Origin of the sequence: Paracoccus sp. J39 (genome assembly GCF_000518925.1) — a bacterium.
Taxonomy (GTDB): domain Bacteria; phylum Pseudomonadota; class Alphaproteobacteria; order Rhodobacterales; family Rhodobacteraceae; genus Paracoccus.
The window spans coordinates 56,245-112,329 of the sequence record NZ_JAEN01000003.1 but is presented as its reverse complement, the minus strand read 5'-3'; the positions used below and the strand labels follow the sequence as shown (position 1 = coordinate 112,329).

Sequence of the window (56,085 nt, the reverse complement as noted above, 5' to 3'; positions counted from 1 at the left end):
TGCGCGACCTGTTCTTCGCCACCCCGGCGCGGCTGAAATTCCTGCGCAGCGACCGGGCCGAGACCCAGGCCGTGACCGAGGTGATCCGCCGCCTGGCCATGGCCGAGCCCTATGTCGGCTTCACCCTGACCGACGAGGACGAGGGCCGGGTGCTGTTCCGCGCCGATGCCGAGCAGGGCGAGCTGTTCGGCGCCCTGCAGACCCGGCTCGCGCGCGTCATGGGCCGCGATTTCACCGATAACGCCCTGCCGATCGACGCGACGCGCGACGGCATCACCCTGACCGGTTTTGCCGCCCTGCCGACCTATTCGCGCGGCGCGGCGGTGGCGCAGCATCTTTACGTCAACGGCCGGCCGGTGCGCGACAAGCTGCTGACCGGGGCGCTGCGGGCGGGCTATATGGACGTGCTGGCCTCGGGCCGGCATCCGGCGGCGGTGCTGTTCCTGACCTGCGACCCGCATCAGGTCGACGTGAACGTGCATCCCGCCAAGGCCGAGGTCCGGTTCCGCGAACCCGACATCGTCCGCGGGCTGGTGGTCAGCGCCTTGCGCCATGCGCTGGCGGGGGCGGGGCATCGCGCCTCCTCGACCGTGGCGACGGCGGCGCTGGGGGTGGCGCGGGCGGAGCCCGTTTCCGAGCCGCCGCGCCGCTATCAGGCGCATTACGGCCCCGCCCGCCCCTCGGCCCCGGCCATCGCCGCCAGCCTGGCCTTTCAGGCGCCGGGCTTTGCCGAGGCGCCGACCGCCCGGGTCGAGCCCGAGCCCGATTCCCAGCCCCAGCCTGCCGAGGCGCCGCTGGGTGCCGCCCGCGCGCAGCTGCACGAGAACTGGATCATCGCCCAGACCGCCGACGGCATCGTCATCGTCGACCAGCATGCTGCGCATGAGCGGCTGGTCTACGAACGGCTGAAGGCGCAGCTTGATGCGAACGGCATCGCCAGCCAGGCCCTGCTGATCCCCGAGATCGTCGAGCTGTCCGAAGCCGAGGCCCATCGCATCCTCGCCATCGCCGAGGAACTGGCGGCGCTGGGGCTGGTGATCGAGCCCTTCGGCGGCGGCGCCGTGGCGGTGCGCGAGGTGCCGGCGCTGATCCAGCGCCTGAACGCCGCGGCCCTGATCCGCGACATCCTGGACGACCTGGCCGATCAGGGCGCATCGGACCGGCTGCGGGCGCGGGTCGATGCGGTGCTGTCCTCGATGGCCTGCCACGGCTCGGTGCGCTCGGGCCGGCGCATGTCGGCGGACGAGATGAACGCGCTCTTGCGCGAGATGGAGCGGGTGCCGAAATCCGGCCAGTGCAACCACGGCCGCCCGACCTGGATCGAGCTGAAGCTGGCGGATATCGAGCGGCTTTTCGGGCGATGATCGTCTCGCACCGGCACCGCTATGTCTTTGTCCATATCCCCAAGACCGGCGGCACCTCGCTGACGCTGGCGCTGGAATCGCGGGTCGGCCGCGACGACATCATCCTGTCCGACACGCCCAAGGGCCGCAACCGCCGCCGCCGGGTCAAGGGCGCGGCGGCGCGCGGCCGGCTGTGGAAGCATTCGACGCTGGCCGATATCGAGGGGCTGGTGGCGCCCGAGCTGCTGGCGGGCTACCTGCCCTTCACGCTGGTGCGCAACCCCTGGGCGCGGGCGGTCAGCTATCACCGCTGGCTGCGGGACCAGAGCTTCGACCACCCCTCGGTCCGGCTGGCCAGGGCGACGGGCTTCGGCGATTTCCTGCGCGACCCGATGACGCAGGCGCAGCTTTCCGTGCCGGCGCGGCATTACCTGACCGGCTCGGCGGGCGAGCGGCCGGGACTCTATCTGCGGCTGGAGCATCTTGACGAGGACCTGCCGGAGCTGGAGGCCCGGCTGGGCTTTTCCCTGCGCCCGCTGCCGCATGAGAACCGCTCGGCCGGCGGCGACTGGCGCGCCGCCTATGACGACGACGGCGCCGCGCTCATCGCGCGGCTCGCGGCCGAAGACATCGCCCGTTTCGGCTATCGCTTCGATGCGCATTGACCGCGGCCTTCGTCGGGGCGACAAATGGACAGACGCCGGAGGTGCCGCCATGCTGGAAATCAGTCCCGAAAAGATCGCCCATGTCATCATCCGCGCCCGCGAATACGACAGCGGCGTGAACGCCTGGGCGCATAGTGGGCACCGCAAGGGCCACGGCACCCAGACCGAGCTGGCCGAATTCATCGCCAGCCTGAACGAGGACGAACAGGCCAGCCTGGTGGCGGTGATGTGGATCGGCCGCGACACCTTCGGCCCCGAGGATCTGGACGAGGCGATCGAGACCGCCAAGGCCGAGCGCAGCTCTCCGACCGAGGATTACCTGATGGGCGAGCCGCAGCTGGCCGATTACCTCGAAGCCGGGATGGAGGCCCTGGGCATTTCCCCCGAGGAGGTCGAGGACGACCTGCACCGCCCGGTCTGAGCCTCGCCGACTGTCAGGGCTGCGCCTCGCGGGCCAGCCGGACCAGCGAGCCGCGCTCGCCGTCGATCAGCACCAGCAGCGCGCCGTCGGGGGCCACCTCGATGTCGCGCACCCGGCCGATGCCCTCGGCCAGCCGCTGCTCTCCGGTGACGCGGTCGCCCTCGATCTTCAGCCGCACCACCGCCTGGGCGCGCAGCCCGCCGATCAGCGCGTCGCCGCGCCATTCCGGGAACATCGGCCCGTCATAGAACACCATGCCGCTGGGGGCGATCACCGGGTCCCAGTAATAGACCGGCTGCTCCATCCCCTCGCGGCTGGTGATGCCCTGGCCGATGGGCGCGCCGCTGTAATCCTGGCCATAGGTGATGACCGGCCAGCCGTAGTTGCGGCCCGGTTCCGGGCGGTTCAGCTCGTCCCCGCCCTGCGGCCCATGCTCGACCGTCCACAGCCGGCCCTGCGGGTCCAGCGCGGCGGACTGGATGTTGCGGTGGCCGTAGGACCAGTTCTCCGGCCGCGCCTGGCCGGGTGCGAAGGGGTTGCCGGGCGCCGGCCCGCCGCTGGCGGGGTCGATGCGCAGCACCTTGCCCAGATGCGTGCCCAGGTCCTGCGCCAGCTGCCGGGGTTCCGGCCGCGAGCGTTCCCCGGTGGTGACGAAAAGCCGGCCCTGCGGGTCGAAGACCAGGCGCGAGCCGAAATGCAGGGTCGAGGCCCAGGCCGGCTCCTGCCGGAAGATGGTCCGCACCTCCTCGAGCGCGGTGCCGTCCGCCGACAGCCGGCCGGTGCCGACCGCGGTGGCGTTCCGTCCCCCGTCCCGCGGTTCCGAGAAGCTGAACCAGACCTGCCGGGTGCTGGCGAAACCCGGGGCGACGGCCACGTCCAGCAGCCCGCCCTGCCCGCGCGCATCGACCTTGGGCAGGCCCTTCAGCGGCGCCGAAAGCGCGCCGTCGCGATAGATCCGCATGGTGCCGGCCTTTTCGGTGATCAGCAGCCCGCCATCGGGCAGCAGCGCCATGCCCCAGGGATTGCGCAGCCCCTCGACCAGCGGCATGCGGACCAGGGGCACCGCCTGCTGGATCACCGGCGCGCGGGTCTGGCCCTGAAAGGCGGGGGTCTGGCCTCGGGCATTCGGCGGCGCATCGTTGAAATCGGCCAGGGCGGCCGATCCGGCCAGCATCAGGGGCAGGGCGGCGGCAAGGGATCGAAAGGACGTCATGGCATCGGTTCCGTCACTGGGCGTCGCCCGGCGCGCGGGCGGATACCGGCCGGGGCGTCGCGATGGGCGTTCGGGGCCCAACCCGCGCCGGCCCCGGCTTGTTCCGGCGCGGCCGCGGATTTCAGTCCAATGCGGCCAGATGCGTGGCGAAGTGCGCCTGCGCCCGGGCCCAGGCCCCCTCGTCGATGCGGTCGAGCGCCTTCAGCACCGGCAGCAATTGCCCGGCATAGTCCAGCGTGCTTTCGCGCGGCAGCAACGAGGGCAGGTTGTCGATCGCCATGACGTCCAGCGGCGGCCCTTCGGCGACGCGGATCGCCGGCTGCGCCCATTCGGTGGTCCGGTCGTAGACCTTGACCGGGTTGAAATCGCTGGAGGGGTCGCAGGCGACATCGCCGATCACGGTCAGCAGCCGGCCGGGATTGACCGCCTCGGGCGGCAGCAGGACCGGGGTGTGCGGCCCGGCGAGGATGCAGTTGACGAACAGCTCATGCGCCAGGATCTCGGGGAAGGGGCCGCCGCCGGCGGTCTCGGCCATGTCCCATTTCGTGACCGGCACGCCCATGGCGGTCAGCAGGTCCGAGGCGCCGCTGCCGACCCGTCCCAGCGCGCCCACGACGATGGCATGCGGGCGCGGCGCGCCGGTGGCGTCCAGCTCGGCCCGCAGCTCGGTCAGCAGCGCCTCCTGCGAGGGCCAGGCCGCGACCGGGCCGCAGATGCCGCCGCGCCGCTGGGCCGCCCAGGCCTTGAGCGAGACGGCCGCCCCGGCGAAACCGGCCCAGTAGCCGAAGGCCGCCAGCCGGCGGCCGTTCTCGTCGGTCAGGTATTCCAGGTCGTAGAGCGTGCCGCCGCCGTCGCGAAAGCGGCGCAGCAGCGCCAGCCCGGCGGGCTGGCCCTTGTAGGCATGGCCGAACATGATGTGGCGATGGCGCAGCGGCGTGCCGTCCGCCGGCAGCTCCTTGAGGCCGAAGATGATCGCCTCGGCCGGGGCGTCGGGCCAAGAGCCCTCGGGCGCGATCTCGCCCCCGGCGGCGGCGTAATCGCCGGGGGGCAGGACGCGATGCGGGCTTTCCTCGACGGTGACGCGGAAACCCTGCGCCACCAGATCGCGCAGGCCGGCCGGGGTCAGGCCGGCGCGCCGCTCGTTGGCGCGGCTTTCCGCGCGGAGCCAGAGATGAACCATGCAGGCCTCCTTCCGTCAGGCTAGGGGAACGGGGTCCGCGCGGCAAGCGAGGGCCGCCGCGCGCCGCGGAACGGGCCCTGCCCGGCGGCCTCGATCCGGGCGATGGCCTGCGCGATGGGCTCGACGATCACCGCCATGGCCGAGGCGGTGGCGTGGATCATGCGCTCGCCGTCCAGCGCCATGCCGACATGGCCGGGCCAGAACAGCAGGTCGTTGCGGCGGATGCCGTCGCCGGCCGCGGGGAAGGCGGATTCCTGCATGTCGCTGTCGCCGGGGCAGGGCAGGGCACAGGCCCCCAGCGCCGCCTGCACCAGGCCCGAGCAGTCGATGCCGCAGCGGCTGTTGCCGCCCCACAGATAGGGCGTGCCCAGGAAAAGCTCGGCCACCGCGGCCGGATCGCCGCCGGGCCGGTCCGAGATATGCTGCGCAGGCACCCAGCCGCCCTGCGCCAGACGGGCGAAATTGCCCTGCATGGCGGCGACCGACAGCCGCGCGCCCAGCGACAGGCGCATCAGCTCGGGGGTCTTCATGTCCGGCTCGGCATAGACATGGGTGGCGGGGGCGCTGACGCGATGCGTGATCTCCGGCATCTGCTGGCTCAGCCCGTCGGCCCGCAGCCAGCCGCAATAGCCATCCGCGGCGGCCTGGACGAAAGCCCAGCCCTCCAGCTGGTCCAGCAGCGTCAGGTCGGCACCGAAATTCAGCTGCCGGTCGCGGGCGCCCTGGGGTGCGCGGCACAGATCGGCCAGCGGCGCCGCCAGCCGCACCGGGCGGCCGGGCGTATAGGCGGGGCGCTGCAGGATGCCGCGCAGCGATTCCAGGGCGACGCGCTCGGTGGCCGGGGTCAGGCGGCGGTCGGTCATGGGCGCGGTCATGGCAGGATATCCGGCAGGGCGTGAAGGATGGCGCGCATGCCCTGGCCCACGCCGCCCTTGGGCCGGCCGGGCGCGGCGGCGGGCTGCCAGCCATAGATGTCGAAATGCGCATAGGCCCGCGCCTGGCCGGCAAAGCGGCGCAGGAACAGCGCCGCGGTGATCGCCCCGGCGAACCCGCCCGAGGGGGCGTTGTCCAGATCGGCGATCGCCGGCTCGATCATCGCCTCGTAGGGCTCCCAGAAGGGCAGGCGCCAGACCGGGTCGGCATGGGCGCGGCCCGCGGCCTGGATCGCGGCGGCCAGCGCGTCGTCGTTGCAGAAGAACGGCGGCAGGTCCGGGCCAAGCGCGACCCGGGCGGCGCCGGTCAGCGTCGCCATCGAGATCAGCAGATCCGGCGCCTCTTCCTCCGCCAGCGCCAGCGCATCGGCCAGCACCAGCCGGCCCTCGGCATCGGTATTGTTGACCTCGACCGTCAGCCCCTTGCGGCTGGTCAGGATGTCGCCGGGGCGGAAGGCATTGGCGGAAATGGCGTTCTCGACCGCCGGGATCAGGACCCGCAGCCGGATGCCCGCGGTCAGGCGCAGTCGCGCCAGGGTCTCGGCCAGGCCCAGCACATTGGCCGCGCCGCCCATGTCCTTTTTCATCAGCGCCATCGAGGCGGCCGGCTTGATGTCCAGCCCGCCGGTGTCGAAGCAGACCCCCTTGCCGACCAGCGTCAGCCGCGGACCCTCGCCGGGAAAGCGCAGGTCGATGAGCCGCGGGGCCTGTGCGCCCGCCCGGCCGACGGCATGGATCATGGGGAGGTTGCGGGAGATCAGCGCGTCCCCGCGGATTACCTCGACCGAGGCGCCATGCCGCCGGGCCAGGTCCCGGGCGGCCTGTTCCAGTTCGTCCGGCCCCAGGTCCGAGGCGGGAGTGTTGATCAGGTCGCGCGCCAGATATTCGCCGGCCGCCATGGCGGCGAGCCGCTCGCGGTCAAGGGCTTCCGGGCAGACCAGCCGGGCCTGCGGCGCCTCGACGCGCTTGTAGCGGTCGAAACGGTATTGCGCGAACAGCCAGCCAAGGGCGCCCAGCGCCAGGTCGAAGCCCTCCGGGTGATTCGCCAGATGCCAGCTGCCTGCGGGCAGGGTTTCGGCCGCCCGCGCCAGCAAGAAGCGCTCGCGGGGCGGCCGATCTGCCGGCTTCGCCTCCGGGCCGATGCCGAACAACGCCCCGCTCAGCCCGCCTTCGGCCGAAGGCAGCAGGCAGAGCTGGCCCGGCTTGGCCGAGAACTTCTGCGCCCTGGCCCAGTTCGCCGCGACGGGGCCGATCTCGGGCGGCAATTCCGGCTCGGCCTCGCCCTGCCGGACCAGCCAGAGGGGCAGCGAAGGCGCATCGGGATCGGCGAATTCGGGAATCATCGGCATGCTCTTGTCTGTTTTCCGGGTCGCAGCCTAGCGCCCGTGCCGAAGGCTGCAAGGGCGGGTCCTGCTAGGAATTCTCCGGCACATCCCACAGCTCGGTCAGCGAGCGGTTGCCGATCCGCTCCAGCCGGCGGGTGGTGGCGGCCAGCGCCGGGCGGTCGCGCCGTTCCGCGCAGGCCCCGACATCGATGGCCACGCCCGCCAAGGTGACAAGCCCCACCTGCCAGGCCAGCCGCGAAAGCTGGTCGGCATTGCTGACGGCAGCGCCCAGATCGCCCTGCCGCGACGCGGCCAGCGTGCGGCGCAGGGCCAGCGCCAGCTGCTCCAGCGCCGCCCCGATGACCTGCACGGCCGTGGCCTCGCCCAGTTCGCCGATGATCTGTTCAAGCCTTTGCAAGTCGATCCGGACGGTTTCGTCCACAGCCAGAATCGCAATCTTGGTCATCCCTGCTCCATCTTGGGCCCTAGCCGCACTGAGGCGCAAACTGGCATCAATGCCTCAAGAAAAGGTTATGCGGCGCCTGCTAAACCTCTCGAACTTTATCGGTTCAGCGGCTATCACACTCGCGAACGGTAGATGAGGGATCAATGAGAGAAGCACGTCCACTGCCGCAGTATCTGGTCCAGCGCTATCACGGCTGGCGCGCGACGGCCTTCGTTGAGAATCGGGCCTGGTATCGTCGTCTGGCCGAGGGGGGCCAGCATCCCCGTGCCATGGTCATTGCCTGTTGCGATTCGCGGGTGCATGTGACCTCGATCTTCGGCGCCGATACCGGCGAGTTTTTCATTCATCGCAACATCGCAAACCTGGTGCCGCCCTATGCGCCGGATGGCGAGCAGCACGGCACCTCGGCCGCGGTCGAATATGCGGTGAACACGCTCAAGGTCGCTCATGTGGTGGTCGTCGGGCATACGAATTGCGGCGGCGTGCAGGGCTGCCATGCCATGTGCTCGGGGCACGCGCCCGAGCTTGAGGAAAAATCCAGCTTCGTCGGCCGTTGGATGGATATTCTGCGGCCAGGATATGAGCGGGTGGTCTCGCTGCCGCCAGAACAGCAGATCCGCGAGCTCGAGCGGCAGGCGGTGCTTGTTTCGCTCGAGAACCTGATGAGCTTTCCCTTCGTGAAATCCGCGGTCGAGGCAGGAAACCTGTCTCTGCACGGGGTTTTGCACGACATCGCCGAAGGAACGCTCGAGCAATACGACAACCAGGTCGAGAGCTTTGCGCCGATCATCTGAGCCTCCGGGGCGGTTCGGCGACGATCATCCCAGCAACCAGGCCCGGCGGATGACTGTCGCACGAGGTCCGGGGTGAACCTTTGTCTGCATGGGTAGCTGTTTCGGACTCAGTTCACGATGAACTCGGCATGCAGCGCGCCGGCGGCGTGGACGGCCTTGAGGATGTCGATCATGTCCCGGGGCCGGATACCCAGGGCATTCAGGCCCGCCACCACATCCGACAGCGAGGATTCGCCGGCCACCTCGGCAAAGCCGATCCCCGGCTCCTGCGTGATCTCGGCCTGGGTCCGGGGCACCACCACGGTTTCGCCGGGGGAGAACGGGTTGGGCTGCGAGACCACCGGCGTTTCCCGGACCCGCAGGGTCAGATTGCCTTGTGAGACGGCCACGCGAGAGACGCGGACGTCCTCGCCCATGACGATGGTCCCGGATTTATGATCGATCACGACGCGCGCCACGGCCTCCGGCTCGACGGTGATGTTTTCGATCTGTCCCATCAGTCGCGCCGGGTTCACCCGGCCAAGCGCATTGGTGTTGATGGCAATGGTGCCTGAATCGATAAGCTCGGCCAGGCCGCGGCCGAGCGTGCGATTGATTGCTGCCTCGACGCGGGCGGCCGTGGTAAAATCCGGGCTCCTGAGCGCCAGCCGCAAGTTGGTCATCTGGGAAAAGTCGAAGGCGACCTCCCGTTCGACCCTGGCACCCGAGGGAATGGTGCCCGTGGTGGGAACGCCCTGGACCACGGAAGCCGCAGCGCCCGAGGCCTCTGCGCCCCCAGCCAGAACCGCGCCTTGGGCAACGGCATAGACCTCTCCGTCGGCGGCATTCAGCGGTGTCATCACCAATGTGCCGCCGAGCAGGCTTTTTGCGTCCCCGATAGCGGCCACATTCACGTTGATCTGGGAACCCGCCCGGGCAAAGGGCGGCAAAGTTGCGGTGACGATCACTGCCGCGACGTTCTTGGGGCGAAAAGCCTCGTCAGTTACGTTCACGCCAAGCCTTTCCAGCAGCCCTGCCATGATCGCTTCGGTGAATGGCGCATTCCGCAGGCTGTCGCCTGAACCGTTGAGCCCGACGACAAGGCCATAGCCGACCAGATCGTTGCCTCGGACGCCGTCAATATTGGCCAGATCCTTGATGCGGACCGGCGCGGCCGTGCTGGGGGTTGCCAGCCCGATCAGGAGCAGAAGAAGGCAAAGGAATCTCATGACAGATAATCCGTCAGGGTGAGACGGGAAAGCCGAGCCGTGAGGGCATAGAGGCTTTGAATGCCGGTCTCGGTTTCCTGCAGGGCGGTCGCGGTTTCATAGGGGTCAGCCCCGATCAGGTTCAGGCGGGCGATGGAAAGTGTTGCCACCTCGGCGGCATTTCGCGTCTGGGCCTGGGTGACCACGGCCTGCCGCTGTCCCAGATCGGCCTGGGCATGTGTCAGTCCGGCGGTGGCCTTGACAAGCCGCGCGCCCGCCTCGGAAAACAACTCCCGCAAGGTTGCCTCGTCGATTGCCGCGCCGGCTGCGGAAGCATGAGCCATGATTGCCATTCCCTTGAGCGTATCGCGCAATTCCGCGGCATTCGCAGTGAGAGGGCTGCCGGTCTGATGATCGGGCGAAACCGAGAACTGCGTGCTGCCGGTATGCGCGCCCATGTAGATCGTGTCGGCAAAGCCACCTGCCCCCGCCGGAGCATCGAACCACGCGTCAATACTGCTCGCGATATCTGCAGCGGTTGCGGCGCCGGCTGTCACATTCCCCAACTCGGCGAGCATCGCGTCAAAGCTGCCCAGAGGCGCAGTGTCGGCCCTGCTGCCCGCGAAAAGGAAACGGCCGCCGATATTGGTGTTCAATGTATTGAACATCAGCCTGAAACTTCGTGCAATGTCAGAAGTTCGTGCGCGCAGGTCGCCTTCGCTCAGGATATTCGGCTCACTAAGCAATTTGGGGCCGAGGTCCTCGACCAAGGTCTGGATCTGCTCGACAGCCGCCTGCATCCCTGCGAAACGGCCATGCGCTTCCGATGCGTTCTGCTGGAACGTGGCCAACATCTTCAGTCGCGAGTCTATATGCGCGATTCCCGAGACGTCTCCGCCAAGCGCCTTGGGAATGTCTGATTTGATGCCTGTCATTACTTCCTGGGTCAAGCGGTCCAGTCTGGTTTTCAGCCCATACTGGCCAAGCCGAAGCTGGTAGGAACGCGAAAGGTCTCCGATGGAATTAAAAGAACTCATGTCAGCCTCAGGATAGCGTCAAGCATGTCATTTGCGGTCTGAAAGACCTTTGCGTTTGCGGCATAGGCACGTTCCAGCGCCAGCAGGCTTTCCATTTCCTTGTCGGTGTCGACTTCCTCGGCCAGCAGGGCGGTCTTGAGACCCACCTGCTGGGAACTGTCTTGCAACGCGATCGCTTGGGAACGAAGGCGATTGGTAGCAGCCTTGGAGGAGAGATCCGCGGCAAGCGTCTGCAAGCTTCCCGGTGCGTCAGAAAGATTCGCTGAGACCGGAATGCGCGAAGCCGAGATCGCAGAGCCCAAGCGCGCCAGCAATGCGCTTTCGCCCGCATCTCCCGCGTCAGCTGCATTGATGCCGGCGCGAATGCGCCACAATTGTCCCCCGGCGTCGGGATCGACCAATGCGTTCACCGCAATTCGTCCGGCAAGACCGGTTTCGTTTGCGGGATCGAAGGCGCCTTGGGCGTCGGTGAACAACCCTGGCCCGCCGGCATTCAGCGATGGATCGATCACAGGATCGGAGAACCGCGCATAGAGGTCGTAAGCAAAAGCGTCGATTTGCTGCTGGTAGGCAGGGGCAAGCTGATCGCGAATGGCGAAACTTGCGCTCAGAGTCCCCCCGTCCAGCATGGCTTGCTGCGTATTGGTCAGGGGCTTGCCGTTGAAGGTCAGCACGGAAAGCGCGCCGCTGGCCACGGACATGTCGGCGGTAATGCCGGCGACAGCGCCGAACTCGATTCTGGCCGGCTCAGTACCATCCAGAAGAATTGCGCCGCCCGAAGTGAAAAGAGCGACGCGGCCGTTTTCTCGCGGCACCTCTTTGATCGGCACGATATCAGAGATGCCATCTATCACTGCCTGACGCGCGTCGATCAGGGAGGAGGCGTCTTTGCCTTGTGCCGATGTGGTGACGATCTGGGTGTTCAGCTTTGCCACTTGCTCCAGTGCGGCGTTCAGCCGCGTGACATCCTTCTGGATTGTCTGTTCGGCCTTGCTGCGCTCGGCTTGGATCGCGGTAGAGATGCCGTTGATCTTCTGCGCCAGAGCCGAAGCGGTCTCGAGTACGGTGGACAATCGGATTTCGCTGTCCGGGCGGGATGCTGCGCTTGTCAGGGCGCTTTCGAAATCGGTCAGAATCTGCCCCAGCGCGGATGCTTCGGTGCCAATACCAAAGACTTTTTCCATCGTTGCGTGAAAGGCAGCCGTGGCTTGTGAGGCACCGACATTGGCTGCGGCCAATCGGTGGTCAGCCAGCAGTCCGGTCGTGATCATCCGGCTGACGCCATCAATGCTGACCCCGCCGCCGCGCTCGAGCAGGCGTGGCGACAGGTCGAGTTCGCGCCGGGCGTAGCCAGGTGTCAGGGCGTTCGCAATGTTCGACGATACGATCTCGGTGCCGCGCGAGGTTGCGGTCAGGCCGGAAACGGCATTGGAGATGGCGGATGAAATGCTCATGGAGATGCCCTGGATTTCTGCATGCGGGGCGGCCTGGCGCTGCCCCGGTCAATGTCAGCGTTTGAGATTGGCCGTTTCCTGCAGCATCTCATCAACCGTCTGGATAACCTTGGCGTTCGAGGTATAGGCACGCTGTGTCTGGATCAGATCGGTCAGTTCGGCGGCGACATCGGTGGTCGATGCCTCGCGCGAATAGCCGGCAACCGCACCGGTCGGACCATCACCGGCGTTCCAGAGATAGAACGCACCGGATTGGGGCGAGACCTTGTAGGTCTGGTTGTCCATGGCAATCAGGCCATTGGGATTGGGGACATCCACCAGCGGCACCTGATACAGGGTGCGGGTGAAGCCGGTGTCATAAGTCGCCTGAAGATAGCCGTTCTCGTCGATCTGAAGTCCAGTCAGGTTGCCGACCGGAGAGCCGTTCTTGGTGACGTTGGCCGGTGAGAACCCGGCACTGAGCTGGGTGATTCCCTGGCTGTCGCCATAGCGACCGAGATTGATGGTCATGGGCCCGTTTGCGCCGGGAACCGTCAGCAGGCCGGTCGCCGGGTCATAAGCGCCCCCAGTCACCGCGGTGACGTTGGCCAGGGTCCCGCCGCCTGCCTGGCTGTCGTTGAAGTCCAGCGTATAGGTGCCGATCAGCGATTCATCCTCGGCTGTCGCAGGGTCGTCGATGATGGCCGAATCGCGGATTTCCATGGTCCAGCTGTTCGATCGCACGCCGGCAGCGCCGGCGACATCCGGCGTGAAGGTAATCGTCATCCGTTCGGAGTTGCCGAGATTGCCGAAATATTCGACCTCCATCTCTCGGGCGTCGCCGACAGCGCCGCCGACGGCGTCGTTGGCGGGCAGGTTGACGCGCAGGTTGATCCGTGTCGTCGGATCCGCCGCCGTCTGGCTGGGATTGATCAGGATGGGCTGCAGCCCGTTGGCGGAATCGCGCGGCTGGCTGGGGATGGTGCCGTCGGCATTTGCCGGCCAGCCATCAGGACCAGGCCAGAGCTGGTGCGCAGATAACCCTGGTCGTCGGTGCGGAATGAGCCGGTGGTCGTCATGGTCAGGTCGCGCGGCGTGGTCGGACCGGAAAGCAGCGTCGCGGAACTGACGACCGGAAGCATGCCCCGGCCGGAGATGGCGATGTCCAGCGGATGCGAGGTGCTGACGAGGTTGCCGCGCTGATCGACGACCCGGCTGGTGGTGGCCCGGACACCGCCGGCCGTATATGTCCCACCGCCGCGCGCCTGGTTGATCACCATGCTTTCGAAGCTGGTATCCACCCGCTTGTAGCCATAGGTGCTGGAATTCGCGATATTGTCCGAGATGTTGGCCAGGCGCGTCGAATTCGCGGCCAGCCCGGACACCCCGGCGCTGAGGGCAGATGAGATCGACATATCGTTGTCACCCTATGTGAGTCGCTGTTGCGTCAAGTCTGCGGCCGGGGGGTTAAGATGCCGCTAACGGCGGCAGTTCCCGGCCGGCTATCTCAGTAAAATCACTTCGATCCGGTTGTTGTTCGGATCCATGGGATTGACCGACCGGTTGCGCCGGTCGGCAAAGGCGGTGACGCGCTGGATGCGGGTGCTGTCGAAACCCGCCCCCTCCAGCAGGTTGCGCAGCGCATGGGCCCGGGCATCCGAGAGCGCCCAGACCGGCGACTGGATCAGCATCTCCGGATAGGCCCTGACATGGCCGGTCAGCGCGAGCTCGTTCTTGACCCGCCCCAGCACGCCCGACAAAATCCCGGCCAGTTCCTTCATGGCCGGGGTGGGCTGGGCGCTGTCGCCGACGAAAAGCGGCTCGTCCATCAGATCGGTCAGTTCGATGACCAGCCCCTCATCGGTCATGCGGGTCACGACATGGCGCAGCAGGTTGACCTTTTGCATCGATTCCGCGCCGCTGCCGGTCAGCTGGTCCTGGATGTGCCGGACCACTTCCTCGAAACCGGATTCCTGTCCCTCGCGTGCCCGGGCGGCAAGGGTATCGCGCGAGGCGCCGGCGCCCTTGCCGGAATTCGTCTCGGCATCCTGCACCTCGCCGCCGAAGGGGCCGTCGTGGCCGCTGCGGGTGGATTGGATCAGGGTCGGGTTGAAATAATCCGCCAGCCCCTGCCGCTGCTTTTCCGTGGTGGCGTTGAGCAGCCACATGAGCAGGAAGAATGCCATCATTGCGGTCACGAAATCGGCATAGGCGACCTTCCAGGCGCCGCCGTGATGACCGCCGCCGCCCCCGGCCTGGACCCGCTTGATGATGATCGGGGCGCCGCCCCCGTTCCCGGCCATGAGCCATTCCTTTCGTTGCCTGTCCGAAAGGTCTAGCGGCGCGCGGCTAATTTCCAGTTAACGCCTCAAATGCCGCATATTTCACCCGGCAAGCAATATGGCATTCAGCGCCATCACGTTGAAAGAAAACAAAATACAGCGCATTGCAAGGGCCAGCCAGAGGACGGGCCGGTGGGGGCTGGCCCTGCTGAAAGCCGGCCGCCGCAGGCGAGGGGACCATAACCGGACCCGGACGAATCATCGGACGCGGCATCTTGCGCCCGACCCGGGCCCCGATATTCTGCACCCATGCAGACCGAGGGCGAATATGACCTGACCACCGGCGCGGGGCTGATCGCCTGTCCGCGCTGCGACGCGCTGCATGTCGAGCGCGAGCTGGAGCCGGGCGAGACCGCGCGCTGCGTGCGCTGCAACACCCTGCTGGCCAGTCCGCGCGCCGGCGCTTTCACCCGGATCATCGCGCTGTCCTTCACCTCGCTGGTGCTGATGGTGGGGGCGGTGTTCTTTCCCTTCCTGGAAATCTCGCGCATGGGTTTCGGCAACCAGACCTCGCTTTTCGGGGTGGCGCTGGCCTTTTCGCATGGCGCCCTGATGCCGCTGACCGTGGCGGTGCTGGGCATGATCGTCGGGCTGCCGGTGCTGCGGGCGCTGCTGCTGGTCTATACCCTGCTGCCCCTGTCGCGGAACCGGGCGCCCTATGCCCATGCCGTGCCGGCCTTTCGCCTGTCCGAGGCGCTGCGGCCCTGGTCCATGGCCGAGATCTTCGTCATCGGCACCGCCATCGCCCTGGTCAAGGTGGCGGGGCTGGCGAATATCAGCCTTGGCCCGGCCTTCTGGGCGTTTTGCGGGCTGATCGTGGTGAACGCGGCCAGCAATGCCTTTACCAGCGCCACCACGATCTGGGACGCCATCGAGGATGCCGGCATGGCCACCGACGGGCGCGAGATCGTGCCGGAGAGCCGGGCATGAACGCGCGTTCGGACGCGCCCGTCCTGACCGCGCATCGCGCCGGGCTGGTCGGCTGCCGCGGCTGCGGCCGGGTCTGGCCGGAGACCGAGACGATCTGCAGCCGCTGCGGCGGCGCGCTGGTGCCGCCCGACCGGCGCTGCCTGAACGCGGTCTGGGCCTGGCTGGCAGCGGGCTTCGTCTTCTACATTCCGGCGAACCTGTTCCCGATGCTGAAGACCTCGACCTTCGGCGGGCTGCGCGGCAACAGCGAAGCCACCATCCTCGGCGGCGTGGTCGAGCTGATGCATTACGGCAATTACGGCGTTGCGGCGATCGTCTTTCTGGCCTCTATCGTGGTGCCGATCGGCAAGTTCATCGCCATCAGCTGGCTGGCGCTGGTCGCGGGGCGGCCGGCGACGGTCAGGGCCGCCCACAAGCGGCTGCATCTTTACGAGGTGGTCGAATTCATCGGCCGCTGGTCGATGATCGACGTGTTCATCGTGGCGATCCTGTCGGCGCTGGTGCAGCTGGGCTTCGTCGCCTCGATCCATCCCGGGCCTGCCGCGGTGTCATTTGCGCTGTCGGTTGCCTTCACCATGCTTTCCGCGCAAAGCTTCGATCCGAGATTGATCTGGCGCGGCCTTCCGCTGCGCAGCCGCAAGGACCATGAATGACCGACAGGCCCTCGCCCGAGCGCAGCGACACCCCCCTGAAGCCAGCCGAACCCGCCCGCAAGCCCGCGGCCCGCGCCGTGCGGGCCGGGCTGCCGCTGATCTGGCTGGTGCCCATCGCGGCGCTGATCGTGACGCTGGGCGTGGGCTGGAACATGATCGCCAGCCGCGGCACGCTGATCTCGGTCGCCTTCAAGGACGCGACCGGCATCACGCCCGGGGAGACGGCGCTGAAATTCCGCGAGATCACCGTCGGCAAGGTGGAATCCGTCCGCTTCACCGAGGACCTGCAGCAGGTCGAGGTGAACATGCGCGTGGACAAGGACCTGGCGCCCTATATCGACAAGGATGCGCAGTTCTGGATCGTGCGGCCGCAGGTCTCGGCCCAGGGCATTTCGCGGCTCGACACGGTGCTGACCGGCTCCTTCGTCGAGGGCTATTGGGACGACAAGGTGGACGGGCCGCAGACGCGGTTCCAGGGCCTCGACAAGCCGCCGCTGACCAGCTTCGGCGAGCAGGGCACCTGGATCGTGCTGGCGGCCGAACGCTCGCGCGGCATGACCGAGGGCGCGCCGGTGCTGTTCCGCGGCCTGCCGGTCGGGCGGATGCAGAACCTGCGGCTTTCCGAGAATGACGAGGGGGTGCTGACCGATGTGTTCATCGCCGCGCCCTATGACCAGCTCCTGACCACGAACACGGTGTTCTGGGACACCTCGGGCTTCTCGGTCTCGCTGGGGGCGCAGGGGCTGTCGCTGAACGTGAACTCGCTGGCCTCGGTGCTGCAGGGCGGCGCGGAATTCGCCACGCTGACCTCGGGCGGGGCCCCGGTCGAGGACGGGCATGTCTTTTCCCTGCAGCCCGACCGGGGCGCGGCCGAGGCGAACCTGTTTGCCGACGAAAGCAAGGCGCTGCGCCTGACCATGCTGGTCGACGAATCGGTGCGCGGGCTGGAGACCGGGGCCGATGTGCAGTTCATGGGCCTGACTGTCGGGCGGGTCACCAGCCTTGCCGCGCGGGTGGTCCGGGGCGCGGAGGGACAGGACCATGTCGAACAGGAGGTGACGCTGGCCGTCACGCCCGAGCGGATGGGCCTGTCGGGCGAGGCGACCCCGGAAGAGGCGCTGGATTTCATCGCCGGGCAGGTCCGGGCCGGGTTGCGCGCCCGCATCGCCAGCGCCGGCTTCTTCGGCACCTCGCTGCAGGTCGAGCTGGTCGACCTGCCCGGCGCAGAACCGGCCGAGCTGGACCGCACCGCCAAGCCCTACCCGGTCATCCCCTCGGTCCCCGGCGATATTTCCGATTTCAGCGAGACGGCGCAGGGCTTCCTGGCGCGGGTCGGCAACCTGCCCATCGAGGAGGCGCTGAAATCCGTCACCGACATGATGAACAGCGTCACCGCCATCGCCAGCAGCGAAGACACCCGCGCCATCCCCGGCGCGCTGCGCGGCACGCTGGAGGATGCGCAGGCCGCCGCCGGCGAGATCCGGCAGGTCACCACCGAGCTGCGCGAATCCGGCGCCGTGGGCCAGCTGCGCCGCATGGTGGACGAGGCCGCCGCCGCCGCCGAGGCGGTCAAGCTCGCCGCCGCCGACGTGCCGGCCATGGTCGACCAGATCGACGCCGCCGCCGTCAAGATCGAGGCGGTGGACTATGCCGCCATCGGCGCCGAGGCCGAGGGCATCCTCAAGGACGTGCGCGCGCTTCTGGGCACCGAGGATGCCGAGCAACTGCCCAAGAACCTGTCCGAGACGCTGAAATCCGCCTCCGGCCTCTTGAACGACCTGCGCGACGGCAATGCGGCGGGCAGCCTGAACAATGCGCTCGCTTCGGCCAGCACGGCGGCGCAGGATGTTTCGGACGCGGCGAAGCGCCTGCCGCAGCTTTCCGCGCGCCTGGAAGCCCTGGCGGCGCGCGCCGATGCGGTGATCGCCGCCTATGGCGACCGTTCCAGCTTCAACACCGAGACCATCAACCTGATGCGCGAGATGCGCCGCGCCGCCAACGCCTTCGGCAGCCTGGCCCGGACCATCGAACGCAATCCGCAAGCCTTCATCCTGGGACGATAAGATGCGCCTGATCCTTGCCTCCGTCGCCTGTCTTTCCCTGCTCGGCGCCTGCTCGAACGGCGAAAAGACCGCGCGCTACCTGATCGACCCGCCGGCCACGGGCGAGCGCGTCGCCGACCGGCTGGGCACGGCGGAGCTCAAGGACGTGTCCTTGCCGGAATACGCCTCGGGCGGCGAGGTCAGCTGGCAGACCGGGGACGGGGCGGTGCGCTCGAACACGAAACAGCTTTGGGCGGACGATCCGCAGCGGGCCTTCACGCTGACGCTGGCGCGCAGCATCTCGGACCTCTCGGGCGCCACGGTGATCGCCGAGCCCTGGCCGCTGGCCGAGCCGCCGCGTCGCCGGCTGGAGGTGCGCGTCGAAAAGGCGCTGGCGCAGGCCGACGGGCTTTATCGCCTGACCGGGCGCTATTTCGTCTCGGACGAGGGGGCGGGGGGCGCCAACCAGGCGCGCGGTTTCGACATTTCCGTGCCGCTTGCCGACCAGAACCCCGCCGCCATCGCCCGGGCGCAGTCGCAGGCCATCGCCCAGCTTGCCCGGCAGATCGCCACGCTGTCCGGGCCGGGCCGGTCGATCCGCACCAGCACCGCACCGCTGCCGCGGATCGACGACATCTTCTCGCAGCCGCTGCCGCCGCTGGAGGGCAGCTGAACCCGGCTGCGACAGTTTGACGGCTTTCCGCCTTCCCGCCCCCGCCTAGACTGCGCCCATCCCGGCAGCGGAGGTGAAATGCAGGCCGATCAGATCCAAGGGGTGCCGCTGCTGGCGCCGCCCGGGCGGCTGGACTTTCTCGACCGGCAAACGGTGCTGCTGCCCGCCCCGATCACCCCGCTGGAGGCATGGAACCGTATCCGCAGCCGCCCCTTGCCCCTGCTGGGCCTGGCCTTCCGCATTCGCGACGCGGTGTCGGCGCGGTTCGGGGTGCGGCGCATCGGCGGGCTGGGCAAGGCGCCCAGCGACAGCGTGCGCGCCGGTCAGCGGCTGGATTTCTTTCTGGTCGAACATGCCGCGCCCGACCTGCTGGTGCTGACCGAGCGCGACCGGCATCTGGACGTGATGACCTGCATCTCGACCCGCGGGGCAGAGCTGGCGATCACCTCCTCGGTGGTGACGCATAATCGCTTCGGCCGGGCCTATATGCTGGTGGTGGGGCCGGCGCATCGGCTGATCGTGCGCGCCATGCTGCGCCGGCTGATGCGGGGCTAGCCCGGCCTAGCCGGCATCCGGCTCGAACTGGCCGAAGCGGCCGGCGGCAAAGACCAGCGGGTGATCGCCCGGCCCCGCCACGGTCACCCGCAGCACCCGGCCGATCAGCACCGAATGGTCGCCCGCTTCATGCGCGGCATGGGCCATGCAGTCGAAGCGCGCCGCGACGCCGGGAATGACCGGCACGCCCTCGGGGGTCAGCATGCTTTCCAGCCCCTCGAACTGCCGGCCGCCGCGGGTAAAGCGCAGGCAGGTCTCCAGCTGCTCGGAGCCCAGCACATGCACCGACCAGGCCGCCGCCCCGGCGAAGGCCGCATGGCGGGCCGAGGCGCGGGCCGGGCACCACAGCACCAGCGGCGGCTCCAGCGAGACGCTGGAGAAGCTGTTCACGGTCATGCCCAGCGGTCCCTCGGGCCCGGCGGTGGTCACCACGGTGACGCCGGTGGCGAAACGCCCCAGCGCCTCGCGCAGCAGCCGCGCCTCGGCATTGGCGGGATGAAAGGTGATCTCGTCGGCCAGCCGGTCGCGGGTCGCGGGGGGAAGACGGCTCATGCGCGGGCCCTGTCATCTGCGGGACATGGCCAGAGCGGTTCCGGCCTTTGCCCCTTCTTAGTCGGCGGGCGGCGGCGCATCAACCCGACCGCCGGGCATCGCCATCCGCGGGGTCATGGCGGCGATCAGCTGTCCGTGCAGGGCGGGCGCCGCCACCACCAGCCCGTCGGTCAGCGGCCGGGCGGCGTTGAAGCGCATCGCCGCGCCGGTCAGGTCGCTGGCCAGGCAGCCGGCACGGGCGGCGATCAGGCTGCCCGCCGCCACGTCCCATTCCCAGGCCGGCCTGACGGACAGCGTCGCGTCGAACTGCCCGTCCGCCACCAGGCAAAGCCGCCAGGCCAGCGAGGGGCGGAAGCTGCGCCTGACCGGCGGCGGCGCGCCCCGCCAATGCGTGGGGTCGAGCCCGGCCTTGCTGGTCAGCACGCGCGCGCCCGTCAGGCCATGCGTCGAGGGGGCGATGGGCTTGCCGTCGCGCAGCGCCGGCCCATCGGCCGAGGCGGCATAGGTCGTGCGCTGCGCCGGCAGATGCACCACCCCCGCCACCACCCGGTCGCCGCGGGTGATCGCCAGCGCATGGGAAAACCCGACCTGCCCGTCGATGAAGGCGCGGGTGCCGTCGATCGGGTCGATGATGAAGCAATGCTCGGCCTGAAGCCGCGCCGGATCGTCGGCGCTTTCCTCGCTGAGCCAGCCGTAATCGGGCCGCGCGGCGCGCAGCAGACGCTCCAGATGCGCGTTGACCGCCAGGTCGGCCTCGGTCACCGGGCCGGCGCCGTCGCCCTTGTCCCAGACCCGGGGATCGCGCCGCCAGTAGCGCAGCGCGATTTCTCCGGCCTCTTGCGCGGCCTGTTCCAGAAGCGCAAGGTCACTCGCCGGCAACGGTCATCCCCTCGACCAGCAGGCTGGGCACGCGCATTCCCCGCCAGTCGGGCAGGTCGTTCGCCGCCGTCACCCGCAGCAGCATGTCGCGCAGGTTGCCGGCGATGGTGCATTCGTTGACCGGATAGGCGATCTCGCCGTTCTCGACCCAGAAGCCGCCGGCGCCGCGCGAATAATCCCCGGTCGTGCCGTTGATCGAGGCGCCCAGCATCGAGGTCACGACCAGCCCGCGCCCCATCTCGCGGATCAGCTCCTCGCGGGTCCTGTCGCCAGCGGTCAGTTCCAGATTGGTCACGCCGGGCGAGGGCGGCTGACCGGCGCCGCGCATGGCGCTGGCGGTCGAATCCATGCCGAGCTTGCGCCCGGTGGCCAGGTCCAGGGTCCAGCCCTGCAAGACGCCGTCGGCCACGATCAGCCGCGGCGCGGTCGCCAGCCCCTCGCCGTCGAACAGGCGCGACGAGCCATAGCGCGGTCGGTGCGGGTCCTCGCGCAGCTCGAACCCCCTGGGCAGGACCTGTTCCCCCAGCGCGTCGCGCAGCCAGCTGGCGCCGCGCGCCACCGAAGCGCCGTTCACCGCACCGACCAGATGGCCGATCAGCCCCGAGGCCACGCGCTCGTCGTAAAGGATCGGGAAGGCGCCGGTGGGCGGCTTCCGCGCGCCGCGCCGGGCGACGGTGCGCTCGGCCGCAAGCCGGCCGATCTCCTCGGGCGCGGGCATGTCGGCGGCATGGACGCGGCTCTCGCCGGCCCAGTCGCGCTCCATCCCCAGCCCCTCGCCGGTGATGGCGACGGTGGACAGGCTGTGGCCGCTGCGCCCGTAGCCGGCCGAGAAGCCGTTGCTGGCCGCCAGCCACATGCGGCGCTGCGAATGGCCGGCGCTGGCGGATTCGATCTGCGAGACGCCCTCGACCGCCAGCGCCGCGGCCTCGGCGCGCAGCGCCAGCTCCTGCAGCGCCTCCGGGCTCGGCTCGGGGCCGTGGTCGCAAAGGTCCAGCCGGGCGCTGTCGGTGTCGCGGGCCAGCTGTCCGGGTTCGGCCAGGCCCAGCGTGTCGTCCACCGGCGCCTCGCGGGCCATGGCGACGGCGCGGGCGGCCATCTCCTCGATGGTGCGCTGCGAGCGGTCCGAGGCCGAGACGCAGGCCTGCCGCCCGCCGATCAGCACCCGCAGCCCGATCTCGACCCCCTCGGCGCGCTCGGCATGCTCCAGATGGCCGGCGCGCACATCGACCGAGACGGCGGCGGCCTCCAGCGCCACGGCATCGGCCTGATCGGCGCCGGCCTTGCGCGCCGCTGCCAGAAGCTGCTGGGTCAGGGCCTCGAGTCGATGGAATTCGGACATGCGGTTCACCTTGGACAAGAACGGGGGCCGCGACGTCAACGCCCGGCCCCCGCGATACGATCCGTCAGGGCGCGCGGACGCCGCGCCGGACGGGATTACTTGATCTGCTGGCCGTTGGCAAAGATCGAGCCGCCTTCCTTGAACTCCAGCCGGGTTTCCAGCTTGTCCTCGCCCTCGGCGACCGGCTTGGCGAACATGGCCATCATCATGCGCACGCCCATGAGCTGATCTTCGGGGATCAGGCCCATGGCGCCCAGCTTGTCGATCAGCGCGTTCACGCCCTCATAGGTGGCGTGGATCTCGCCGACCGGGGCGGTCATGTCGCCGCCCTCGGGCGCCTGCAGCGCGCCCTCGGCATTCACCTTGGCGCCGAGCGCGTTCAGCGCGAACTGGTTGATCGCGACCTCGAGCGGCTCGAAGGGCTGCGGCGCGGCATCCGCCTCCATGTCCCCGGTTTCGTCGGCCTCTCCATCCTCGGCCGGCTCCTCTGCCGGCGGCGCCATGGCGGCGGGGTCGAAGATGTCCTTGAGGACCTTCATGGTGCCGGTCACGTCCAGATCCAGCGAGGCCGGGTCGCGCGGCAGCTGGCCCTCGGCGTCGAACAGGTTCCAGATCGCATCGCCCAGCGTCAGCCCGGCCAGCGAATAGGCGAACTTGAAAGGCTGCGCCTCGTCCGACTGCATCACCGGCAGCTGCATGTCGAAGCTGCCGCTTTCGATGGCGTAGTTGATCGGGAAGGCCAGGTCGCTGCTGGTCAGCTCGAAGCTGCCGGCGTCCGAACCGGCCTGGTAGGACATGCCGTCCTGCGACAGCGCATAGCTCAGCTCGAAGCCCTTGCCGTCGTATTTGCCCGCGCCGCTGGTGGCCTGGCCTTCCTCGTCCGTGCCGGCGAAGTCGAAGCTGGCGACCAGCGCCCCGGCCTTGAGCACGCCGTTCATGGCCAGCCCGGCCTTCAGCGCCGCGTTCATGTCCTCTTCGATCTTCGCGCCGCCGGGCACGGCCATTTCGCCCGTGGTCTCGGCCCCGTCGATGCTGCCCTCGAACTTGACCTTGTCGGATTCCTCGGCGGTCACGTCGCCGCTGAAGGTGATCCTGCCCGACTTCATCGCATAGTCGTATTTCGCCGGCGATCCGGCGACGATGTGGAAGGTGCCGGTCGAATCCGCCACCCCCACCTTGATCGGAAGCGGGGTTTCCTTGTCGCCGCTCTTGATCGTGGTCAGGGTGAAATCCATCGCGGGATAGTCGAAATCATGCGTCATGTCCTCGGGCGCGCCCGAGGTGACGATGACGTTGCCCGGCATGTCCACGGTAAAGGGCAGGCTGTAGCTTTGCCCCTCGGGATCGGTGCCATGCGCCTCGCCGGTCATCTGGTCGGCAAAGACCGTCCTGACCTTGCCGTCGCCGCTGTCGCTCAGTGTGACCTGGGGGATGCTGAAGCTGACCTGGCTTTCGGGCATGCCGCCGCTGATGGCGACATCGCTGAGGGTCAGCGTGTCGCCGGCCTTGTCGCGCTTGCCCTCGGTCACGCTGTAGCCGAGCGACTGGTAGTAATCGACCCAGGACTGCCACACCTGTTCCGAGGTCACGTCGGCAAGGGCCGGGGCGGTCATCGCGGCCAGTGCCAGGGCCGAGCTTGTCAGTCGCAGGTTCATTTCATAACACCTTTCCGGGCGAGAATTGCTTTTGAAACGCCAGCCCGGTTTCTGCCACAGCCGGCGCGCGGGTCCAAGGAGGGAATGATGATCGCAAGGGAATTCACCGGCGCAATCGGGCGCATCACCATCGCGCGCCCGGCCAAGGCGAATTCGCTGACCGGCGCCATGCTGGCGGAGCTCACCGCCGCCTTCGACGCCCTTGCCGCCGAGCCCGGCCTGCGCGCCGTCATCCTGACCGGCGAGGGCGCGGTGTTCTCGGCCGGGGCCGATCTGGACGAGGCCCGCGCCGGGCTGGCCCTGTCCCCGGAATGGGAGCGGCTGTCGTCCCGCGTCGCGGCGATGCCCTGCCTGACCATCGCCGCGCTGAACGGCACGGTGGCCGGGGGCGCCATGGGCATGGTGCTGGCCTGCGACCTGCGGTTGGCGGTGCCGGGGGCGAAATTCTTCTATCCGGTCATGCGCTTGGGCTTCCTGCCCCAGCCCAGCGACCCGCCGCGCCTGCGGGCGCTGGTCGGGCCGTCGCGGGCGAAGATGATCCTGATGGCCGGCCAGAAGATCCCCGCCGAGGAGGCGCTGGCCTGGGGGCTGGTGGACCGGCTGGTCGCGCCCGAGGCGCTGCTGGACGAGGCCGCGGCCCTGGCTGCGGACGCAAGCGCCGCCGGCGCCGAGCAGGTCGCGGCGATCAAGCTGATGCTGGACTGACGGCAACCCCGGCGCTGCCGGCGCGCGGACCGGTTTCAGCCGCCGCGCCGGCCCCGCCGTGACGTTGCGTCACAAGGTTCAGGCATAGGCGCTCTGTTTGCCGAAATGCGTGCAGAGCTGGTAATAGACCACCGCGCGATACTTGTTGCGGTTCGCGCTGCCATATTGCGCCACCACCTCGTCGATGGCGGCGGAAAGCTCGGGACCGTCGGGCAGGCCCAGTTTTTTCACCAGGTAGTTGGTCCTGATCCGCTCCAGTTCCGCCTTGTCGGATGCGGCCACGGTCTCGCCATCGGCATTGTAGATCGAAGGCCCGCAGCCGATGACCACCTTGGTCAACAGCTCCATGTCGGGCGTGACGCCCAGCTTTTCCTTCATGTCGGCGGCGTATTTGGCGATCAGATCGTCGCGCTTGCTCATGCTCCGTCCCCCTCGGGTCTGTTTCATCCCGAGGGGAAGCCTAGCGCCGGACTGACAAATATCAACCGAAACCGCGCGCTTGCGCGGTCCTAGACGGCGAAGGCCGGGGCCAGGGCCGCCGCGATCCGCCTGCCCTCCTCGGCCGGCAGCTGCGGCGGGGCCGAGAAGCTGCCGATGCCGTCCTGCAGATAGGCCTGCGACGAGACGTCATGCACATGATGCATCGGCACCACATGGGCATGGGCATGGGGGACATGGATGCCGGTATAGAACAGCGCCACCCGCTCGACCGCGTAAAGCGCCTTCATGTGGCGGGCGAGGCGCTGCGCGCAGCTGGTGATGCGGGTGGCAAGCGGTTCGGGCAGGTCCTCGAACCAAGGGTAATGCCGCCTGGGGATGATCAGGCAATGGCCGGGGCGGATGGGATGCAGGTCCAGGAAGGCCAGGATCTCGTCGTCCTCATGCACGCGATGCGCCGGCAATTCGCCGCGCGCGATGCGACAGAACAGGCAATCGTCGGACATGCAGGCATCCCCCCGGCTGATGGCGCCAGTTCAGTAGCGGTAATGTTCGGACTTGAACGGGCCTTCCGGCGTCACGCCGATATAGTCGGCCTGCTCCCTGGACAGCGTGGTCAGCTTGACGCCGATCTTGTCCAGATGCAGCCGGGCGACCTTCTCGTCCAGCGCCTTGGGCAGGATATAGACGCCGGGCCGGTATTCCGCCGCCTTGGTCCACAGCTCGATCTGGGCCAGCACCTGGTTGGTGAAGCTGGCGGACATCACGAAGCTGGGGTGCCCGGTGGCGTTGCCGAGGTTCAGCAGCCGGCCCTCGGACAGCAGGATGATGCGATTGCCCGAGGGCATCTCGATCATGTCGACCTGGTCCTTGACATTGGTCCATTTGTGGTTGCGCAGGGCGGCGACCTGGATCTCGTTGTCGAAATGGCCGATATTGCCGACGATGGCCATGTCCTTCATCTCGCGCATGTGCTCGATTCGGATCACGTCCTTATTGCCGGTGGTGGTGACGAAGATGTCCGCCGTCGAGACCACGTCCTCCAGCAGCACCACCTCGAACCCGTCCATGGCGGCCTGCAGCGCGCAGATCGGATCGACCTCGGTCACCTTCACCCGTGCGCCGGCGCCCTGAAGGCTGGCCGCGCAGCCCTTGCCCACGTCGCCATAGCCGCAGACCACGGCGACCTTGCCGGCCATCATCACGTCGGTGGCGCGGCGGATGCCGTCCACCAGCGATTCCTTGCAGCCGTATTTGTTGTCGAATTTCGACTTGGTGACGCTGTCGTTCACGTTGATCGCCGGGAAGGGCAGAAGCCCCTTCCGGTGCAGGTCGTAAAGCCGATGCACGCCGGTCGTCGTCTCCTCGGAGACGCCCCGGATCGCGTCGCGCTGCCGGGTGAACCAGCCGGGCGAGGCGTCCAGCCGCGTCCTGATCTGGGCGAACAGCGCCTCTTCCTCCTCGCTGGTCGGCACGTCGATCAGCCCGGTCTCGCCCGCCTCGACCCGCGCGCCCAGCAGCACATACATGGTTGCGTCGCCGCCGTCGTCCAGGATCATGTTCGCCGTGCCTTCCGGGAACTGGAAGATCTGGTCGGTATAGGACCAGTATTCCGGCAGCGTCTCGCCCTTGACGGCAAAGACCGGGATGCCGGCCTTGGCGATGGCCGCCGCCGCATGGTCCTGGGTCGAGAAGATGTTGCACGAGGCCCAGCGGACCTCGGCGCCCAAGGCCACCAGCGTCTCGATCAGCACGGCGGTCTGCACGGTCATGTGCAGGCTGCCGGCGATGCGGGCGCCCTTCAGCGGCTTCGCTTCGCCATATTCCGCGCGCAACGCCATCAGGCCGGGCATCTCGGTTTCGGCGATGTCCAGCTCCTTGCGGCCGTAATCGGCCAGGGCGATGTCTCGGATGATGGAATCGGTCATGGGGCCCTCGCGCCTTGTGCTGTTGGCGCGGCCTTAGCATTCCCGGCGCGGTCCTGCAAACCGAAGCGGTCAGCCGTTGAGCCCGGCCTTGACGAAGAAGACCTGCGGGCTGGTCTGGTCGCTGAAGCCGATCCCCGAGGCGATCACGCAGCTGGTCGCGTCCGGGCGCTCGAAGACCACCGTCCAGGTGCCCATCAGGTCCGAGCCCCACAGCGTGGTGCCCTGGCTGCCGCTGGCGATTCTGGTCTCGCCGAAATCGTGGCGCAGGGTCGCCTCGATCGCGGCCTTGCGGTCGCACCAGGGCTGGTCGTCCACCGCCTCGTCGGACAGCGGCAGGGTGCGGGCCAGCTCGCGCACGGCGCGCGGGTCCATGCCGGCGACCGCGGACCAGCCGCGCGGATTGGCGGCATTCTCCTCGCGGGTCTGGATCGCGGCCTGCGCGGACAGGGCCGGCAGGGCCAGAAGCCCCGCCAGAAGCACGGGCGCGATGCGGGGGATCAGGGTCGTTTTCATCGCCTCAACCTTTCGCTTGCGCAGGTGACGAGGGAAAACCGCCGTGGTTCGCGAAAGGTTCCGATCCGACCGCGAATGTGAGCGGTAGCAGCTTTCGCTGGAATGGCTTAGAAGGACCGGAACCAAGGCCGGGCGAAGGGGGAAGGCAGCATGGCGATCCTGTTGGCGGATGTGGGCGGCACCAATGCGCGGATGGCGCTGGCGCGGGACGGCGCGCTTGCGACCGGGACCATCACCCGGTTTCGCGGCGACGACCATGCCAGCTTCGACGAGGTGGTGACGAGGTTCCTGGCCCAGCAGGGCAGCCCGCAGATCGAGGCGGTCTGCGTCGCCGTCGCCGGCCCGGTCTGGGGCGACGAGGCGCGGCTGACCAATCGCGACTGGACCTTTTCCGAGGCGCGGCTTTGCGCGCTGTCCGGCGCCCCGCGCGCCCGGCTGATCAACGACCTGATCGCGCTGGGCTATGCCACGCCGGCGCTGGACGGCGAGGCGGCGGGTTTCCTGCGCGCGGCGCCCCAGGGCGCGCTGTCGAACGGCCAGCGGCTGGTGGTGAATGCCGGCACCGGCTTCAACGTCTGCGCGGTCAAGGTCCTGCCGGACGGCGGCATCGCCTGCCTGGAGGCCGAAGAGGGCCATACCCGCCTGCCGCTTTCGGTGGCCGCTCCGCTGGCCGAGGCGCTGGGCGAGCCCGGCCGCGCCATCGATTCGGTCGAGGAGCTTTTCGCCGGCCGCGGTCTTGCCCGGCTGCACGCATTGCGCATGGGCGGCGCCCAGGGCCGGGCGGAAGCCGTGGTCGCGGCCGCCGCCGAAGGCGATGGCGCGGCCGAGGAAACGCTGGCGCTCTATGCCCGGCTGTTCGGACTGTTCTGCCGCGAACTTGCCTTGCGATTCATGCCGATGGACGGGATGTTCCTGGCCGGCAGCGTGGCGCGTTCCTGCACCGACCGCTTCGAGATCTTCGAGGCGGCCTTCCTGTCCGACCCGCTGATGGCGCGGATTCCGCAGGCGGTTCCGGTCGGGGTGATCCGGGACGACATGGCCGCGCTGCATGGCTGTCTGGCCGCAATCCGCTGAAAAATGCCCGGATTCGGGCGGGGATGCTGGATTTTGTTAACGCGGCCTGCAATGCTTTCGGCAAAACCGCCAGAAGCAGGGCAGTCAGGCAATGAAAAGCTGGATCAAGGCAGGAACGGCTGCCGCAATCATGCTGGGAACCGGCGCGGGCATGGTCTGGGCGCAATCCTCGGCCTCGCCCTCCTCCTCGCCCTTCTCGGGCTGGTTCGGCGGCGGCGACCGCAATGACCGCTCGCCCGTCGATCTGGATTTTCAGGTGCATGGCGGCGACGACGCCCTGCTTCCGGCGATCCGGCAGACCTCGCTTCTGGTCAGCGCCCAGGACGAGGGGCGGGTGACCGGGCAGGACATGCTGGCCGCGGCGCGCGGCGATTACGCCCGCATCCTGGGCGTGCTCTACGATCAGGGCTATTACTCGGGCATCATCGACATCACCCTGGACGGGGTCGAGGCGGCCAGCATCGCGCCGCTCGATGCGCCCAGAGAGGTGCGCAAGGTGGTGGTCTCGGTCCAGCCGGGACCGCGCTTCCGCTACAGCCGGGCCGAGATCGCGCCGGTGGCGCCGGGGACCGAGCTGCCGCGCGACTATCGCCGGGGCGAGATCGCCCGCACCGGCGACATGAAGAATGCCGCAACCGCTGGCGTCGCCGGCTGGCGCGATGTCGGCCATGCCAAGGCCGAGGTGGCCGATACCCAGATCATCGCCGATCACGCCACCAACCTGATCGACAGCCGCATCCGCCTGGCGCCGGGCCCCGAGCTGCGCTTCGGCCAGCTGACCATCCGCGGCTATCAGCGCATGGACCCGCGCCGGCTGCGCAAGATCGCCGGCTTCCCCGAGGGCGAGCGTTTCGACCCCGAGAAGCTTGAGGATGTGAGGAAGCGCCTGCGCCGCTCGGGCGTGTTCTCGGCCATCACCCTGACCGAGGCGGATTACATCGGCCCCGGCAACACGCTGGACGTGGACCTGCTGGTGGTCGAGCAGAAGCTGCGCCGGCTGGGCGCCGGCTTCGAATATTCCAGCACCGACGGGCTGTCGCTGACCGGCTACTGGATCAACCGCAACCTGTTCCGCGGCGGCGAGCGGCTGCGCGTCGATGCCAGCGTCTCGGATATCGGCGGCGATACCGGGCGCGACTACAGCCTGGGGCTGCGCATCGACCGGCCCGCCACCATCACCGCCGACACCACCGGCTATGTGCTGGCCAAGGTCGAAAGCCTGCAGGAAGAGGATTACGACCTCAAGTCCGGCACCTTCGGCCTGGGCTTCACCTGGATCCCCAGCGACGAGCTGACCGCCGACATCGCCCTGCAATACCGGGCGCTGAGGGTGGACGACGACAGCGGCCGCACCGATTTCCGGCTTTTCGCGCTGCCTGCCTCGGTCATCTGGGACAAGCGGGACGAGCCGAACGACGCCAAGCGCGGCTATTGGCTGTCGGGCGGCATCACCCCCTTCGTCGGCCTGCAGGAGGAAACCGGCTCGGGCGCGCAGATCCTGGCCGAGGGCCGGGCCTATTACAGCTTCGGCCGCGATGACCGCTTCACCCTGGCGGGCCGCGCGCGGCTGGGCACCGTGGTCGGCCCCGAGATCGAGGAAACGCCGCGCGACTATCTGTTCTGGTCCGGCGGCGGCGGCACGGTGCGCGGGCATTCCTATGAATCGCTGGGCGTCGAGGCGATCCAGGGCCCGGAGGGCCCGGTGCGCACCGGCGGCATGTCCATCGCCACCCTGACCGCCGAGGCCCGCATCCAGGTCCGCGAGCGCATCGGGCTGGCGGTCTTTGCCGATGCCGGCCGGGTCTGGGAGGACAGCGCCTGGTCCGGCGCCAGCGGCTGGCAGGCCGGGGCCGGGGCGGGCATCCGCTATCGCACCCCGGTCGGACCGTTGCGCTTCGACATCGCCACGCCGGTCGGCGGCGGCGATGGCGACGGGGGCGGGGTGCAGCTCTATATCGGTCTGGGGCAGGCGTTCTGATGCGTGATCTGGCTTATCGACTCATCCTTGCCTTCTGCCTTGTGCTGGCCGCGCCCCTGGCCGCGCTGGCGCAGGATACCGCCGCCGAGATCTCGCAGGAGGTCGAGGACGACCGCGGTTTCATCACCCGCTTTCTCGAGGAAAAGCTGTCGGGCGCCGGCCGGCAGGTGGTGATCGAGGGCTTTCGCGGCGCGCTGTCCTCGCGCGCCACCTTCGACCGCATGACCATCGCCGACGACGACGGCGTCTGGATCACCCTGGAAAACGGCGCCATGCAATGGACCCGCTCGGCGCTGCTGGCCCGCCGGGTCGAGATCAACGAGCTTTCGGCCGAGCGCATCATCCTGCCGCGCCTGCCCGGCACCGGCGAAAGCGCGCCGCAGGCCGAGGCGCGGGAATTTTCCCTGCCGCAGCTGCCGGTGGGGGTGAACATCGCCCGCATCGCCGTCGGCCGGGTCGAGCTTGGCCAGCCGGTGATCGGGCAGGAGGCGGTGATCTCCATCGACGGCTCGATGAACCTTTCGGGCGGCGAGGGCGAGACCAGGCTGACGATCAACCGCGTGGATGGGCCGCGCGGCGAATTCGCGCTGGATGCGGGCTTTTCCAACGAGACCCGGGTGCTGCGCTTCGATCTCAAGCTGGACGAGGATCGCAACGGGCTGTTCGCGAATGCGGTCAAGCTGCACGACCGCCCCGCGGTGCGGGCCGAGATCACCGGCGAAGGGCCGATGTCGGATTTCGCCGCCGATATCCAGCTGGCGACCGACGGCCAGCCGCGCGTGACCGGCACCGTCTCGGTCGATGCGGAAGAGCGCGACGGCGCTGCCGGCACCGCCTTCCGCGCCGAGCTGGGCGGCGATGTGGCCGCGCTGGCGCCGCCGCAGCATCGCGCCTTTTTCGGCACGCAGTCCCAGCTGGTGGCCGAGGGCTGGCGCGGGCAGGACGGGCGGCTGGTGGTTCCGACGCTGCGGCTGGCGACCGAGGCGCTGCGGCTGGACGGCAACCTGGCCACCACCAGCCGCGGCGCGCCGGAAAGCGCGCATCTGACGCTGCTGCTGGGCGAGGATGCGGGGGCTGCGCAACTGCCGGTGCGGCTGCCCTGGGCCGACAGGCCGACCACCGTGCGCTCGGGCAGCCTGCGGCTGGATTACGACGCGGCGCAGGGCTCGGGCTGGGTGCTCAAGGGCGTGGTGGGCGACATTTCCCGCGACGACATCGCGCTGTCCGAGCTGCGGATGGACGGGCGCGGCCGCATCGCGCTGACCCCCGAGCAGGCGCTGGAGGAGGTGCGCGGCTGGATCGCCTTCGGCATGGACGACCTGGCGCCGGCCGATCCCGGACTGGCGCAGGCGCTGGGTGACACGCTGAACGGCGGCCTCAACTTCGCCTTCACCCCCGGCAATGCGCTGCGGCTCTGGGGCATGAACATCAACGGCGAGGATTTCGGCTTCAGGGGCGAGACGACCGTCTCGGGCCTGCGGACCGGCATCACCCTGTCGGGCGACATCACCGCGCAGCACCGCAATGTCGGGCGCTTCTCGACCCTGGCCGGGCGCGAGCTGGGCGGCACCGCCGACGCGCATATCAAGGGCCGCTACGCGCTGCTGGGCAAGGGATTCGACGTCGAGGCAGAGGTGCTGGGCAACGACATCCGCATCGGGCAGGAGCACGCCGACCGCATGCTGGCCGGCCAGTCGCGCATCGAGCTGAGCGCCCGGCGCGACACTGCGGGCATCAACCTGCGCAAGCTGACGGTGAACGCCCGGAACCTGACGGCCGAGGCGCAGGGCCGGCTGGACAGCTTTTCCAGCACCCTGACCGCGACCATCGCCATGCCCGACCTGTCGGTCGCGGACCCGGACATGGCGGGCAGCGTCCGCACCGAGGCCCGCGTCACCGGCGCTGCCGGCACGCGCAAGATCACCCTGACCGGCAAGGCGCAGGACCTCGTCACCGGCATCGCCGAGCTCGACGGCGCGCTGAAGGGCGAAACCGACCTGCTGGTCGAGGCCGCCGAGACGCAGGGCAGCTTCGAGGTGCAGACCTTGCGGCTGACCAACCCGCAGCTGGATGCCCAGGGCCGGGGCAATTTCGCGCAGGGCGCGATGGATGCGACGCTGAACCTGTCGATGCCCGACCTCGCGGTGCTGGGGCGCGGCTTCTCGGGCGGGCTGACCGCCGAGGCGACGGCGGTGGAACAGGACGGCGCCCGCCGGATCGAGCTGACCGGGCGCGGCACCGACCTGCGCTTCGGCCAGCAGGACGTGGACGGGGCGCTGACCGGCGTGACCGATCTGCGGCTCTCGGCCGAGCAGCGCGGCGACGAGATCACCGTGCACGGTTTCAACCTGACCAACCAGCAGATGCTGGCGACCGCGCAGGGCCGCATCGCGCCCACCGGCACCGACATGGAGGGCCGGGTCGAGATTCGCTCTCTGGCCAGTTTCGGCCGCGGCTGGCGCGGTGCGCTGAACGCGCAGGGCAGCTTCAAGGACGACGGTTCGGGCGCGCGGCGGCTGGACGTGACCGGCACCGGCACCGACCTCTCCTTTGGCCAGGCGCAGGTCGATGGCGCGCTGGCCGGCGAAACCCGGCTGGCCCTGCACGGCGTCGAGCGGGACGGGGTGTTTTCCATCGAGACCGCGACGGTCGACAACCCGCGCCTGAACCTGGGCGCCGAGGGCCGCGTCGGCCAGGGCGCCACCGACCTGACCGCGACCCTGCGCGCCGACGACCTGCGCTTTCTGGGCCGCGGCTTCCGGGGCGCGGTCAATGCCTCGGGCCATGTCCAGGACCAGCAGGGCGGCGGGCGGCAGATCACCGCCAGCGGCGCGGCGCGCGGCCTGGGCATCGGCAACCCGCAGGCCGATGCCGTGCTGGCGGGGGAAACCAGCTTCGACCTTGCCGCCGCGCAGCGCCCGGACGGCAGCCTGACCGTCAGCCGGCTGCGCGCCGGCAACGGCCAGTTCAGCATCACCGGCGACGGCAACCCGACCGAGGGGCTGAACCTCGATGCCCGGCTGAACGACCTGGGCCTGCTGGTGCAGGGCTTTCCCGGGCCGGCCACCGTTGCCGGCACTGTCCGCAATACCGGCCGCGCCTATGACGTGAACCTGACCGCGACCGGGCCGGGCAATACCCAGGCAAGGGTGACCGGCACGGCGGCGACGGATCTTTCGACCGCCGATATCGCGGTCAGCGGCAGCAGCAACGCCGCCGCGGCGAACCCCTTCCTGCGCACCCGCTCGATCGAGGGGCCGCTGAGCTTCGACCTGCGCCTGAACGGCCGGCCGGCGCTGGAATCGCTGTCGGGCCGGGTGGCGCTGACGAATGGCCGGCTGGCCGAGCCGCGCTTCGGCCTGGCGGTCGGCAGCCTGAACGCCAATGCCGATTTCAACGGCGGGCGCATCACCGTCGATCTGCGCGGCGCGGTCGAGGCCGGCGGCATCATCACCGTCAGCGGCCCGGTCAATCTGGTCGGCGACCGGCAGATGAACCTGGACGTGCGGCTGTCCGACGTGGTGCTGCGCGACCCGAATCTTTACCAGACGCTGGTGAACGGCGCGATCAACGTCGCCGGCACGGTGGGGCAGGGGCCGATGGTCTCGGGCCGCATCGATGTCGGCCATACCGAATTGCGCATCCCCTCGACCGGGCTGGGCGGCGCCAAGGCGATCCCGGACATCATCCACCGTTCCGAACGCCCGCCGCAGCGCCAGACCCGCGCCAAGGCCGGGCTGCTGGAATATCCCAGCGAAGCCTCGCGCCAGGCCGGCATGGCCGCGCCGCCGGCGACGCCGCCGGCCAATCCGGCGCGCTTCGACCTGCTGATCTCGGCCCCCTCGCAGGTCTTTGTCCGCGGCCGCGGCGTCGATGCCGAACTGGGCGGCGAGCTGCGCCTGACCGGCAATGCCCGCCAGCCCATCCCCATCGGCCAGCTGGAGCTGATCCGCGGCCGCGTCGACCTGCTGGGCAAGCGGTTCGACATGACCGAGGGGCTGATCGAGCTGCAGGGCAGCCTGATCCCGGTGATCCGGCTGGTGGCCGAGACGGTGCAGGACGGCATCACCACCCACATCATCATCGACGGCGAGGCGCAGGATCCCGAGATCACCTTCGAATCCTCGCCCGACATGCCGCAGGAAGAGGTGCTGTCGCAGCTGCTGTTCGGGCGCGGCCTCGACAATATCAGCGCCCTGCAGGCCGCGCAGCTGGCCAGCGCCGTGGCGACCCTGGCCGGCCGTGGCGGCGAGGGGATCGTCGGGCGGCTGCGCGCCTCGACCGGGCTCGACGACCTGGACCTGGCGACGGACGATCAGGGCAATGTCTCGGTCCGGGCGGGCAAGTATCTCTCTGAAAATCTCTATACCGACGTGCAGGTCGGCGGCGACGGCAAGACCAAGCTGAACCTGAACCTTGACATCTCGCAGACCCTGACCGCCCGCGGCTCGGTGGACAGCGAAGGCGAAAGCACCATCGGCCTGTTCTACGAGCGCGACTACTGATGCCTGTTCCGCAGGCCGCAGCGATGGACCCCGCCCGCAGCCGCGCGGCGGGGTCTTGAATAACTGCGGCGAGTTTATTAGCTAGCTAATGAAATTTGCCCCAGGACATTCCATGCCAGACCGTTCCTTCACCCTTTTGGAATCGCTGATCGCCCTGACCCAGACGCTGCGCTCGGCCTTCGAGAGCCGCGTCGAACAACACGGGCTGACCTTTGCCCGCGCCCGGCTCCTGACCACCATCGGCCGGAACGAGGGCGCGAGCCAGGCCGAGCTTGCCGCCATCCTCGGCATCGAGACGCCGACGCTGAAGCGCCTGCTGGACGCGCTGGAGGATCAGGGCCTGGCCGAACGCCGCCCGATCCCCGAGGACGGCCGCAAGCACGCCATCTTCCTGACCGAGGCGGCGCGCATCGAGCCGCTGCTGGGCTTCCGTGCCGAGGTCGATGCCGCGCTGGCCGAGGGCATCCCGCCCGAGGATCTGGCGGCGACGCGCCGCACGCTGGCGCAGATGGCGCTGAATGCGGAAAAGCTGAGGCACGCATGAGCCAGCCCGCCGCCGACCCTGCCCCGGCCGCGCCCGCGCCGCCGCCCTTCGTGCCGATGTCCTGGCCGGCCACGCTGGGCTATATCGGCGCCTCGGTGACCATCGGCCTGACGCAGGGTCTGGCGCAGGGCTTCGTCAGCACCAACATCCCGCAGATCGCCGGCGACCTGGGCGCCACCACCACACAGGCGAGCTGGCTGATGGCGGCCTTCATGATCCCGCGCGCCTCGATGCCGATCCTGCTGATCAAGATCCGCACCCAGTTCGGCCTGCGCCGCTTTGCCGAGGTGGCGATCCTGGTCTATCTGGCGGTCTCGCTGGCGGCCTTCGCCATCTCGGACCTGCGCTCGGCGGTGACGGTGCAGTTCTTCGCCGGCATGGCCTCGGCGCCGCTGTCGACGCTGGCCTTCATGTATATGCTGGAACCGCTGCCGCCGGCCTGGAAGATGCGGCTGGGCCTGCCGATGGTGCTGGCCATGGTCGCCGCCGGGCCGATGCTGGCGCGGGTGATCTCGCCCGCTTTGATGGGCGATCACGGCTGGGACGGGCTGCATGTCATGGCGCTTGGCATGGCGGCGGTCTCGCTGGGGCTGGTCTATGCCCTGCCGCTGGCCTCGCAGCCGCGCGTCAAGGTGATCGCCGCGATGGACCTGGTCAGCTGGCTGCTGATCGCCACTGGTTTCGGCGGGCTGACGGTGGCCTTCGTCATGGGCTCGATCTACTGGTGGACCGATGTCGCCTGGCTGGGCTGGGTGCTGGCGCTGGCCATCGTGGCGCTGACGCTGGCCGTGGTGATCGAGCTGCACCGCAAGGCGCCGCTTCTGGACATCCGCTGGCTGGCCAGCCCGGCCATGCTGCACCTGACGGCGACGCTGCTGATCTTCCGGCTGGTGCTGTCCGAGCAGAGCTCGGGCGCGCCGCGCATGTTCCAGGTGCTGGGCGTGACGCAGGACCAGCTGGTGCCGCTTTTCGCGCTGATCTCGGCCGCGACGGTGCTGGGCGGGCTGGCGCTGATCCCCTTCATGAAGCCCGAGCGCGTGCCGCTGTTCCACATCATCGCGCTGGCGCTGATCGCCGCCGGCGCCTTCATGGACAGCCATGCCACCATCGACACCCGGCCGGCGCAGATGATGCTGAGCCAGGCGATGATCGCCTTTGCCGGCTCGCTCTTCTTGGCGCCGGCGATGATGCGCGGGCTGCTTTCGGCCCTGGCGCGCGGGCCGAACTACATCCTGTCCTTCGTGATCGTCTTTCTGTCCACGCAATCGCTGGGCGGGGCCGTGGGGTCCGGCCTGTTCTCGACCCTCATCAATCACCGTCAGGCCCTGCACCTGCAGGTGCTGCGCGAGGAGCTGACCGCCGCCGACCCGCTGACCGCGGCCGAGATCGCGCAGCGCAGCATGGCGCTGGCGCCGCAGATCGCCGATGCCGCGCAGCGCCAGGCGCAGGCGGTGGCGCAGATCGCCCAGGACGCCGGCGCGCAGGCCTATGTCATGGCCTATAACGACGCCTATTTCCTGACCTTCCTCGTCGCGGCGGCGGCGCTTTGCGCGCTGCTCCTGCACCTGTTCCGCGACTGGCTGGTGGCGCGCCGCGCGCCGCTGCCGGCTGTCGCCCAGCCCCTTTCCGAGCCCAAGACATCATGACCAGAAACCACCTTGTCCCGACCTTGATCGCCCTTGCCGCCGGCCTGGCCGGCCTGCTGATCGTGCTTTACGCTTGGCACCTGCCGCCGTTTCGCCCGGCGCATCCCCAGACCGAGAACGCCTATATCCGCGGCCAGCTGACCACCATCGCGCCGCAGCTTTCGGGCTATGTGGCGGCGGTCGAGGTGCGGGACTTCCAGCCGGTGACCCGGGGCCAGGTCATCGCCCGGCTCGACGACCGGCAGTATCGCCAGAAGCTGGCCCAGGCCCAGGCCAGCCTGCAAGGCGTCGAGGCGGCGCTGAAGATCCAGGAGCAGAGCGTCCAATCCGCCCGCGCCAGCCAGCAATCGGCCGAGGCGGCGCTTTCCGCGGCGCAGGCGGCCCGGGACACGGCGGCATCGACCTGGGACCGGGCGCAGGCCCTGCAATCGCGCGGCGTGACCGCGCAAAGCTCGGCCGACCAGACCGAGCTGGCGCTGCGTCAGGCCGAAGCGGCCGTCACCCAGGCCGAAAGCGCCATCGCGGTCGCGCGCGAGAACGTCGCCGGCGCCGAGGTCGGGCTGGCCGCGAAACGCGCCGAGATCGCCTCGGCCAGGGCGGCGGTGGAACTGGCGCAGATCGATCTGGACAACACGGTGATCCGCGCGCCCTCGGACGGGCGGCTGGGTCAGGTCGGGGTGCGGCTGGGCCAGTATGTGACCGCCGGCACCGCGCTGGTCAGCCATGTCGGCCCCGAGGTCTGGGTCATCGCCAATTTCCGCGAGACCGAGCTGCATGGCATGCGCGTCGGCGACCGTGCCACCTTCACCGTGGACGCGATGCGGCATCGCAGCTTCACCGGCCGCATCGAGGCGTTCTCGCCGGCCACGGCCTCCGAGTTCAGCCTGCTGTCCGCGTCAAACGCCACCGGCAATTTCACCAAGGTGGCGCAGCGCCTGCCGGTGCGCATCAGCATCGACCCGGGGCAGGAGATGGCGCATTATCTGGAGCCCGGCCTGTCGGTGGTGGTCACCGTGGACGAGGGCTCGGCCGCGCAGGAGCACTCTGCCAGCGCGGCGCCGCTGATCATGGGTCATGCGGGATAGGGGCGGCCCGGCCTGCCCGCCTCCCGCTCAATCGGCCAGGCAGAACTGGATCTCGATGGTCTGGCGGTCCTCGCCGGCCCCTGTCCAGTCGTGATAGACCTCGCGGCTTTCGCCCGTCAGCGTCCGGCCGGATTCACGGATCGCCGCCAGAAGCGGGGCGTAGCCTTCGCCGAACAGGGTCGCCAGCGGCCCGGCATGGATCACGCTGGCCACGGGGACGGCCGGCAGATGGCAAAGCCCGGCCGCGCCGTTCTCCTGCCCTGCCCGGATGACGGGGCGGCAGATCGACCAGTCGAAGAGGGTTTCGCCATCCTTCGGCAGGCCGCGAGAGACGAAGCGCCAGGGCCCGCCGGCCTGCAATCCCTGCCGTTCCCTCTGCTGCTCGATCTCGGGCGCCAGCGCGGCGGCGGCCTGGCCGATCTCGGGGATGCGCAGCCTGCGCTGCCGGCACAGCGCCCATATTTCGTTCGTCGTGCCAATCCGTATGATGCATCCTGTTTCGCTGCCAAGCTTTTCTAGCAAGGCCCCGGCGCACCGGCCAGAGGCATGAAAAAGGCCGGGCGCAGCGGCCCGGCCCCGATTCCGATATGCGGCCGGCCTCAGACCTCCGGCACCAGGACCTCGCGCTTGCCGACATGGTTCGCCGGGCTGACGACGCCCTGCTCTTCCATCTGCTCGACCAGCCGCGCGGCCTTGTTGTAGCCGATGGCGAGCTTCCTCTGGATGTAGGAGGTCGAGCATTTGCGGTCCTTGGCGACGATGGCGACGGCCATGTCGTAAAGCTCGGCATCGCCGCCCTCGCCGGTGCTGAGCCCCAGCACCTGGTCGATGCTGTCGGCGCGCTCCTCGTCCGGGCCCTCGACCACGCCGGACATGTAGCTGGGCGGGCCGAAGCTTTTCAGGTGGTTCACCACCTCCTCGACCTCCTCGTCGCTGACGAAAGGCCCGTGGACGCGGGTGATGCGCGAGCCGCCGGCCATGTAGAGCATGTCGCCCTGGCCCAGCAATTGCTCGGCGCCCTGCTCGCCCAGGATGGTGCGGCTGTCGATCTTGGAGGTGACCTGGAAGCTGATCCGGGTCGGGAAGTTCGCCTTGATCGTGCCGGTGATGACATCGACCGAGGGCCGCTGCGTCGCCATGATCAGGTGGATGCCCGAGGCCCGCGCCATCTGCGCAAGGCGCTGGATGCAGGCCTCGATCTCCTTGCCGGCCACCATCATCAGGTCGGCCATCTCGTCCACGATGACGACGATATAGGGGAAGGTCTCGGGCTGGAATTCCTCGGTCTCGAAGACCGGCTCGCCGGTGTCCTCGTCGAAGCCGGTCTGCACGGTGCGCTTGAACAGCTCGCCCTTGTCCAGCGCCTCGCGCACGCGGCCGTTATAGCCCTCGATGTTGCGCACACCCATCTTGGACATCTTGCGATAGCGTTCCTCCATCTCGCCCACGACCCATTTCAGGGCGACCACGGCCTTCTTGGGATCGGTGACGACGGGGGAAAGCAGATGCGGGATACCATCATAGACCGACAGTTCCAGCATCTTGGGGTCGATCATGATGAGGCGGCATTCCTCGGGCGTCAGCTTGTAGAGCAGCGACAGGATCATGGTGTTGATCGCCACCGACTTGCCCGAGCCGGTGGTCCCGGCGATCAAGAGGTGCGGCATCTTGGCCAGGTTCGCCACCACCGGCCCGCCGCCGATATCCTTGCCAAGCGCCAGCGGCAGCGGCTGGGTGCCGTCGCCATAGGCCTTGGAGGCCAGGATCTCGCGCAGCACCACCTTCTCGCGCCGGGCATTGGGCAGCTCGATGCCGATCACCGAGCGACCGGGCACGGTCGAGACGCGCGCCGACAGCGCCGACATGCTGCGCGCGATGTCGTCGGCCAGGCCGATCACCCGGCTGGCCTTCAGCCCCGGCGCCGGCTCCAACTCGTAAAGCGTGACCACCGGGCCGGGGCGGACCTCGGTGATCTGGCCCTTGACGCCGTAATCGTCCAGCACCGCTTCCAGCATGCGGGCGTTTTCCATCAGCGCCTCTTGCGACAGCTGGTGACGCTCGACGGTGGTCGGCGCGGTCAGCAGCGACAGCGGCGGATGCTCGTAATGGCTGGCCGATTCGTCGAAGCGCAGCGCCGGCTGCGCCTCGGACTGCGCCTGCCGCGAGGGGGCGGGTTTCTTCGGCGGCACCACGACGCGCGGCGTTTCTGCGCCGAAGGGCGCGGCGCTGACGGGTTCGGCGAAATCCTCGTCCTCGTCCTCCTCGGCGCTCAGCGGCGGCTCGGCGCGCGCCGGGGCGGCGCGGGCGCCGGTCAGCCGCGCGGTCACCGCCGACAGCAGGCTCTTGCCTTCCGAACGGGTGCGGATGGCATCGGTGATGCGGGCGCTGATCGCGGCGTCCGAAGGCGGTTCGTCATCCTCGGCATAATGCGTCTCGGGGTCGATCAGCTCGGGCTGGGGGGCGAACTCGCGGTCCTCGGCCAAGGGGGCCGGGGCAGGGCGCAGGCCCGGCAGGCTGCGGCGCGACGCCTGCGGCAGGGCTGCGTCGCCAGAGCGGCCGGCGCGCTCGCGCCGGGCCTCGGCCCGGGTCCTGATCCCGCGCGCCGCGCCCGAGGACAGCCGCGCCCCGCGATCCACCGCATGCAGCGCCAGGATGCGGGCGGTGGCCAGCCCGTCGCGCAGGAAGGTGCCGATGGCCGCCAGTTCCTTGCGGTCGAAGCCCAGCACGAAGGCCAGGAAGGCCAGGGCGCCGATGGCGGTCAGCAGCGCCAGCAGCTTGATGGCGATCGAGGCCTTCATCGGCATCGCGGACAGCATGCCGCCCATCAGCATGTCGCCCAGATGCCCGCCCAGACCGAAGCTTTGCGTCCAGTCGAGGGGCGGGGTCATCGAGGTGGCATAGATCGACACCAGCACCATGGCGATGGGCAGGAAGATGCCGCGCATCAGCCGTTCCTCGCCCCGGTGCAGCATCAGCCGCAGGCCCCAGGCCACGGCACCGACGACCAGCACCCAGGTGCCGTAGCCGGTGATCATGAACAGCGCCGAGGCGACATAGGCGCCGAAGCGGCCCAGATAGTTCTGCGCCGGCTGGTCGGTCGCCGACATGAAGCTGGGATCGTCGGGGGAATAGCTGACCAGCATCATCGCGATCAGCACGCCCAGGATGACCAGGCCTGCGCCCAGCAGCTCCTTGCCGCGCCGTTCCAGCGCCGCCTGCGTGCTCTGGTCGAACAGCGGATCGCGGTGTTTCGCCTGCCAGCTCGCCATGCGTCAACCCCCTTGATACAAACAGTTTTTCAGGCGGTTCAGCGCCGCCTCGGTCTGGTCCGCCGGGGCGACCAGCGCCACGCGGATGAAATTCCGGCCGGGATTGCCGGCCTGGCCGTCGCGGGCCAGATAGGCGCCGGGCAGCACCTGGATGCCGGCCTCGGCCCAAAGCTGCTTCGCGGCATCCTCGCCGGTGCCGACGCTTTCCGGGACCGGCAGCCACAGGAAGAAGCCGCCCGCGACCGGCTGATAGCCCGGCACATTGCCCAGCACCCGGTCGGCGATGGCGTATTTCTGCTGATAGAGCGCGCGGCTGGCCTCGACATGGCCCTCGTCGCCCCAGGCCATGGCGCTGACGCGCTGCACCGGCAGGGGCAGGGGGGCGCCGGCATAGCTGCGCAGCCGCCGCATCTGCGCGATCTGTTCCTTCCCGCCCGCCGCGAAGCCCGAGCGCAGCCCCGGCAGGTTCGAGCGTTTCGACAGCGAGTTGAACATCACCACCCGGTCGGGCAGACCCATGCGCGTCGCCACGGCAAGCGCGCCGGGTGGCGGCGCGTCGCGCCAGATCTCGGAATAGCATTCGTCGGAAAACACCAGGAAATCGTGCTTTTCCGCCAGCGCGATCAGCTCTTCGAGATAGTCTTCGGAGGCGATGCTGCCCTGCGGATTGGCGGGCGAGCACAGATAGGCCACGGTGGCGCGGTCCAGCACCGCGGCGGGCAGGTCGGCAAAGCGCGGCAGGTGGCCGGTTTCCGGCGTGGCGGGCACGAAGACGGGCTCGGCGCCCACGGCGGCGGCGGCCACGGCATAGACCTGGTAGAACGGGTTCGGCACCAGGATTGCGGGCTTCTGGCCGTTCTTGCGCTCGGGCGCCAGCGCCAGGGCGGCGTTGAACAGCCCCTCGCGCGTGCCGTTCAGCGCCATGATGCGCTCGGGCGCCACATCCAGCCCGTGGCGCCGCTTCAGCCAGCCCGAGATCGCGGCCAGCAGTTCGGCCGTGCCCTCGTTCGCGGGGTATCTGCCGAAATCGGCGATGCTTTCGGCCATGACCGGCCCGACGAAATCCGGCAGCGCGTGGCGCGGTTCGCCAATGGTCAGGATCAGGGGATCGCCCCCGGGCTCAATGCCCGCGAGCAGTTTCCGCAGGCGCGGAAACGCGTAATCCGGCAGGTTCGAGAACCGCTCGGGAATTGCCATGACTGCCTCTCGTTCGGGGTCGTCGCGCCCCGTTTCGTCGCAAGATTACCGGCAATCCCCCCATGCGTCCAGAGTTTCGCGGGAAGATTGCGCCTGCCCGCCCCGGATTTGCCCGGAAAATCCGGGGGTCAGCGCAGGCCGGCCTCGGCCCCGGCGGCGGCGGCCAGCAGGGCGCGGTCGCCGCCCGCGCGGCCCATCAGCATGATGCCGCAGGCCGGATGGCCGGTCGGCAGGCTGATCGCCGGCAGGCCCAGCAGATTGGCGATGCGGGTGTTGCGCAGGGTCAGCAGGTTCTCGCGCGCGAAGAACTCCTCTTCGGCCAGCAGCCGGTCCACCGGCGGCGGCAGGATCGGCGCCGTGGGCAGGATCACCGCGTCGAAGCCGGCGACCAGCCGCGCCCAGTCGGCGCGCAGCCGGTCGAGCTCTTCCCAGGCGGCGACGTAATCCGCGGCCAGCACGAACTGGCCGCCCCGGAAGCGTTCCAGGATCGGCGGATACATCAGCTCGGGCGCCGCCTCGATCTGCTCGCGCCAGATGCCATAGGCCTCGGGGGCGAAAAGCAGCGGCGCCAGCACCATGGCCTCGGCCACGCAGGGCGGCGCGGCATGGGTGATGCGGGCGCCGGCGCGGGCCAGGCGGTCCACCGCATCCTCGAAACCGGCCACGGGCTCCTTGCGCGCCTCGTCGAAGGGCACGCCGTCCAGCACCATCAGCCGCAGGCCGCGCGGGCCGGCCCCGGCCAGGTCGGGCGCGGGCTCGCCGCGCAGCACGGCGAAAAGCTCGGCGCAATCCTCGACCGTGCGGGCGATGGGGCCGGCCACGTCGAAGCGGCGGCACAGCGGCACGATGCCCTCGCCGCTGACGGCGCCCTGCGTGGGCTTGAAGCCGACCAGCCCGTTCCAGGCCGCCGGCACCCGCAGAGAGCCGCCGGTATCCGAGCCGACGGCCGCCGCCGCCAGCCCCAGCGCCACCGAGACCGCCGCCCCCGCGCTTGATCCGCCCGGCGCCAGCTCCTGGTCGATGCTGTTCGGCGGGGTCGCCGTCACCGGGTTCACCCCCAGCCCGGAAAAGGCCAGTTCGGTCATATGTGTCTTGCCCAGGCAGACCAGCCCGTCCAGCGTCGCGCCGGCCAGGATGGCGGCGTCGCGCTCGGGCACCCGGCCCTCCAGCAGGCGCGAGCCCGCCTCGGTCGCGGTGCCGGCGCTGTCGATATTGTCCTTCCAGCTGATCGCCACCCCGTCCAGCAGCCCGCGCCGCAGCCCTGCGCGGGCCCGGTCATGGGCGGCGATGGCCTCGGCCCGGGCGCGTTCGGGGGTCAGCCGGGCATAGATGCGGTCGCCATAGGGGTGGCGGGCGGCTGCGTCCAGATAGGCCTCGGCCTGCCCGACCGGGCTGATGAGCCCGGCGAGGATCGCCCGGCCCTGTTCCGCCGCTGACACCTTGAGCCAATCCATGCCCATCCCCCGACAAACGTTCAAATACCAAATAAGGCACAGGCTATCCCGCCGCGCAGGCGCCCGCAATGCCGCTTGGCGGCGACGGAGACGCATGGACATTGCCTCGCCGACGGTCATATTGCGCAGCATGAAGACCGATTTCGACATCCTGATCGCGGGCGGCGGGCTGAACGGCCCGGCGCTGGCGCTGGCGCTGGCCGATGCGGGCCTGTCGGTGGCCGTGGTCGATGCCCGCCCCGCCGATGCCCGCGCCGGCGACGCTTTCGACGGCCGCGCCTATGCGCTGGCCCTGGCCTCGCAGCGGCTGCTGGCCGCGCTGGGGCTGTGGCGCGACCTGGCCGACAAGGCGCAGGAGATCCGCAAGGTCGAGGCCACGCAGGGCGTGCCGGGCGAAGGCGCCGGTCCCTTCGGCCTGCATTTCGACGGCGCCGAGATGGAGGAGGGCCGGCTGGGCTACATGCTCGAGGACCGGTTCCTTTACCGCGCGCTGCTGGCCGGGATGCAGGACCGGGTCGCGCATCTGCCGGGCCTTTCGGTCATCGGGCAGCAGCCCGACGGCCCGGCCATCCGCGCCACGCTGTCGGACGGCCGCGTGCTGCGCGCGGCGCTGCTGGTCGGGGCCGACGGGCGGCAGTCGGGCGTGGCGGCGCGGGCCGGAATCCGGCGCATCGGCCATGATTACGGCCAGATCGCGCTGGTCGCGGCGGTCGATCACGACTTGCCGCATCACGGCACCGCGCATCAGTATTTCATGCCCACCGGGCCGCTGGCGATCCTGCCGCTGCCGGGCAATCGCAGCTCGATCGTCTGGTCCGAGGCCGAGGCCCAGGCCCGCGCCGTCATCGAACTGCCGGACCCGGACTTCCTGGCCGTCCTGCGCCCGCGCTTCGGCGATTTCCTGGGCGAAATCCGGCTGGCCGGCCCGCGATTCTCCTATCCGCTGAACCTGACGCTGGCCGAGCGCTATGTCGATGCGCGCGTGGCGCTGGTCGGCGACGCGGCGCATGGCGTGCATCCCATCGCCGGGCAGGGGCTGAACCTGGGCCTGCGCGACGTGGCGGCGCTGGCCGAGGTGATCGTCGCCGCCCGCCGCCGCGGCGAGGATATCGGCGCCGCGCCGGTGCTGGCCCGCTATCAGGACTGGCGCCGCCCGGACGCGACGGCGCTGGCCCTTGGCATGGACGGGGTGAACACGCTGTTTTCCAATGCCAATCCGCTGCTGCGCGCCGCGCGCGAGATCGGCATGGGCCTGGTCGATGCCATTCCGCCGCTGCGGCGCGGCTTCATGCGGCAGGCGGCGGGGCTGGGCCTTGATCCGATGCCGCGGCTGCTGACCGGGCGACGGCTGTGACGGAACGCTCACGCCGCCGTCAGCGTTGAGGCGCCGCGCATCCAGCGAACGTGATGTGCAAGACATCGAAGGATCGGTATCATCCAGCCCATGAAACTGAAAACGCTCGCCCTCGCCCCCGTCCTGTGTCTGGCCATGGCCTTTCCCGCCCTGGCCGAGAAGATCCCGCTGAACGAGATCTCGCGCTATCTCAACGGCCTGAAGACCGCCAAGGCGGATTTCACCCAGGTGAATGCCGACGGCTCGATCTCGACCGGGGTGCTTTACATCCACCGCCCGAACCGGGTGCGCTTCGAATACAAGGGCGACCGGACGCTGGTGCTGGCCTCGGCCGGGCAGGTCGCGGTGTTCGACGGCAAGACGCGCGGCGGCCCGCAGCAATATCCGCTGTCCAAGACGCCGCTGTCGCTGATCCTGGCGCCGAACATCAACCTGGGCCAGGCGCGGATGGTCACCGGCTATGCCGAGAAGAAGAACACCACCGTCGTCACCGCGCAGGACCCGCAGCATCCGGAATACGGCAATATCCAGATGGTCTTCACCGCCAACCCGACGCAGCTGCGGCAATGGGTGGTGACCGACGACACCGGCAAGCGCACCACCGTCATCCTGGGCGACATGCAGACCGGGGTCAGCTTCGCGCCCTCGACCTTCGCCATCGAGAACGAGATCGCCCGCCGCCGCTGAAGACCGCGGCGGGCCGGCATGAATTGGCAGCCTTGCGACCCCTTTTTCCTGCGCCGCGCCCGTGGAACGGCCGGTATGGGTATTTGAGAAACAGAGAAACCGAGCGCGGGGCTTCGGTCTTTCACCGTTTCCCAAATACTCCTATGCGGCCGCGCTACGGCGGCTCAGCGGCAGGAGGCGAGCTGCATCCGGTAAAGCTCGGACCGGGTCTGAACCTTGCCGGCCACGTTCACCAGCCAGGGCTTGGAATTGTGCGATCCCTTGGCGAAGCCGCTGCGGCCTTCGTGATAGGCCAGGTATTGCGCGCCGGCATCCCATTTCGAGATGCCCAGCATCCGCGCCGAATCGTTCATGTACCAGCCCATGAAATCGGTGGCGTCCTTGATGTTGTCGCGCCGGGCGCGGCGGTTGCCGGTCTGCTTGCGGTAATCGTCCCAGGTGCTGTCCAGCGCTTGGCTGTAGCCATAGGCCGAGCTCTGCCGCCCGATCGGGATGATCCCCAGCGCATATTGATGCGGGGTCCGGGCATCGCCGATGAATTTCGATTCCTGGTGAATCGTCGCCATCTGGACGTGGACGGGGATGCCCCAGCGCCGCTCTGTCGCCTTCATCGCGCGCATATAGGCGGGCCGTTCCGCCGCCAGGGCGCAGGCGTTTTCCAGATTGCGCGGTGCCTTGTAGTTCCCGCCTCCTCCGCAAGAGGCCACCAGCCCGACAATGGCGAGCTTGAGAAACCTGTTCATACTGCCCTCATGTTTTTGCGGGCAGGATAAGCGAAATTTCCGGGGTCGCGCAAATGACAAAGCCTCGACCCGACCTAGCTGGGCAGGACCGAGACCGATTTCACGACCGCATGGCAGGCGGTGCCCGGCTGCAATTCCAGTGCCTTGACCGAGCGCGGCGTGACTTGCGCAAGCATCCGCTCATCGCCCAGGGCCAGCTGTACCAGCCCGCCCTCGATCCGCGTCACCGCGACCGGTAGCACATTTAGCGCCGAGAGGCCCTGCGGCGCCTCGCGCGCCAGGATCACCTCATGCGCGAGGATTCGCAGCCGCAGCACCCGCCCGGGCAGCAGATCCAGTTCCGGCAGCAGCATCGGCCCCCCGGCGGTGGCGACCCTTGTCATGCCGTCGGGCTCGCGCCCCTCGACCGTGGCGCGGATGAGCGCGCCGGCCTCGCGCGCGCCGAGTTGCGGGGCCAGCGCCGGATCGGCCAGGATCTCGGTCAGCGGGCCGGAATGGGTGACGCGGCCCTGCCGCATCAGCACCACCGTCGTCGCCAGCCGCAGCACCTCGGGGACCGAATGGCTGACATAGAGGATCGGCAATCGGATCTCGTCCCGCAGGCGTTCCAGCCAGGGCATGATCTCGGCCTTGCGGGCCTCGTCCAGCGCCGCCAGCGGCTCGTCCATCACCAAAAGCGCCGGGTCCGACAGCAGCGCCCGGCCGATGGCGACGCGCTGGCGCTCGCCGCCCGACAACGTGCCGGGGCGGCGCGCAAGCAGCGGCCCCAGCGCCAGCATCTCGACGATGCGGTCGAAATCCCGCGCCGCGCCGCGCCGCCAGCGCGAGGGATAGCGCAGGTTCGCCGCCACCGTCATATGCGGAAACAGCCGCGCGTCCTGGAACACGCAGCCGATGCGCCGCGCCTGAGGCGGCAGATTGGTCCTACTGTCGAACAGCACCCGCCCGTTCAGCGCGATCCGGCCCTGGTCGGGACGCAAGAGCCCGGCGATGGCGTTGATCGCCGTGCTTTTCCCGCAGCCCGAGGGGCCGAACAGCGCCGTCACGCCGGCCGGCGCCTCGAAGGCGACATCCAGCGCCAGACCAGGAAAACGGTGGCGAAAGGCGACTGCCAGCATCAGCGCCGCCCCGACATGCGCGCCGACATGCGCCATGCCAGCCATTCCGAGACCAGCACCGCCGCCATGGCGATCACCACCGAGACCAGCACCAGCCGCAGCGCCGCCGCATCGCCCGAGGGCACCTGCAGCAGCGCATAGATGGCCGAGGGCAGGGTCTGGGTCTGGCCGGGAATGTTCGAGACGAAGGTGATGGTGGCGCCGAACTCGCCCATCGCCTTGGCGAAGCCCAGCGTGGCGCCGGCCAGGATGGCGGGCAGGATCAGGGGCAGGGTCACGGTCAGGAAGATCCAGGCCCGCGGCGCGCCCAGGGTGGCGGCGGCCTGTTCCAGCCTGGGGTCCACCGCCTCGAAGCCCAGCCGGATGGCGCGCACCATCAGCGGAAAGCCCATGATGCCGCAGGCCAGCGCCGCGCCGGTCCAGCGAAAGGCGAAGACGATGCCCAAGGGCTTCAGCAGGCTGCCCACCGGCCCCTGCGTGCCGAAGGTGACCAGCAGCAGGTAGCCGGTGACGACCGGGGGCAGGATCAGCGGCAGATGCACGAGGCCGCTCAGCAGCCCGTGCCCGGGAAACCGCCGTCGCGCCAGAAGCCAGGCGATGGCGACGGCAAAGGGCAGGCTGGCGAGCGTGGCGACGCAGGCCACCCGCAGGGACAGGCGCACGGCCTGCCATTCCTGAGGGCCAAGCCAGTCGGTGGGGATCATTGCGTGACGGTGAAGCCTTGAGATTCAAAGATCGACTTTGCCGGCTCCTGCGACAGGCTGTCAAGGAAGGCGGCGGCCTGCGGCGTGTCGGCGGCCCTGGTCACAGCGCCGGGATAGGTGATCTTGTCATGGCTGTCGGCCGGGAAGGTCGCGACCACGCCCACGCCCGGCTCGGCCACGGCGTCGCTTCCGTAGACGATGCCCAGGGGCGCCTCTCCGGTGGCGACCAGCTTCAGCGCGGCGCGGACGTTGTCGGTCTGAGCGACCTGGCTTTCCACCTGGTCCCAGAGGCCCAGCGAGGTCAGCGCCGCCTTGCCGTATTGCCCGGCGGGCACGGAATCGACCAGCGCCATGGCCAGCTTGCCGTCGCCCAGCAGGGCGGGCAGCTCGGTCACCGGCGCCTCGGCCGGCTTGCCGGTGCCGACCAGCACCAGCGTGTTGCCCAGCAGGTCCTTGCGCGTGGCCGGGTCGATGTCGCCCGATTCCTGCACCACGTCCATCCAGTCCGTCGAGGCCGAGATGAACAGGTCGGCCGGCGCCCCCTCCTGGATCTGCTTGGCCAGCTGCGAGCTGCCGGCATAGGAGATGGCCACCGTATCGTCATGGCTTCTCTGCCAATCGGCGGCGATCTCGTCCAGCGCGTCCTTGAGGCTGGCGGCGGCGAAGATGGTGATCTCGTCGGCCTGCGCGGCGGGGGCAAGCGCGATCAGGGCGGCGGCAAGGAAAGACAGGCGCATCGGGCTGGTCCATTCGTTATGTTTCAATGGACATAACCAGGTGGCCGGGCATCTGGCAACCGTTATTTACGCTGAAACAGATCGCTGCCCCGCCCGCAGCCGCGCCAGCTGCCCGGCGCCCTGGTCGCGCAGCAGCGCCTCCAGCGCCCGGTAATCGGCCAGCACCTGCCGGCCCCGTTCGGTCAGCTGGGCGCCGCCGCCCCTGGCGCCGCCACGGCTGCTGTCGACCAGGGGTGCATCGAAATGCGCATTCATCTCCTCGACCAGCGACCAGGCGCGGCGATAGCTCATCTTCATGCGCCGCCCGGCGGCCGAGATCGAGCCTTCCTCGGCAATGCCTTGCAGCAGGTCGGCCTTGCCGCGCCCGAAGGTCAGGCCGGAATCGAAATGCAGGCGGAGGCTCAGCCGGGGATCGTTCGTCATGGCCGCATCTTGCGCGGTTTCCGCAACGTTGCAAGAGGCCGGGTCTTTTCCGTTCGCTGCCGCGCGGCTACGAGTAATAAAATTCCAGCATGACCGGAGGAATCATGTCCGAGAACGAAATCGTCATCCTGTCCGGCGCGCGCACGGCCATCGGCACCTTCGGCGGCAGCCTGGCGGGCGTGCCGCCGATCCAGCTGGCCGCGACCGTGACCCGCGCCGCGATCGAGCGCGCGGGCATCGGCGCCGAGCGCATCGGCACCGTGGTCTTCGGCCATGTGCTGAACACCGAGCCGCGCGACATGTATCTGTCGCGCGTGGCGATGCTGGAGGCCGGGGTGCCGGACACCACGCCGGCGATGAACGTGAACCGGCTCTGCGGCTCGGGGGCGCAGGCCATCGTTTCGGCCGCGCAGGCACTGATGCTGGGCGATGCGGATTTTGCCGTGGCGGGCGGCGCGGAATCGATGAGCCGCGCGCCCTATGCGGTGCCCGCGGCGCGCTTCGGCGCCAAGATGGGCGACGTGCAGATGCTCGACATGATGGTCGGCGCGCTGACCTGCCCGATGGGCACCGGCCATATGGGGGTGACGGCGGAAAACGTCGCGCGCGAGCACGACATCTCGCGCCAGGCGCAGGACGATTTCGCGCTGGAAAGCCAGAAGCGCGCCGCCGCCGCCATCGCCGAGGGCCGCTTCAAGGAGCAGATCGTCCCCATCGAGATCAAGACCCGCAAGGGCATGGTGGCCTTCGACACCGACGAGCACCCGAAAGCGACGGATCTGGAGAAGCTGGCCGGGCTGAAGGCGGTGTTCCAGAAGGACGGCACGGTCACCGCCGGCAACGCCTCGGGCATCAATGACGGCGCGGCGGCGCTGGTGCTGGCGCGGGCCGAGGCGGCGCAGGCGGCGGGCGCCAGGCCGCTGTTCCGGGTGCTCGGCTATGCCGTGGCGGGGGTGCGCCCCGAGGTCATGGGCATCGGCCCGGTGCCCGCGGTCGAGGCGCTGCTGAAGCGCACCGGCCTGAAGGCCGGCGATTTCGACGTGATCGAATCGAACGAGGCTTTCGCCGCGCAGGCCCTGGCAGTGAACAAGGGGCTGGGCCTCGACCCTGCCAAGGTCAATCCGAACGGCGGCGCCATCGCGCTGGGTCATCCGGTCGGGGCGACCGGCGCCATCGTCACCGTCAAGGCCATGTACGAGCTGATGCGCACCGGCGGCCGCAAGGGCCTGATCACCATGTGCATCGGCGGCGGCCAGGGCATCGCGCTGGCCATCGAGCGTATCTGAGCCTGGCTCGACCCGGTCCCTGCATCGGGGCCGGGGCTTTGACGGCACCCTCCTATGGGTATTTGGAAAACAGAGAAGTCCAGGTCGCTTCTCTGTTTTCCAAATACCCATGCGACCTTGCCACGGGCGCGGCGCTCGGGGGGTGTGGCATTGGCCGGAAAATGGAACGAGCCGTTCTGCTGGAGAACGGCTCGCGAGATCCACGGAGATGGTCCGGTTAGGGTTGGTGCCCACCGTCCCAGCCAGGGTTTACGACCCTTGGGGCTGCCCTCAGGCCACGGCCCCCCTGACTGTCCCGACACCTCTCTCCAATATCACTCTCGACACTGGACCACCTCCTTTCAATAAGTTGCCGTATGGGTTCAGCCTGCCACAGAACCGTTAACAGTCAATGAATTTGCGCGCGGCGCTGGATCAAATTTCCGACGACGATGCGGAACGGCACGAGCGCCAGCACCGCTTGCGCAAGCTTCACCGAACAGTCCGCGACGGCCAGTGAGACCCAGAGCGGCTGCACGGGGCCATGCCCCAGCAGCGGAACCAGTTCATTTGCCCAGGAAACATCGTCCGCGGGGAAGATCGGCGTCAGCTGCGAGGCAAAGGCGATGCTGAAGAAAATGGTGGTGTCGATGATCGAGCCGACGACGCTGGCCGCCAGGGGTGGTAGCCACCAGTTGTATTTTCGCAACTGGTTGAAGACCGAGATGTCCATCAGCTGCGCCGAAAGGAAGGCGGCGCCCGAGGCGACGGCAACGCGCAGCGTGGTCTTGTCCATGCCGGCGGCCACGACCGAGCAGAGCACGCCGGTCACGAAGCCGGCATAGACCACCTTGCGCGCGGCGGTCGGGCCATAGACCCGGTTCATGATGTCGGTCACCAGGAAGGCGACCGGATAGGTCAGCGCCCCCCAGGTCAGCCAGGAGCCCAGCAGGTGCTGGACCAGGATGTTCGAGGCCACCACGACGGTGGCCATGGCGATGACGCCGGGAAGAAGGCGGGGCATGTCTGTTTTTCCGTTTTGGCAAGGTCGCGGAGACTCGGCCCCGTCCGGGGCAAGGCCCCATAAGGCCGTCCGGGGATTCTGTCAACGATCTCGTGCGGGCTTATAGCGCGGCCGCGGCGGCAATTTCCACCGCGAAGGCGTCGTTCATGCCCTCGACCGCGGTATTGGTCAGCGCGACCAGGCTGCGGCGGCGGGCGGGATCGACGATCCAGCTGTGGCCGTAGATGCCGCCCCAGCTCAGGCTGCCCTGCGGCAGGCCGATGCCCGCCGCCACGGCATCGGTGACGACCGCGCCCGCCCAGGCATGGCCCCAGCCCGGACCGCGCAGCGGATGGCGCTGGCGGATGCGGTTGCGCTGCGCCTCGGTGCGCAGGTCGTCGCCGAGGAAGGAGCCCGTGCGCAGGGTTTCCAGCAGCGCCAGCGCGGCCCCGGCCGTGCCGGCCATGCCGCCGCCGCCCGAAGGATAGGCCGAGGGGTCGCGAATGCGCTCGGGCAGGTAGGCGTAGCTTTGCTCGGGCTGCAGCGGGTTCCTGACCCTGGTCGGGCCGCGCATCCGCTGCGGCTGGGGGCGGGCATCGGCGTAGTTCGCGGCCAGGTCGGCGGAGTCCGGGGCGTGGAAACCGGCCTTGATGCCCAGGGGGTCGGTCACCAGCCGGGCCATGGCCTCGGGCAGCGGCATGTCGGCGGCCGCCTCGATCACTGCGCCCAGCACATCGGTCGCCACCGAATAGCGCCAGCGCGACCCGGGCAACCGGTCCAGCGGCACCGAGGCGATGCGGCGCAGGTTCTCGGCCAGCGAGATGCCGCTGTCGCCGATCCCGTCCGAGACCCCGGCGCGGGCATAGGGGCCGTCCGGCGGCTGGTTGAAGCCGTAGTCGAGCCCCGCCAGATGCGACATCAGCTGGTCCACGGTGATCACGGGGCGGCTGCCGTCGGGCAGCGCCGGGACGAAATCCGGCAGCCAGCGCGTCACCGGATCCTCGGGAGACAGCTGCCCCGCCTGGATCAGCCGCAGCGCCGCGACCGTGGTGAAGGGCTTCGAGACCGAAGCATAGCGCAGCCAGGTCCCCCGGCGCATCGGCCGGGCGGCCTCGCGGTCGGCGAAACCTTCGGCGCGGGCATGGACCAGCCGGCCATCCTCGGCCAGCAGGACCACGCAGCCGACGATCCGCCGCTCGGCCAGGGCGCTTTCGACCGCGCGGTCCAGCGCGGCGATGCAGGCGGCAAGGCTCATTCCGCCACCCGGTATTCGACCAGTTCCGTGCGCTGCAGCCAGCCGAAATTGTCGTCCGAGATCAGCGTGATGCGGATGCCCTGCCCGTCATGCCAGACCGAGATCCCTTCGAGGTTGTCGTATTGCAGCGGCCGCGATTCCAGCAGCACCCGCTCGTTCGAGACGCCGCTTTCCGACAGGTCGAAGCGCCGGACGCGGGAGCGGAAGCCCAAGAGGCCCTTGAAGTCGCGTTCCAGCAGGTAGAAGCGCCCGTCCGGGCCGATATCGGCGCCCACCGCCAGCCAGTCGCCCGAGCGCGGGATCGAGAAGGGCTGGTCCCATTTGCCGTTCCGCCAGCGCCAGACCGGAAAGGGCCGGGTCAGGGCGCCGGATCGCTCGGGCAGGGTCAGGAGCGTGCCGTCGGGCAGGATCGCCAGCGCCTCCAGCGAGGAATTGCGCTGCATCGCCTTGAATTCCGGCGGCCGGGGCAGGGGCTTGGCCGGACTGTCGGGGGTGTCGTAGCCCGCGACGCGGGTCAGCCCCTCGAAGCTGACCCAGATCGTGCCGTCCGGGGCGATGGCCAGCCCCTCGCTGTCGCCCTGCCAGCCGGGCTTCAGCGGCTGGCCGGCGCTGTCGCGCAGGCGCGCGCGGCCGGCCGGCTCCAGTCCGCGGATGCGGCCCTGCGCATCGCGCTGGACGCTGCCCCAGCGAAGGGTGGCGCGATCCGAGAGCGCGGTGAAGCGACTGCCGTCGGCGCTGATCTCGATGCCCGAGAAGCCGCCGAAATCCTCGTCCTCCATCTGCCAGACATAGGTCGCGACGTAATCCGCCTTCGGCGCGGCCGGCGGCGCCGGGTCGGCCGCGCAGGCCGACGAGGCCGAGAGCAGCAGCAGCGACAGCGCAAGGCCCGGCAGGCGGCGGGGCCGCGCTGCCGCGCCGCCGGCCGTGCCGCCGCGCCCTAGCGGGCGGTGGCGACGACCTGGCATTGACGGGGCATCTCGCTTAGCCTGAAGCTGCGGGGGTGGCGATAGTTCGGGTCGGGCGGAACCGGCTTGACCCGGCTGGGATCGATGCGGTTCTTGATCCATTCCGCCGCCTCGGCGCAACCGTCGCCGGGGGGCGGCGCGTCCTGCTGCTGGCAGACCGAGCCTGCCGGGCAGGCCATCCGGACGTGGAAGTGATAGTCGTGGCCGCCCAGCGGCCGGATCTTGCGCAGGTAGCTGCGGTCGCCGGTCTCGGTCTGGCACATGGCGAGCTTGGCGACCGGATCGACGAAGATGCGCTCGACCCTGGGGTCGCGGGCGGCGGCGCGCATGATCGCCATGTGCCCGCCGTTCCACAGGCCCGAGGGCGCGGTGCCGGCCTTGTTCACCACCGATTGCGACGAGATCTTCTCGCGCTGCGCCGCGGTCAGGCGCAGGCTTTGCGGCGGCAGCATCCAGATATCGGCGTCGAGCCCGGACTGGTGGCTGGCATGGCCCGAGGTCATCGGCCCGCCCCTCGGCTGGCCCATGTCGCCGATATAGAGCCCCTGCCAGCCCACCTGGCGCGCCGCCTGCGACAGGCCGATCAGGAAGCTGACCAGTTCGGGATGGCCCCAGTTGCGGTTCCGGGACAGGCGCATGGCCTGCCAGGTCGGGCCGGATTCCGGCAGTTGCACGGCGCCCGAGATGCAGCCCTTGGAATAGAACCCGATCGAGACGGGTGCGCCTCCGGTCGGGCCGGGAACGGCGCCGAAGACGCTGCGGGCCAGCGGGTCGGCCCCGGCGGGCTGCACGAGGCCAAGCCCGGTCAGCGCCAGCACGGCGGCGGTCAGGAATTTGCGGATCACTGCTCGGCCTCTCCTTTTGCTTTGACCCAAACTAGCAGAACCAGCGCCAGAAGGAACATCACGATGAGCGGAGAGATGCCGAGCCGTTGGCTTCCGGTCACATCCGTCACCGTGGCGATCAACAGGGGCGCAAGGAAAGCCGTCGCCTTGCCCGACAGCGCGTAAAGGCCGAAGGCCTCGGTGGCCCGTTCCGGCGTGGTGTGGCGCACCATCATGGTGCGGCTAGCCGATTGCAGCGCGCCCCCCGCGCCGCCGATCAGCGCGCCGCAGAGGAAGAACAGCGCATCGGGCAGGCGCGAGCCCTCGGCCAGCGGCAGGCCCAGCACCTGCTGGCGGCTCATGCCGGTGACGAGGATGCACACGCCGATCAACACCAGCGTGCAGGCGACGATCACCGGCTTCGGCCCCCAGCGCCGGTCGGCGCGGCCGCCGATCCAGCTGATGACGGCGGCCGAAACGGCGCTGACCACGCCGAAGACCCCGGCCAGAAAGACCGGCCAGCCCAGCACCGTGCCGGCATAGACCCCGCCAAAGGCGTAAAGCGCGTTCAGCGCATCGCGCGAGAACATGGACGAGGCCAGCCAGGCCGCCAGCGAATGCCGGTGCCGCAGGCTGGCGAGCAGCCGGCCCAGTTCCGCCATGGCCGCGCCCAGATGCAGCGGCCGGCGCGGCCCCCGCGTTTCCGGCACCCAAAGCGCGAAGGGGATCATGAAGGCCAGATACCACAGCGCCGTGAACGGCCCCACGGCCCGCGTGCCCTCGCGCAGCGCCGGATCGAGGCCCAGCACCGGAGGGATGCCCAGCATGGTGCGGCCGGTCTGGGCGTTCTCGGCCAGAAGCAGCAGCACCGCGGCCAGCGCGATGACGCCGCCGAGATAGCCGAAGGCGAAGCCCGAGCCCGAGATGCGGCCGATCTCGTCATGCGGCGCCAGCCCGGGCAGCAGGGCATTGGTGAAGATGGTGGCGAATTCCATGCCGATCAGCCCGATGCCGAAGCTGACGATGGCCAGGTGCAGGTTCGGCTGGTCGGGCAT

Annotated in this window: 50 protein-coding genes and 1 pseudogene (2 of these 51 cut by a window edge); 19 read left to right on the top strand and 32 right to left on the bottom strand. The window is 69.3% G+C overall.

The features are described from left to right. The 3 genes in view from mutL to L632_RS0103950 are tightly spaced (at most 49 nt apart) and all read left to right on the top strand, a layout consistent with a single transcriptional unit that may run on beyond the window. Positions 1–1,364: the 3' portion of a DNA mismatch repair endonuclease MutL gene (gene mutL, locus L632_RS0103960; protein ID WP_028711637.1), read on the top strand. Its footprint begins 457 nt before the window's first position; only the last 1,364 of its 1,821 coding nucleotides appear in the window; its start codon lies beyond the left edge, outside the window; it ends in the stop codon at positions 1,362–1,364. Then, entirely contained in the window at positions 1,361–2,008 is a 648-nt protein-coding gene (locus L632_RS0103955; protein ID WP_028711636.1) for a sulfotransferase family 2 domain-containing protein, read from the top strand. Before mutL ends, L632_RS0103955 begins: the two co-directional genes overlap by 4 nt. Before the next feature lie 49 nt (positions 2,009–2,057). Then, entirely contained in the window at positions 2,058–2,429 is a 372-nt protein-coding gene (locus L632_RS0103950) for a DUF3775 domain-containing protein (protein ID WP_028711635.1), read from the top strand. Positions 2,430–2,442: 13 nt separating this feature from the next. On the opposite strand, the gene L632_RS0103945 is transcribed toward L632_RS0103950, so the two are convergent. The 5 genes from L632_RS0103945 to L632_RS0103925 all read right to left on the bottom strand — a co-directional run bounded on the left by L632_RS0103945 (position 2,443) and on the right by L632_RS0103925 (position 7,545). Beyond that, entirely contained in the window at positions 2,443–3,642 is a 1,200-nt protein-coding gene (locus tag L632_RS0103945) for a PQQ-dependent sugar dehydrogenase (RefSeq protein ID WP_028711634.1), read from the bottom strand. Positions 3,643–3,763: 121 nt separating this feature from the next. Further along, entirely contained in the window at positions 3,764–4,822 is a 1,059-nt protein-coding gene (locus L632_RS0103940) for a saccharopine dehydrogenase (RefSeq protein ID WP_028711633.1), read from the bottom strand. A 20-nt stretch (positions 4,823–4,842) separates the two neighbouring features. Next, entirely contained in the window at positions 4,843–5,697 is an 855-nt protein-coding gene (locus L632_RS0103935) for a C40 family peptidase (protein ID WP_028711632.1), read from the bottom strand. Beyond that, positions 5,694–7,097, bottom strand: coding sequence for a M17 family metallopeptidase (locus tag L632_RS0103930; protein WP_028716391.1), 1,404 nt, complete (start codon positions 7,095–7,097; stop codon positions 5,694–5,696). The genes L632_RS0103935 and L632_RS0103930 overlap by 4 nt, the downstream gene beginning before the upstream one ends. A 70-nt stretch (positions 7,098–7,167) precedes the next feature. Continuing rightward, entirely contained in the window at positions 7,168–7,545 is a 378-nt protein-coding gene (locus L632_RS0103925) for a hypothetical protein (RefSeq protein ID WP_028711630.1), read from the bottom strand. 143 nt (positions 7,546–7,688) lie between these two features. Here L632_RS0103925 and L632_RS0103920 point away from each other — a divergent pair, with 143 nt between their 5' ends. Continuing rightward, complete coding sequence (locus tag L632_RS0103920; RefSeq protein ID WP_028711629.1) at positions 7,689–8,339, top strand: carbonic anhydrase; 651 nt, start codon at positions 7,689–7,691, stop codon at positions 8,337–8,339. Between the two features lie 107 nt (positions 8,340–8,446). Here L632_RS0103920 and L632_RS0103915 read toward each other — a convergent pair whose 3' ends face one another. The 5 genes and pseudogenes from L632_RS0103915 to L632_RS0103895 form a co-directional block, all read right to left on the bottom strand. Continuing rightward, positions 8,447–9,547, bottom strand: a complete 1,101-nt coding sequence (locus tag L632_RS0103915; RefSeq protein WP_028711628.1) for a flagellar basal body P-ring protein FlgI — start codon at positions 9,545–9,547, stop codon at positions 8,447–8,449. Beyond that, complete coding sequence (locus L632_RS0103910) at positions 9,544–10,461, bottom strand: flagellin (RefSeq protein ID WP_232220952.1); 918 nt, start codon at positions 10,459–10,461, stop codon at positions 9,544–9,546. The genes L632_RS0103915 and L632_RS0103910 overlap by 4 nt, the downstream gene beginning before the upstream one ends. A 98-nt stretch (positions 10,462–10,559) precedes the next feature. Beyond that, positions 10,560–12,017, bottom strand: a complete 1,458-nt coding sequence (flgK, locus tag L632_RS0103905) for a flagellar hook-associated protein FlgK (RefSeq protein ID WP_028716390.1) — start codon at positions 12,015–12,017, stop codon at positions 10,560–10,562. A 54-nt stretch (positions 12,018–12,071) separates the two neighbouring features. Further along, positions 12,072–13,411 (bottom strand): annotated as a pseudogene (locus L632_RS22080) (flagellar hook protein FlgE). Positions 13,412–13,498: 87 nt separating this feature from the next. Next, positions 13,499–14,299: a flagellar motor protein MotB gene (locus L632_RS0103895; protein ID WP_028711624.1), complete on the bottom strand. Its 801-nt coding sequence runs from the start codon at positions 14,297–14,299 to the stop codon at positions 13,499–13,501. A gap of 288 nt (positions 14,300–14,587) precedes the next feature. Here L632_RS0103895 and L632_RS0103890 point away from each other — a divergent pair, with 288 nt between their 5' ends. The 5 genes from L632_RS0103890 to L632_RS0103870 all read left to right on the top strand — a co-directional run bounded on the left by L632_RS0103890 (position 14,588) and on the right by L632_RS0103870 (position 19,191). Next, positions 14,588–15,268: a paraquat-inducible protein A gene (locus L632_RS0103890; RefSeq protein WP_028711623.1), complete on the top strand. Its 681-nt coding sequence runs from the start codon at positions 14,588–14,590 to the stop codon at positions 15,266–15,268. After that, a complete protein-coding gene (locus L632_RS0103885) occupies positions 15,265–15,921 on the top strand; it encodes a paraquat-inducible protein A (protein ID WP_028711622.1) in 657 nt (218 codons plus the stop codon). The genes L632_RS0103890 and L632_RS0103885 overlap by 4 nt, the downstream gene beginning before the upstream one ends. Continuing rightward, a complete protein-coding gene (locus L632_RS0103880) occupies positions 15,918–17,984 on the top strand; it encodes an intermembrane transport protein PqiB (protein ID WP_028711621.1) in 2,067 nt (688 codons plus the stop codon). Before L632_RS0103885 ends, L632_RS0103880 begins: the two co-directional genes overlap by 4 nt. 1 nt (position 17,985) lies before the next feature. Continuing rightward, positions 17,986–18,636 (top strand): membrane integrity-associated transporter subunit PqiC, encoded by a 651-nt coding sequence (locus L632_RS0103875; RefSeq protein ID WP_028711620.1) that lies wholly within the window; start codon positions 17,986–17,988, stop codon positions 18,634–18,636. Positions 18,637–18,714: 78 nt separating this feature from the next. Further along, positions 18,715–19,191 (top strand): DUF2867 domain-containing protein, encoded by a 477-nt coding sequence (locus tag L632_RS0103870; protein ID WP_036697285.1) that lies wholly within the window; start codon positions 18,715–18,717, stop codon positions 19,189–19,191. A 6-nt stretch (positions 19,192–19,197) separates the two neighbouring features. Here L632_RS0103870 and L632_RS0103865 read toward each other — a convergent pair whose 3' ends face one another. From L632_RS0103865 to L632_RS0103850, 4 genes are all read right to left on the bottom strand, one after another. Continuing rightward, positions 19,198–19,743, bottom strand: a complete 546-nt coding sequence (locus L632_RS0103865) for a flavin reductase family protein (protein WP_036697283.1) — start codon at positions 19,741–19,743, stop codon at positions 19,198–19,200. Positions 19,744–19,800: 57 nt separating this feature from the next. After that, the gene (locus tag L632_RS0103860; protein WP_028711617.1) at positions 19,801–20,622 is read right to left on the bottom strand and encodes a 3'(2'),5'-bisphosphate nucleotidase CysQ; all 822 of its coding nucleotides are present in this window, start codon (positions 20,620–20,622) and stop codon (positions 19,801–19,803) included. Then, on the bottom strand, positions 20,609–21,961 hold the full coding sequence (locus L632_RS0103855) for a TldD/PmbA family protein (RefSeq protein WP_028711616.1): 1,353 nt from the start codon (positions 21,959–21,961) through the stop codon (positions 20,609–20,611). The genes L632_RS0103860 and L632_RS0103855 overlap by 14 nt, the downstream gene beginning before the upstream one ends. A gap of 95 nt (positions 21,962–22,056) precedes the next feature. Then, on the bottom strand, positions 22,057–23,616 hold the full coding sequence (locus tag L632_RS0103850; RefSeq protein WP_028711615.1) for a DUF2125 domain-containing protein: 1,560 nt from the start codon (positions 23,614–23,616) through the stop codon (positions 22,057–22,059). 87 nt (positions 23,617–23,703) lie between these two features. On the opposite strand from L632_RS0103850, the gene L632_RS0103845 reads away from it, so the two are divergent. Further along, positions 23,704–24,321, top strand: coding sequence for an enoyl-CoA hydratase/isomerase family protein (locus tag L632_RS0103845; protein WP_036697336.1), 618 nt, complete (start codon positions 23,704–23,706; stop codon positions 24,319–24,321). 78 nt (positions 24,322–24,399) lie between these two features. Here L632_RS0103845 and L632_RS0103840 read toward each other — a convergent pair whose 3' ends face one another. The 4 genes from L632_RS0103840 to L632_RS0103825 form a co-directional block, all read right to left on the bottom strand. After that, on the bottom strand, positions 24,400–24,741 hold the full coding sequence (locus L632_RS0103840) for a DUF2853 family protein (RefSeq protein WP_028711613.1): 342 nt from the start codon (positions 24,739–24,741) through the stop codon (positions 24,400–24,402). Between the two features lie 89 nt (positions 24,742–24,830). Next, entirely contained in the window at positions 24,831–25,265 is a 435-nt protein-coding gene (locus tag L632_RS0103835; protein ID WP_028711612.1) for an HIT family protein, read from the bottom strand. 30 nt (positions 25,266–25,295) lie between these two features. Then, the gene (gene ahcY / locus L632_RS0103830; protein WP_028711611.1) at positions 25,296–26,687 is read right to left on the bottom strand and encodes an adenosylhomocysteinase; all 1,392 of its coding nucleotides are present in this window, start codon (positions 26,685–26,687) and stop codon (positions 25,296–25,298) included. Positions 26,688–26,756: 69 nt separating this feature from the next. Further along, the gene (locus L632_RS0103825) at positions 26,757–27,200 is read right to left on the bottom strand and encodes a hypothetical protein (RefSeq protein ID WP_028711610.1); all 444 of its coding nucleotides are present in this window, start codon (positions 27,198–27,200) and stop codon (positions 26,757–26,759) included. Between the two features lie 150 nt (positions 27,201–27,350). On the opposite strand from L632_RS0103825, the gene L632_RS0103820 reads away from it, so the two are divergent. From L632_RS0103820 to L632_RS0103795, 6 genes are all read left to right on the top strand, one after another. Then, positions 27,351–28,274 (top strand): glucokinase, encoded by a 924-nt coding sequence (locus L632_RS0103820; RefSeq protein WP_028711609.1) that lies wholly within the window; start codon positions 27,351–27,353, stop codon positions 28,272–28,274. 130 nt (positions 28,275–28,404) lie between these two features. Next, positions 28,405–30,252, top strand: coding sequence for an autotransporter assembly complex family protein (locus tag L632_RS0103815; RefSeq protein WP_232220951.1), 1,848 nt, complete (start codon positions 28,405–28,407; stop codon positions 30,250–30,252). Beyond that, positions 30,252–34,757: a translocation/assembly module TamB domain-containing protein gene (locus L632_RS0103810; protein WP_028716387.1), complete on the top strand. Its 4,506-nt coding sequence runs from the start codon at positions 30,252–30,254 to the stop codon at positions 34,755–34,757. The genes L632_RS0103815 and L632_RS0103810 overlap by 1 nt, the downstream gene beginning before the upstream one ends. Positions 34,758–34,869: 112 nt before the next feature. Beyond that, on the top strand, positions 34,870–35,301 hold the full coding sequence (locus L632_RS0103805; protein WP_028716386.1) for a MarR family winged helix-turn-helix transcriptional regulator: 432 nt from the start codon (positions 34,870–34,872) through the stop codon (positions 35,299–35,301). After that, positions 35,298–36,947: an MFS transporter gene (locus L632_RS22075; protein WP_036697280.1), complete on the top strand. Its 1,650-nt coding sequence runs from the start codon at positions 35,298–35,300 to the stop codon at positions 36,945–36,947. The genes L632_RS0103805 and L632_RS22075 overlap by 4 nt, the downstream gene beginning before the upstream one ends. Further along, on the top strand, positions 36,944–38,032 hold the full coding sequence (locus L632_RS0103795) for an HlyD family secretion protein (RefSeq protein ID WP_028716385.1): 1,089 nt from the start codon (positions 36,944–36,946) through the stop codon (positions 38,030–38,032). The genes L632_RS22075 and L632_RS0103795 overlap by 4 nt, the downstream gene beginning before the upstream one ends. A gap of 27 nt (positions 38,033–38,059) precedes the next feature. Here the strand turns inward: L632_RS0103795 and L632_RS0103790 are convergent, their stop codons facing one another. From L632_RS0103790 to L632_RS0103775, 4 genes are all read right to left on the bottom strand, one after another. Next, positions 38,060–38,554, bottom strand: coding sequence for a hypothetical protein (locus tag L632_RS0103790; RefSeq protein ID WP_232220950.1), 495 nt, complete (start codon positions 38,552–38,554; stop codon positions 38,060–38,062). 77 nt (positions 38,555–38,631) lie between these two features. Next, positions 38,632–41,301 (bottom strand): DNA translocase FtsK, encoded by a 2,670-nt coding sequence (locus tag L632_RS0103785; protein WP_028711603.1) that lies wholly within the window; start codon positions 41,299–41,301, stop codon positions 38,632–38,634. A gap of 3 nt (positions 41,302–41,304) precedes the next feature. Further along, positions 41,305–42,498, bottom strand: a complete 1,194-nt coding sequence (locus tag L632_RS0103780) for an aminotransferase class I/II-fold pyridoxal phosphate-dependent enzyme (RefSeq protein WP_028716383.1) — start codon at positions 42,496–42,498, stop codon at positions 41,305–41,307. Between the two features lie 128 nt (positions 42,499–42,626). Continuing rightward, entirely contained in the window at positions 42,627–43,952 is a 1,326-nt protein-coding gene (locus L632_RS0103775; protein ID WP_028716382.1) for an amidase, read from the bottom strand. 94 nt (positions 43,953–44,046) lie between these two features. Here L632_RS0103775 and L632_RS0103770 point away from each other — a divergent pair, with 94 nt between their 5' ends. After that, positions 44,047–45,306, top strand: a complete 1,260-nt coding sequence (locus L632_RS0103770) for a UbiH/UbiF/VisC/COQ6 family ubiquinone biosynthesis hydroxylase (protein WP_156929413.1) — start codon at positions 44,047–44,049, stop codon at positions 45,304–45,306. Between the two features lie 90 nt (positions 45,307–45,396). After that, entirely contained in the window at positions 45,397–45,993 is a 597-nt protein-coding gene (locus L632_RS0103765) for an outer membrane lipoprotein carrier protein LolA (protein WP_036697277.1), read from the top strand. Positions 45,994–46,157: 164 nt separating this feature from the next. Here L632_RS0103765 and L632_RS0103760 read toward each other — a convergent pair whose 3' ends face one another. The 5 genes from L632_RS0103760 to L632_RS0103740 all read right to left on the bottom strand — a co-directional run bounded on the left by L632_RS0103760 (position 46,158) and on the right by L632_RS0103740 (position 49,718). Next, positions 46,158–46,736 (bottom strand): lytic transglycosylase, encoded by a 579-nt coding sequence (locus L632_RS0103760; RefSeq protein WP_028711598.1) that lies wholly within the window; start codon positions 46,734–46,736, stop codon positions 46,158–46,160. Positions 46,737–46,810: 74 nt separating this feature from the next. Continuing rightward, entirely contained in the window at positions 46,811–47,854 is a 1,044-nt protein-coding gene (modC, locus tag L632_RS0103755) for a molybdenum ABC transporter ATP-binding protein (RefSeq protein ID WP_084648059.1), read from the bottom strand. Next, on the bottom strand, positions 47,854–48,558 hold the full coding sequence (modB, locus tag L632_RS0103750) for a molybdate ABC transporter permease subunit (protein WP_028716379.1): 705 nt from the start codon (positions 48,556–48,558) through the stop codon (positions 47,854–47,856). Before modB ends, modC begins: the two co-directional genes overlap by 1 nt. Then, positions 48,555–49,295: a molybdate ABC transporter substrate-binding protein gene (modA, locus tag L632_RS0103745; protein ID WP_028716378.1), complete on the bottom strand. Its 741-nt coding sequence runs from the start codon at positions 49,293–49,295 to the stop codon at positions 48,555–48,557. Before modA ends, modB begins: the two co-directional genes overlap by 4 nt. A 66-nt stretch (positions 49,296–49,361) precedes the next feature. Continuing rightward, a complete protein-coding gene (locus L632_RS0103740; protein WP_028711594.1) occupies positions 49,362–49,718 on the bottom strand; it encodes a winged helix-turn-helix domain-containing protein in 357 nt (118 codons plus the stop codon). Positions 49,719–49,822: 104 nt separating this feature from the next. Between L632_RS0103740 and L632_RS0103735 the strand changes: the two genes are divergently transcribed. Further along, the gene (locus tag L632_RS0103735; protein WP_028711593.1) at positions 49,823–51,004 is read left to right on the top strand and encodes an acetyl-CoA C-acyltransferase family protein; all 1,182 of its coding nucleotides are present in this window, start codon (positions 49,823–49,825) and stop codon (positions 51,002–51,004) included. Between the two features lie 388 nt (positions 51,005–51,392). Here the strand turns inward: L632_RS0103735 and L632_RS0103730 are convergent, their stop codons facing one another. From L632_RS0103730 to L632_RS0103710, 5 genes are all read right to left on the bottom strand, one after another. After that, entirely contained in the window at positions 51,393–52,007 is a 615-nt protein-coding gene (locus L632_RS0103730; protein ID WP_028716377.1) for a VUT family protein, read from the bottom strand. 100 nt (positions 52,008–52,107) lie between these two features. Then, entirely contained in the window at positions 52,108–53,241 is a 1,134-nt protein-coding gene (locus tag L632_RS0103725) for a serine hydrolase (RefSeq protein ID WP_028716376.1), read from the bottom strand. Next, positions 53,238–54,206 (bottom strand): esterase-like activity of phytase family protein, encoded by a 969-nt coding sequence (locus L632_RS0103720; protein ID WP_028711590.1) that lies wholly within the window; start codon positions 54,204–54,206, stop codon positions 53,238–53,240. The genes L632_RS0103725 and L632_RS0103720 overlap by 4 nt, the downstream gene beginning before the upstream one ends. After that, complete coding sequence (mepA, locus tag L632_RS0103715; RefSeq protein ID WP_028711589.1) at positions 54,179–55,051, bottom strand: penicillin-insensitive murein endopeptidase; 873 nt, start codon at positions 55,049–55,051, stop codon at positions 54,179–54,181. Before mepA ends, L632_RS0103720 begins: the two co-directional genes overlap by 28 nt. Continuing rightward, positions 55,048–56,085, bottom strand: partial view of an MFS transporter gene (locus L632_RS0103710; protein WP_256380422.1) — the 3' portion only. It continues 357 nt past the right edge of the window; only the last 1,038 of its 1,395 coding nucleotides appear in the window; its start codon lies off the right edge, out of view; it ends in the stop codon at positions 55,048–55,050. Before L632_RS0103710 ends, mepA begins: the two co-directional genes overlap by 4 nt.

Bases quoted from the DNA above. Each gene is read 5' to 3' on its own strand.
- L632_RS0103955 (WP_028711636.1), top strand. From the start codon at position 1,361: ATGATCGTCTCGCACCGGCACCGCTATGTCTTTGTCCATATCCCCAAG.
- L632_RS0103950 (WP_028711635.1), top strand. From the start codon at position 2,058: ATGCTGGAAATCAGTCCCGAAAAGATCGCCCATGTCATCATCCGCGCC.
- L632_RS0103945 (WP_028711634.1), bottom strand. From the start codon at position 3,642: ATGACGTCCTTTCGATCCCTTGCCGCCGCCCTGCCCCTGATGCTGGCC.
- L632_RS0103940 (WP_028711633.1), bottom strand. From the start codon at position 4,822: ATGGTTCATCTCTGGCTCCGCGCGGAAAGCCGCGCCAACGAGCGGCGC.
- L632_RS0103935 (WP_028711632.1), bottom strand. From the start codon at position 5,697: ATGACCGCGCCCATGACCGACCGCCGCCTGACCCCGGCCACCGAGCGC.
- L632_RS0103930 (WP_028716391.1), bottom strand. From the start codon at position 7,097: ATGATTCCCGAATTCGCCGATCCCGATGCGCCTTCGCTGCCCCTCTGG.
- L632_RS0103925 (WP_028711630.1), bottom strand. From the start codon at position 7,545: ATGACCAAGATTGCGATTCTGGCTGTGGACGAAACCGTCCGGATCGAC.
- L632_RS0103920 (WP_028711629.1), top strand. From the start codon at position 7,689: ATGAGAGAAGCACGTCCACTGCCGCAGTATCTGGTCCAGCGCTATCAC.
- L632_RS0103915 (WP_028711628.1), bottom strand. From the start codon at position 9,547: ATGAGATTCCTTTGCCTTCTTCTGCTCCTGATCGGGCTGGCAACCCCC.
- L632_RS0103910 (WP_232220952.1), bottom strand. From the start codon at position 10,461: ATGACAGGCATCAAATCAGACATTCCCAAGGCGCTTGGCGGAGACGTC.
- flgK (WP_028716390.1), bottom strand. From the start codon at position 12,017: ATGAGCATTTCATCCGCCATCTCCAATGCCGTTTCCGGCCTGACCGCA.
- L632_RS0103895 (WP_028711624.1), bottom strand. From the start codon at position 14,299: ATGGCCGGGAACGGGGGCGGCGCCCCGATCATCATCAAGCGGGTCCAG.
- L632_RS0103890 (WP_028711623.1), top strand. From the start codon at position 14,588: ATGCAGACCGAGGGCGAATATGACCTGACCACCGGCGCGGGGCTGATC.
- L632_RS0103885 (WP_028711622.1), top strand. From the start codon at position 15,265: ATGAACGCGCGTTCGGACGCGCCCGTCCTGACCGCGCATCGCGCCGGG.
- L632_RS0103880 (WP_028711621.1), top strand. From the start codon at position 15,918: ATGACCGACAGGCCCTCGCCCGAGCGCAGCGACACCCCCCTGAAGCCA.
- L632_RS0103875 (WP_028711620.1), top strand. From the start codon at position 17,986: ATGCGCCTGATCCTTGCCTCCGTCGCCTGTCTTTCCCTGCTCGGCGCC.
- L632_RS0103870 (WP_036697285.1), top strand. From the start codon at position 18,715: ATGCAGGCCGATCAGATCCAAGGGGTGCCGCTGCTGGCGCCGCCCGGG.
- L632_RS0103865 (WP_036697283.1), bottom strand. From the start codon at position 19,743: ATGAGCCGTCTTCCCCCCGCGACCCGCGACCGGCTGGCCGACGAGATC.
- L632_RS0103855 (WP_028711616.1), bottom strand. From the start codon at position 21,961: ATGTCCGAATTCCATCGACTCGAGGCCCTGACCCAGCAGCTTCTGGCA.
- L632_RS0103850 (WP_028711615.1), bottom strand. From the start codon at position 23,616: ATGAACCTGCGACTGACAAGCTCGGCCCTGGCACTGGCCGCGATGACC.
- L632_RS0103845 (WP_036697336.1), top strand. From the start codon at position 23,704: ATGATCGCAAGGGAATTCACCGGCGCAATCGGGCGCATCACCATCGCG.
- L632_RS0103840 (WP_028711613.1), bottom strand. From the start codon at position 24,741: ATGAGCAAGCGCGACGATCTGATCGCCAAATACGCCGCCGACATGAAG.
- L632_RS0103835 (WP_028711612.1), bottom strand. From the start codon at position 25,265: ATGTCCGACGATTGCCTGTTCTGTCGCATCGCGCGCGGCGAATTGCCG.
- ahcY (WP_028711611.1), bottom strand. From the start codon at position 26,687: ATGACCGATTCCATCATCCGAGACATCGCCCTGGCCGATTACGGCCGC.
- L632_RS0103825 (WP_028711610.1), bottom strand. From the start codon at position 27,200: ATGAAAACGACCCTGATCCCCCGCATCGCGCCCGTGCTTCTGGCGGGG.
- L632_RS0103820 (WP_028711609.1), top strand. From the start codon at position 27,351: ATGGCGATCCTGTTGGCGGATGTGGGCGGCACCAATGCGCGGATGGCG.
- L632_RS0103815 (WP_232220951.1), top strand. From the start codon at position 28,405: ATGCTGGGAACCGGCGCGGGCATGGTCTGGGCGCAATCCTCGGCCTCG.
- L632_RS0103810 (WP_028716387.1), top strand. From the start codon at position 30,252: ATGCGTGATCTGGCTTATCGACTCATCCTTGCCTTCTGCCTTGTGCTG.
- L632_RS0103805 (WP_028716386.1), top strand. From the start codon at position 34,870: ATGCCAGACCGTTCCTTCACCCTTTTGGAATCGCTGATCGCCCTGACC.
- L632_RS22075 (WP_036697280.1), top strand. From the start codon at position 35,298: ATGAGCCAGCCCGCCGCCGACCCTGCCCCGGCCGCGCCCGCGCCGCCG.
- L632_RS0103795 (WP_028716385.1), top strand. From the start codon at position 36,944: ATGACCAGAAACCACCTTGTCCCGACCTTGATCGCCCTTGCCGCCGGC.
- L632_RS0103785 (WP_028711603.1), bottom strand. From the start codon at position 41,301: ATGGCGAGCTGGCAGGCGAAACACCGCGATCCGCTGTTCGACCAGAGC.
- L632_RS0103780 (WP_028716383.1), bottom strand. From the start codon at position 42,498: ATGGCAATTCCCGAGCGGTTCTCGAACCTGCCGGATTACGCGTTTCCG.
- L632_RS0103775 (WP_028716382.1), bottom strand. From the start codon at position 43,952: ATGGATTGGCTCAAGGTGTCAGCGGCGGAACAGGGCCGGGCGATCCTC.
- L632_RS0103770 (WP_156929413.1), top strand. From the start codon at position 44,047: ATGGACATTGCCTCGCCGACGGTCATATTGCGCAGCATGAAGACCGAT.
- L632_RS0103765 (WP_036697277.1), top strand. From the start codon at position 45,397: ATGAAACTGAAAACGCTCGCCCTCGCCCCCGTCCTGTGTCTGGCCATG.
- L632_RS0103760 (WP_028711598.1), bottom strand. From the start codon at position 46,736: ATGAACAGGTTTCTCAAGCTCGCCATTGTCGGGCTGGTGGCCTCTTGC.
- modC (WP_084648059.1), bottom strand. From the start codon at position 47,854: ATGCTGGCAGTCGCCTTTCGCCACCGTTTTCCTGGTCTGGCGCTGGAT.
- modB (WP_028716379.1), bottom strand. From the start codon at position 48,558: ATGATCCCCACCGACTGGCTTGGCCCTCAGGAATGGCAGGCCGTGCGC.
- modA (WP_028716378.1), bottom strand. From the start codon at position 49,295: ATGCGCCTGTCTTTCCTTGCCGCCGCCCTGATCGCGCTTGCCCCCGCC.
- L632_RS0103740 (WP_028711594.1), bottom strand. From the start codon at position 49,718: ATGACGAACGATCCCCGGCTGAGCCTCCGCCTGCATTTCGATTCCGGC.
- L632_RS0103735 (WP_028711593.1), top strand. From the start codon at position 49,823: ATGTCCGAGAACGAAATCGTCATCCTGTCCGGCGCGCGCACGGCCATC.
- L632_RS0103730 (WP_028716377.1), bottom strand. From the start codon at position 52,007: ATGCCCCGCCTTCTTCCCGGCGTCATCGCCATGGCCACCGTCGTGGTG.
- L632_RS0103725 (WP_028716376.1), bottom strand. From the start codon at position 53,241: ATGAGCCTTGCCGCCTGCATCGCCGCGCTGGACCGCGCGGTCGAAAGC.
- L632_RS0103720 (WP_028711590.1), bottom strand. From the start codon at position 54,206: ATGCCAGGTCGTCGCCACCGCCCGCTAGGGCGCGGCGGCACGGCCGGC.